This window comes from Paraburkholderia sp. GAS448, from assembly GCF_050435685.1.
Taxonomy (GTDB): Bacteria; Pseudomonadota; Gammaproteobacteria; order Burkholderiales; family Burkholderiaceae; genus Paraburkholderia.
Genome location: NZ_JBNDKT010000038.1, coordinates 1 through 57,671, shown reverse-complemented (window position 1 = coordinate 57,671; position 57,671 = coordinate 1). Strand labels below are relative to the sequence as shown.

Annotated in this window: 43 protein-coding genes and 1 pseudogene (1 of these 44 running past the window's edge); 21 read left to right on the top strand and 23 right to left on the bottom strand. The window is 64.0% G+C overall.

Going from position 1 to position 57,671, the window contains the following annotated elements:
• From P3T23_RS39060 to P3T23_RS39040, 5 genes are all read right to left on the bottom strand, one after another.
• Positions 1 to 195, bottom strand: the 5' end (the start) of a protein-coding gene (locus P3T23_RS39060; protein ID WP_429321392.1) for an MFS transporter. 1,122 nt of this gene lie to the left of the window's left edge; only the first 195 of its 1,317 coding nucleotides appear in the window; the start codon lies at positions 193 to 195; its stop codon lies off the left edge, out of view.
• A 157-nt stretch (positions 196 to 352) separates the two neighbouring features.
• The gene (gene aldA, locus P3T23_RS39055; protein WP_429321391.1) at positions 353 to 1,777 is read right to left on the bottom strand and encodes an aldehyde dehydrogenase; all 1,425 of its coding nucleotides are present in this window, start codon (positions 1,775 to 1,777) and stop codon (positions 353 to 355) included.
• Between the two features lie 287 nt (positions 1,778 to 2,064).
• Positions 2,065 to 3,006, bottom strand: coding sequence for a LysR substrate-binding domain-containing protein (locus P3T23_RS39050; protein ID WP_429321390.1), 942 nt, complete (start codon positions 3,004 to 3,006; stop codon positions 2,065 to 2,067).
• Positions 3,007 to 3,152: 146 nt separating this feature from the next.
• Positions 3,153 to 4,298 carry a branched-chain amino acid ABC transporter substrate-binding protein gene (locus P3T23_RS39045; protein WP_429321389.1) on the bottom strand — a complete coding sequence of 382 codons (1,146 nt, stop codon included), beginning with the start codon at positions 4,296 to 4,298 and terminating at the stop codon, positions 3,153 to 3,155.
• Positions 4,299 to 4,424: 126 nt separating this feature from the next.
• Positions 4,425 to 5,678: an NAD(P)/FAD-dependent oxidoreductase gene (locus P3T23_RS39040; RefSeq protein WP_429321388.1), complete on the bottom strand. Its 1,254-nt coding sequence runs from the start codon at positions 5,676 to 5,678 to the stop codon at positions 4,425 to 4,427.
• Positions 5,679 to 6,155: 477 nt separating this feature from the next.
• On the opposite strand from P3T23_RS39040, the gene P3T23_RS39035 reads away from it, so the two are divergent.
• Both P3T23_RS39035 and P3T23_RS39030 read left to right on the top strand, forming a co-directional pair.
• Positions 6,156 to 7,577 (top strand): PLP-dependent aminotransferase family protein, encoded by a 1,422-nt coding sequence (locus P3T23_RS39035; protein WP_429321387.1) that lies wholly within the window; start codon positions 6,156 to 6,158, stop codon positions 7,575 to 7,577.
• Between the two features lie 89 nt (positions 7,578 to 7,666).
• Complete coding sequence (locus tag P3T23_RS39030) at positions 7,667 to 9,253, top strand: inorganic phosphate transporter (protein WP_429321386.1); 1,587 nt, start codon at positions 7,667 to 7,669, stop codon at positions 9,251 to 9,253.
• Positions 9,254 to 9,350: 97 nt separating this feature from the next.
• On the opposite strand, the gene ppk2 is transcribed toward P3T23_RS39030, so the two are convergent.
• Positions 9,351 to 10,277, bottom strand: coding sequence for a polyphosphate kinase 2 (ppk2, locus tag P3T23_RS39025; RefSeq protein ID WP_429321385.1), 927 nt, complete (start codon positions 10,275 to 10,277; stop codon positions 9,351 to 9,353).
• 151 nt (positions 10,278 to 10,428) lie between these two features.
• Entirely contained in the window at positions 10,429 to 10,812 is a 384-nt protein-coding gene (locus tag P3T23_RS39020) for a VOC family protein (protein WP_429321384.1), read from the bottom strand.
• Between the two features lie 173 nt (positions 10,813 to 10,985).
• Between P3T23_RS39020 and P3T23_RS39015 the strand changes: the two genes are divergently transcribed.
• The gene (locus P3T23_RS39015; protein WP_429321383.1) at positions 10,986 to 12,014 is read left to right on the top strand and encodes a S1C family serine protease; all 1,029 of its coding nucleotides are present in this window, start codon (positions 10,986 to 10,988) and stop codon (positions 12,012 to 12,014) included.
• A gap of 50 nt (positions 12,015 to 12,064) precedes the next feature.
• Positions 12,065 to 12,328 (top strand): hypothetical protein, encoded by a 264-nt coding sequence (locus P3T23_RS39010; protein ID WP_133664909.1) that lies wholly within the window; start codon positions 12,065 to 12,067, stop codon positions 12,326 to 12,328.
• Between the two features lie 70 nt (positions 12,329 to 12,398).
• Here the strand turns inward: P3T23_RS39010 and P3T23_RS39005 are convergent, their stop codons facing one another.
• The gene (locus tag P3T23_RS39005; protein ID WP_429321382.1) at positions 12,399 to 13,805 is read right to left on the bottom strand and encodes an MFS transporter; all 1,407 of its coding nucleotides are present in this window, start codon (positions 13,803 to 13,805) and stop codon (positions 12,399 to 12,401) included.
• A 320-nt stretch (positions 13,806 to 14,125) separates the two neighbouring features.
• On the opposite strand from P3T23_RS39005, the gene P3T23_RS39000 reads away from it, so the two are divergent.
• Complete coding sequence (locus P3T23_RS39000) at positions 14,126 to 14,557, top strand: hypothetical protein (RefSeq protein WP_429321381.1); 432 nt, start codon at positions 14,126 to 14,128, stop codon at positions 14,555 to 14,557.
• Between the two features lie 12 nt (positions 14,558 to 14,569).
• Here P3T23_RS39000 and P3T23_RS38995 read toward each other — a convergent pair whose 3' ends face one another.
• The gene (locus P3T23_RS38995; RefSeq protein WP_429321402.1) at positions 14,570 to 15,094 is read right to left on the bottom strand and encodes a hypothetical protein; all 525 of its coding nucleotides are present in this window, start codon (positions 15,092 to 15,094) and stop codon (positions 14,570 to 14,572) included.
• Positions 15,095 to 15,722: 628 nt separating this feature from the next.
• Here P3T23_RS38995 and P3T23_RS38990 point away from each other — a divergent pair.
• From P3T23_RS38990 to P3T23_RS38980, 3 genes are all read left to right on the top strand, one after another.
• Positions 15,723 to 16,898 (top strand): porin, encoded by a 1,176-nt coding sequence (locus P3T23_RS38990; RefSeq protein ID WP_429321380.1) that lies wholly within the window; start codon positions 15,723 to 15,725, stop codon positions 16,896 to 16,898.
• Between the two features lie 301 nt (positions 16,899 to 17,199).
• Entirely contained in the window at positions 17,200 to 17,544 is a 345-nt protein-coding gene (locus P3T23_RS38985) for a sugar ABC transporter ATPase (protein WP_429321379.1), read from the top strand.
• A gap of 118 nt (positions 17,545 to 17,662) precedes the next feature.
• Positions 17,663 to 18,175, top strand: coding sequence for a metal-dependent hydrolase (locus P3T23_RS38980; protein WP_429321378.1), 513 nt, complete (start codon positions 17,663 to 17,665; stop codon positions 18,173 to 18,175).
• 198 nt (positions 18,176 to 18,373) lie between these two features.
• On the opposite strand, the gene P3T23_RS38975 is transcribed toward P3T23_RS38980, so the two are convergent.
• The 3 genes from P3T23_RS38975 to amaB all read right to left on the bottom strand — a co-directional run bounded on the left by P3T23_RS38975 (position 18,374) and on the right by amaB (position 22,519).
• Positions 18,374 to 19,576 (bottom strand): PLP-dependent aminotransferase family protein, encoded by a 1,203-nt coding sequence (locus tag P3T23_RS38975; RefSeq protein WP_429321377.1) that lies wholly within the window; start codon positions 19,574 to 19,576, stop codon positions 18,374 to 18,376.
• Between the two features lie 177 nt (positions 19,577 to 19,753).
• Positions 19,754 to 20,926: an NAD(P)/FAD-dependent oxidoreductase gene (locus tag P3T23_RS38970; RefSeq protein WP_429321376.1), complete on the bottom strand. Its 1,173-nt coding sequence runs from the start codon at positions 20,924 to 20,926 to the stop codon at positions 19,754 to 19,756.
• 93 nt (positions 20,927 to 21,019) lie between these two features.
• On the bottom strand, positions 21,020 to 22,519 hold the full coding sequence (gene amaB, locus P3T23_RS38965) for an L-piperidine-6-carboxylate dehydrogenase (RefSeq protein ID WP_429321375.1): 1,500 nt from the start codon (positions 22,517 to 22,519) through the stop codon (positions 21,020 to 21,022).
• 685 nt (positions 22,520 to 23,204) lie between these two features.
• Between amaB and bcsD the strand changes: the two genes are divergently transcribed.
• The 7 genes from bcsD (at position 23,205) to P3T23_RS38930 (ending at position 36,054) form a co-directional block, all read left to right on the top strand.
• Positions 23,205 to 23,660, top strand: coding sequence for a cellulose biosynthesis protein BcsD (gene bcsD, locus P3T23_RS38960; RefSeq protein ID WP_429321374.1), 456 nt, complete (start codon positions 23,205 to 23,207; stop codon positions 23,658 to 23,660).
• Positions 23,661 to 23,757: 97 nt separating this feature from the next.
• Positions 23,758 to 24,549 (top strand): cellulose biosynthesis protein BcsP, encoded by a 792-nt coding sequence (gene bcsP / locus P3T23_RS38955; protein WP_429321373.1) that lies wholly within the window; start codon positions 23,758 to 23,760, stop codon positions 24,547 to 24,549.
• Positions 24,546 to 25,373, top strand: coding sequence for a cellulose biosynthesis protein BcsQ (gene bcsQ / locus P3T23_RS38950; RefSeq protein WP_429321372.1), 828 nt, complete (start codon positions 24,546 to 24,548; stop codon positions 25,371 to 25,373). The genes bcsP and bcsQ overlap by 4 nt, the downstream gene beginning before the upstream one ends.
• A complete protein-coding gene (gene bcsA, locus P3T23_RS38945) occupies positions 25,370 to 27,577 on the top strand; it encodes a UDP-forming cellulose synthase catalytic subunit (protein WP_429321371.1) in 2,208 nt (735 codons plus the stop codon). Before bcsQ ends, bcsA begins: the two co-directional genes overlap by 4 nt.
• A gap of 5 nt (positions 27,578 to 27,582) precedes the next feature.
• Entirely contained in the window at positions 27,583 to 30,114 is a 2,532-nt protein-coding gene (bcsB, locus tag P3T23_RS38940) for a cellulose biosynthesis cyclic di-GMP-binding regulatory protein BcsB (RefSeq protein ID WP_429321370.1), read from the top strand.
• 1 nt (position 30,115) lies between these two features.
• The gene (bcsZ, locus tag P3T23_RS38935; protein WP_429321369.1) at positions 30,116 to 31,285 is read left to right on the top strand and encodes a cellulose synthase complex periplasmic endoglucanase BcsZ; all 1,170 of its coding nucleotides are present in this window, start codon (positions 30,116 to 30,118) and stop codon (positions 31,283 to 31,285) included.
• A complete protein-coding gene (locus P3T23_RS38930; protein WP_429321368.1) occupies positions 31,276 to 36,054 on the top strand; it encodes a cellulose synthase subunit BcsC-related outer membrane protein in 4,779 nt (1,592 codons plus the stop codon). The genes bcsZ and P3T23_RS38930 overlap by 10 nt, the downstream gene beginning before the upstream one ends.
• A gap of 155 nt (positions 36,055 to 36,209) precedes the next feature.
• On the opposite strand, the gene P3T23_RS38925 is transcribed toward P3T23_RS38930, so the two are convergent.
• The 3 genes from P3T23_RS38925 to P3T23_RS38915 form a co-directional block, all read right to left on the bottom strand.
• Positions 36,210 to 37,307 carry a branched-chain amino acid ABC transporter substrate-binding protein gene (locus P3T23_RS38925; RefSeq protein WP_429321401.1) on the bottom strand — a complete coding sequence of 366 codons (1,098 nt, stop codon included), beginning with the start codon at positions 37,305 to 37,307 and terminating at the stop codon, positions 36,210 to 36,212.
• Between the two features lie 517 nt (positions 37,308 to 37,824).
• The gene (locus P3T23_RS38920) at positions 37,825 to 38,409 is read right to left on the bottom strand and encodes a flavin reductase family protein (protein WP_429321367.1); all 585 of its coding nucleotides are present in this window, start codon (positions 38,407 to 38,409) and stop codon (positions 37,825 to 37,827) included.
• Between the two features lie 158 nt (positions 38,410 to 38,567).
• Complete coding sequence (locus tag P3T23_RS38915; RefSeq protein ID WP_429321400.1) at positions 38,568 to 40,802, bottom strand: SulP family inorganic anion transporter; 2,235 nt, start codon at positions 40,800 to 40,802, stop codon at positions 38,568 to 38,570.
• Between the two features lie 202 nt (positions 40,803 to 41,004).
• On the opposite strand from P3T23_RS38915, the gene P3T23_RS38910 reads away from it, so the two are divergent.
• Positions 41,005 to 44,325 carry an adenylate/guanylate cyclase domain-containing protein gene (locus P3T23_RS38910; RefSeq protein WP_429321366.1) on the top strand — a complete coding sequence of 1,107 codons (3,321 nt, stop codon included), beginning with the start codon at positions 41,005 to 41,007 and terminating at the stop codon, positions 44,323 to 44,325.
• Here P3T23_RS38910 and P3T23_RS38905 read toward each other — a convergent pair.
• Positions 44,326 to 44,484 (bottom strand): annotated as a pseudogene (locus P3T23_RS38905) (SDR family NAD(P)-dependent oxidoreductase); the annotation flags it as partial.
• Between the two features lie 216 nt (positions 44,485 to 44,700).
• Here P3T23_RS38905 and P3T23_RS38900 point away from each other — a divergent pair.
• On the top strand, positions 44,701 to 45,555 hold the full coding sequence (locus P3T23_RS38900; RefSeq protein ID WP_429321365.1) for an SH3 domain-containing protein: 855 nt from the start codon (positions 44,701 to 44,703) through the stop codon (positions 45,553 to 45,555).
• Positions 45,556 to 45,619: 64 nt separating this feature from the next.
• On the opposite strand, the gene P3T23_RS38895 is transcribed toward P3T23_RS38900, so the two are convergent.
• The 3 genes from P3T23_RS38895 to P3T23_RS38885 form a co-directional block, all read right to left on the bottom strand.
• Complete coding sequence (locus P3T23_RS38895) at positions 45,620 to 45,901, bottom strand: hypothetical protein (protein WP_429321364.1); 282 nt, start codon at positions 45,899 to 45,901, stop codon at positions 45,620 to 45,622.
• 107 nt (positions 45,902 to 46,008) lie between these two features.
• On the bottom strand, positions 46,009 to 47,256 hold the full coding sequence (locus tag P3T23_RS38890) for an MFS transporter (RefSeq protein WP_429321363.1): 1,248 nt from the start codon (positions 47,254 to 47,256) through the stop codon (positions 46,009 to 46,011).
• Positions 47,257 to 47,353: 97 nt separating this feature from the next.
• Positions 47,354 to 47,803 (bottom strand): SRPBCC family protein, encoded by a 450-nt coding sequence (locus P3T23_RS38885; RefSeq protein WP_429321362.1) that lies wholly within the window; start codon positions 47,801 to 47,803, stop codon positions 47,354 to 47,356.
• Positions 47,804 to 47,961: 158 nt separating this feature from the next.
• Here P3T23_RS38885 and P3T23_RS38880 point away from each other — a divergent pair, with 158 nt between their 5' ends.
• Entirely contained in the window at positions 47,962 to 48,684 is a 723-nt protein-coding gene (locus P3T23_RS38880) for a dienelactone hydrolase family protein (RefSeq protein WP_429321361.1), read from the top strand.
• 127 nt (positions 48,685 to 48,811) lie between these two features.
• On the opposite strand, the gene P3T23_RS38875 is transcribed toward P3T23_RS38880, so the two are convergent.
• Entirely contained in the window at positions 48,812 to 49,366 is a 555-nt protein-coding gene (locus P3T23_RS38875; protein WP_429321360.1) for a glycine zipper family protein, read from the bottom strand.
• Between the two features lie 562 nt (positions 49,367 to 49,928).
• On the opposite strand from P3T23_RS38875, the gene P3T23_RS38870 reads away from it, so the two are divergent.
• Complete coding sequence (locus P3T23_RS38870; RefSeq protein ID WP_429321359.1) at positions 49,929 to 50,558, top strand: helix-turn-helix domain-containing protein; 630 nt, start codon at positions 49,929 to 49,931, stop codon at positions 50,556 to 50,558.
• 27 nt (positions 50,559 to 50,585) lie between these two features.
• Here the strand turns inward: P3T23_RS38870 and P3T23_RS38865 are convergent, their stop codons facing one another.
• On the bottom strand, positions 50,586 to 53,624 hold the full coding sequence (locus tag P3T23_RS38865) for an FAD-binding and (Fe-S)-binding domain-containing protein (protein ID WP_429321358.1): 3,039 nt from the start codon (positions 53,622 to 53,624) through the stop codon (positions 50,586 to 50,588).
• An 11-nt stretch (positions 53,625 to 53,635) separates the two neighbouring features.
• Positions 53,636 to 54,664: a DUF1338 domain-containing protein gene (locus tag P3T23_RS38860; RefSeq protein ID WP_429321357.1), complete on the bottom strand. Its 1,029-nt coding sequence runs from the start codon at positions 54,662 to 54,664 to the stop codon at positions 53,636 to 53,638.
• A gap of 192 nt (positions 54,665 to 54,856) precedes the next feature.
• On the opposite strand from P3T23_RS38860, the gene P3T23_RS38855 reads away from it, so the two are divergent.
• Together P3T23_RS38855 and P3T23_RS38850 are read left to right on the top strand one after the other, a co-directional pair.
• A complete protein-coding gene (locus P3T23_RS38855) occupies positions 54,857 to 55,801 on the top strand; it encodes a LysR substrate-binding domain-containing protein (protein ID WP_429321356.1) in 945 nt (314 codons plus the stop codon).
• A gap of 188 nt (positions 55,802 to 55,989) precedes the next feature.
• A complete protein-coding gene (locus tag P3T23_RS38850) occupies positions 55,990 to 56,199 on the top strand; it encodes a hypothetical protein (protein WP_429321355.1) in 210 nt (69 codons plus the stop codon).
• 41 nt (positions 56,200 to 56,240) lie between these two features.
• On the opposite strand, the gene P3T23_RS38845 is transcribed toward P3T23_RS38850, so the two are convergent.
• The gene (locus P3T23_RS38845; RefSeq protein WP_429321354.1) at positions 56,241 to 57,362 is read right to left on the bottom strand and encodes a 4-hydroxyphenylpyruvate dioxygenase family protein; all 1,122 of its coding nucleotides are present in this window, start codon (positions 57,360 to 57,362) and stop codon (positions 56,241 to 56,243) included.
• Positions 57,363 to 57,671: the final 309 nt, after the last annotated feature.

Here is a 57,671-nt window from a genome sequence, read left to right as displayed (position 1 = left end):
CTGGCTTTCGTTGATGTGGAAGACTTCCAGCATCGTCGGCTGGTAGACCTGCCGCAGATACAGAATCGGATAGATCGCACCGGCCGCGACGACGAGCAGAAGGAGCTGGGTATAACGCTGCGCGCGCGTGTCGCGCAACGCGGCGGCTTCGCTGGAAATGCCCGGCGTGAGGGTTTGAACGGGTTGGGTAGACACTGGAACGCTCCTGAGAGACACCCTGCGCCCGGCGCCTCGATGCGCGGGCTTCGGCACGTCTCCGATATCTTTTGTTATGTCTGCAATGCGCGGCGAACGCGCACCTGCGGGTTCGGACAAGCACCTTCCGTTCACACGGAAAGCGCCCCGGATGGGATCAGTACTTCATGACGACGAGACGGGTCTGCGTGAATTCGAGCATGCCGTGCTTGCCGTCGTCGCCGCCGAGGCCGGAGCGTTTCCAGCCTGCATGGAATCCCTGATAAGGATCGGCCGGCGTGCGGTTCACATACAGTTCGCCCGCTTCGATGTTGTTCGCCACCTTCATCGTGTTGCGATAGTTTTCGCTGTACAGCACCGACGACAGACCGAACTGGTGATCGTTGGCCATCGCCAGCGCTTCGTCGAGCGTGCGGTATTTGACGACGGGCATGATCGGGCCGAAGGTTTCTTCCTGGATGATCTCCATGTCCTGGCGGCAGTTCGACAGCAGCGTCGCCGGATAGAAGAAGCCCTTGCCTTCGGGCAGCCTGCCGCCCGTTTCGATCTTTGCGCCCGCCGCGACTGCACGCTCCACCATCGCGTGGATCGACTGGCGCGACGCCTCGTTGACGAGCGGCCCCATCCAGCCTGCGTTTTCGCTACGGTCGCCGGATTTCACGGCGCTCATGTGTTCCTTGAGCAGCGCGACGAAGCGGTCATGCACGCTCTCGTGCACATAGACGCGTTCGATGGCCGTGCACAGCTGGCCGCAATGCGTGGTCTTCGAGGCAACGAGATCGCGCGCGGCTTTCTCCAGATCGGCATCCGGCTCGATGATCGCGGGCGTCTTGCCGCCCAGTTCGAGCGACGGCTTTGCAATATTCGCCTTGCAGTATTCGAGCACCTTGCGGCCCGCACCGACGCTGCCCGTGAGCGTGATCATGCCGACTGCCGGATGCGTGCAGACTGCTTCGGCCGTCGCATGACTCATCGCGAGAATGTTCACGACGCCAGCCGGCAATTCCGCCTGCGCCACGGCCTTCGCAATTTCGAACGCGGATGTCGGCGTGTTGTTGCTCGGGCGCACGATCACTGTATTGCCGGCGATCAGCGCGGGCGCAATCTTGCGCATCAGCGTGTACACCGGGAAATTGAATGGAATCAGGCACGCGACGACACCGATCGGCTCACGATGCAGCACGAGGTTTTCGTCGGGGGTGTCACTGGGGATGACTTCACCTTCGATCCGGCGCGCCCATTCAGCGTGGTAGCGGGTGATCTGGCCAGCGTAGACGGCTTCGCTGGTCGCATCGGCGACGCTCTTGCCCGATTCCTGCGCAAGCGCCGCGCCGATGGCGGGCGCGCATTCCGTCAGCGCGTCGGCGAGCTTCTGCAGATACGCGCCGCGTTCGGTGGACGGCAGTTTGCGCCAGCCCTTCTGCGCGGCCGCCGCGGCTTCGACTGCGGCGACGGCTTCGGCCTTGGAAGCGCCTGAAACCTGCGCGATCAACGCTTCGGTGGCGGGGTTGTAGACGGGGATGAGTTCATCGGTTGCGGGTTCGATGAACTGGCCGCTGACGAAATTCCGATCGAGTCGCATGTTTCTTACCAGGTGGCGGAGTGCGAAAAGTGCATTGCCAGCGGCTATGAGACCCATGCCGCCGGCGCATGGACTGAATCTTCCGTGCGCGACCAGGAGACGACAAGCGACTAATTTGGGCGACAAACATTCGAAAAACGCATGTTAGTCGGTGAACCTGGCAAGCGGAAATACTGCCGGATCTTTGGCCCGGTCGGACGTTGCCCGGCACGATCTCGCCTGACAACCCGGCAACCTGATCCAGAATCGGAGACGGGCGATTGCGCCGCACGCGGCATCGCCCGTGTTCAATGCCCGCTGATCAATGGCGCCGGTGACGACGCCGAGGGCTCGAAGCTACGCTCCGCGAGCCACACCTCCTGCAGAAGCCAGTCGCGAAACGACGCAAGATGCGGCAGGACGCCCTGCTCCGGCCGCGTCACGAGCCAGTAAGACTGATGTCCATCCACGTGCACGTTCAGCACCTGCGTGAGCTGCCCGGTAGCAAGTTCACGCGCAATCATATGACGATCGGCAATCGTAATGCCGAGGCCGTCGATGGCCGCGCGGATCGCGAGATCCAGCAGGTCGAATTCGTAGCCTCCGGAAGTATCGACGCCCTCGATTCCCGCCGCTTTCAACCAGTGCTGCCACGTCAGAAAGCGCTGATCGTCGCTGGCGAGCACATGCAGCAGCGTGAACTGGTTGAGGTCGATCGCCTGCTGGCCCGCCTGCCGCGCGAGCAGCGCCGGGGAGCACACGGCCACGTGCCGTTCGTTCATCAGGAGGCGGCTGTCGAGCCCTTCCCATTCGCCATTGCCAAAGCGGATCGTGCAATCGAGCACACTCGACTCCGCGAGGCTGTCCTCGACGCGCGTCGAGAGGCTCAGTTCGAGTTCGGGATGCTCGTCGCGCAGACGGCCAAGGCGAGGCATCAGCCAGCGGCTGGCGAAGGTAGGTGGCGCGTTGATCCGCAGGCGGTTGAGGTGCGTCTTCTCCTGAATGCTGCGCACCGTCAGTTCGATCCGGTCGAATGAATGCTGCAACGCCTGCAGCAGCACGCGCCCGGCCGCGGACAGTTCGAGGTGATGGTGGCGGCGCTGCAGCAACGGCTCGCCGAGTTGCTCCTCCAGCTGGCGCACCTGCCGGCTGACCGCGCTCTGCGTGACGTTCAGCAGTTCGGCTGCGCGGGTGAAACTGCCCGTGCGACCGGCCACTTCGAAGGCTTTGAGCGCGTTCAGCGCGGGCATTTTTCGTTTCAAGGGCGTCTCTGGGCGGATGCGGCGAACCGGTCGCCATTTTACGCGAGGGTACGCGTCCGCCCAGATACTACCCAGATGCCGCGGTCAGGCTCCGGCCTCAGTTGCCGGCCTCGGTTGCCGGCCTCAGTTGCCGATCAGGTTCCGCCGATCGTCCGCAGGCTCTTCCACTGCCCCTGCTCGACTTCGAACAGCGTATAAGGCGGCTTGATCAGGTCGCCGTACGGGTCGAACGAGATCTTGCCGGTCACGCCCGTCACCGAAACCTTCGCGAGACTGTCGACGATCTTCTGACGGTCAAGCGAATTCGCGTCCTCGATGGCCTTGGTCATCGCGAGTGCCGCATCGTAGGCGAACGGCGCGTACAGCTCGACGTCCTGATTGAAGCGCGCCTTGTAACGCTTGCCGAACTCCTGCGCCGCGGGCAGCTTGTCCAGCGCCGGACCCGGCTCCAGATCCTGGGTCTTCTCTCCCGACGCGCCCGCGATCTGCAGGAACGCGTTGCTCTTGAGCGCACCCGCGCCGAACAGTTGAGCGTTGATCCCGAGCGAACGCATCTGTTTGACGAGCATGGCCCCCTGCTCGTCCAGACCGCCGAAGAAGATCACGTCGACGTTCTTGCTCTTGAGCGTCGTCAGGATCGCACGGAAGTCGACCGCCTTGTCGTTCGTGAATTCGCGATCGACGACGTTGCCGTTCGCTTCCTTCGCGCCCTTCTCGAACGCGTCGGCGAGACCCTGCCCGAACGCCGTCCGGTCGTCGATGATGCCGATGCGCTTCGCCTTCATCTGTTCGACCACGAAGTGGCCTGCGACCACGCCGCCGACGCCGTCATGGCCCATGGTCCGGAACACGTTCTTGAAGCCCTGCTTCGTGAGCGCCGGGTTGGTCGAGCCCGGTGTGATCATCGCGATGTTGGCCTGGTGGTAGACCGCCGATGCAGGAATACTGCATCCCGAGTTGTAGTGGCCGATCACGCCCACCACCCCATCGTCAACCAGCTTCTGGGCGACCTGGATGGCCACACGCGGGTCCGCCTGATCGTCCTGCACGTCGAGCACGAACTTGACCGGCTTGCCGCCGACTGTCGGATGCTTCGCGTTCTCCTCATCGAGCGCCAGTTGCGCGCCGAATTGCAGATCCTTGCCGACGCGCGCGACAGGACCCGTCAATGGCCCGACGAAACCGATCTTGACGGTCTCGGGATCGGCGGCCCAGGACGAAGGTATCTGCGCGCCCAGTGCGCAGACTGCGAGACTCAAAAGCCAATAGCGGCGATTCATGATGCGCTCCTTGCGGTATTTGGCGTCGCGCGTTTGTGTATGTCGACTGACCCGACGCGCGACACGTCGAAGTCGTCCTGCGGTGCGTACTGCAAAAATCGAAAATCGAAAATAGTCAGTCGTCTGCTAATGCGCCTGCCTCGCCCGGTGGAAACGCGTCGCCGCGTACGGCGCGAGGTCGAGCGGCGGATCGCGCCGCGCCACCAGGTCGGCGACGATGCGCCCGCTGATACCCGCGAGCGTCAAACCCAGATGCTGGTGACCGAAGGCGTAGATCACGCGCTCGCTCGCCCGGGCGCGCCCGAGCACCGGCACGCCGTCAGGCAGCGTCGGGCGAAAGCCGAGCCAGCTGCTGTCGGGCTGCGCCAGCGCGGGCAAGGCACGCTTCGACGAAAACGTCAGCAGATCGAGCAGCGAGCGGTTGCGGGTAGCGCTGAAACCACCCAGCTCGACCGTCCCCGCGACGCGGATGCCGTCGCTCATCGGCGTCATATAGAAGCCTCGTTCCGCCCAGCCGACCGGTCGCGAGATCAGGTGAGCCATGCCCGGATAGCGCACGTGATAGCCGCGTTCGGTATCGAGCGGCACGACGTCGCCGCATTGCCGCGCAAACTTCGCGGATCGCGCGCCGGTGGCGATCACCACGTAGTCGAAGCGACGTGGCGCATCGCCTTCGACGCAGAGCGTCGCACCGTCTGCGGCAGGTTGCACGGCATTCACCGCCGAACGCTCGAATTTGAGTCCGCGCCCGCTCAGCTGTTCGAATAGCGTCTGCAAAAAACCCGGCGGATCCGAGAAATGCCAGCTGTCCTTGAAAAGCACCCCGCGCTCGAAGATCGGCGCAAGCGATGGTTCGAGTTGCCGGATGTCCGCGGCGGCCAGCACGTCGAATGCGACACCCAGTTGCTGGCGCAGGTCGAGCGTCGGCCGTGACGCGTCGAACGATGCCGCACTGGAGTACAGGTACAGGCACTCGCGCGGCCGCACGAACCGCGCGAGTGACGGTCCGGCGAGGAGCGGTGCGTAACCCGCCTGCGCCTGCGCGAGCAAGGCGGCCAGTGCGGCTGCGCTTGCCTCGTAGCGGCGCGGCATCGAACTCATCAGAAAACGCGCGAGCCACGGCGCAATCTGCGGCAGATAGCTCCAGCGCAGCCGGAACGGACTCGAGGCCGACAGCAGAAAGCGCGGCAGATCACGAAATACGGACGGGTTGTTCACCGGGATGCACCCGTAAGGCGCGAACGTCCCGGCGTTGCCGGACGACGCGCCCTGGGCGACGCCCGATGGATCGAACATCGTCACGCGGTGTCCGTCACGCATGAGCCAGGCGGCGCTCGCAAGCCCGATGAACCCGGCGCCGACAATGGCAACTTCCGCCATTACCTGCCTCCCCGCATCGCGGCTTCGCCGTTGCCCGACAGCCAATACGAAAGGCGCGTTGCCGGCCTGATGTTGCGAAGACCCGCGTTCCTGCAAACCCAAAGCTCATTGCACGCGCTGGGCACTGACTCGCTGACGAATGTTGCAGCGCTGAGCGCGATAAAAGCCTGCGCGTCGGACGCGCGGGCCGGTGCCCGGACTGTCATGCGAAATCTCCACTGGAAGGGGTTGGCGCGGGGCCTCACGGCCAGCGAACGGCGAACACACCAGACAAACCATGACATCTAGAATCACACAAGATTTTTTTGTGTGCAATTAAAAAGCTCATTGTGTGGCATGGGAGTTTCCCTGGATTCCCGTTGGCGCGGACCTTGCGAGAGCGCATGAACATTGCTCTGAGCTTTATCTGGTATAGAATCGTTGGACCTGCCGCAATCATGTGGACAAACCCGGTTTTGTATGGAGACACGCAAGAGAATGGCTTCCGGCAAAGAGGAATCGCGCGCCGCGAACGGCGGAGACAGGACAAACGGCGCGCCAGCTCAGACAAAGCGTGCGACCTATGTCGAGGTGTCGAGCTCGATCGAAGACGAAATCCGCAGCGGCGTCTATCCGCCGGGCAGCCGGTTGCCGCCGCAGCGCCAGCTCGCGACAGAGCTGGGCATCAATGTGTCGACCGTGTCGCGCGCCTACAAAGAGTTGCAGCTTCGCGGGCTCGTGATCGGCAGCAAGCGGCGCGGCTCGCTCGTGACGGGCGGCGCGATGCCGAGCGTCGAACCCGCGCGCGTCTCGAACAGCGGAGCGATCGATCTGACCGTCAACCGGCCCGCCACCGGCGAATTCCTGACCTGCCTCGCGCGCACCCTGGCCGACTTGCCACGCGACCCGCGCTATCCGTCGTTGCAGGAATATCAGCCCCCGCAAGGACCGCTGTGGGCGCGCGCCGCTGGCGCGAAATGGATGACCGCGCCTGGCTTCACGCCAGCGCCGGATCATGTGGTGGTGACAAGCGGCGCCCAGCATGGCCTGTACGCGGTGCTGAACAGCCTGATCGGCACGGACGGCATCATCCTCGCCGACCAGCTCACCTATTACGGCCTGAAGGCGCTCGCGCCGGTCTTCCAGTTCGAGATCGTCGGCGTGCCGAGCGACGGCGACGGCCTTCTGCCCGACGAAGTGGATCGCATCTGCCGCCGCACCCAGGTGAAGGCGATCTTCACGGTGCCGAACCTGCAGAATCCGACCGTCACGACGATGAGCCTCGAACGCCGGATGGCGCTCGTCGACGTCGCGCGCCGCCACAACGTGGTGATCATCGAAGACGACGTGTACGGTCCGCTCGTCTCCCAGCGGCTGCCCACCCTCGCAAGCCTGTGCCCGGAACTGACGTTCCACATCGCCGCGACTTCGAAGATCCTGGCCCCCGGCCTTCGGCTCGGTTATCTGCTGAGCCCGCCGGAAAGCTCGGCGCTGTGCGCGGAAGCCGTGCGGACGACCGCCTGGATGCCGGCGCCGATGTCGATGCTGATCGCAACGATCTGGATCGAGGATGGCACTGCGCGCCACATCATGGACGCGCAGCTCGCTGAAATCCGCGCGCGCCGGGATCTGGCGCGCGAACTGCTGCCACAGGAATACCTCGAGTCCGACGCGGCCTGCATGTTCGTCTGGCTCAAATTGCCGCCACCCTGGCGCGCCGACGATTTCGCCGCCAACGCGAAGGCGCGCGGTGTGATCGTCATGCCATCGTCGGCTTTCGCAGTCGACCGCTCGGAAATCGAACATGGCGTGCGGATCAATCTGGCCTGCGCATCGAGCCGCGACCAGCTCGTTAGCGCGTTGCGCCTGCTCGCCGGCACGCTGAAGGACCGGCCACGCGCGCTATTTGGCACCATTTAAGGGGCATAACGACACGGTTCCGTCATCAATGTGACACGCATACCCCGCAGGATCGAAAGCTCCCCCCACCGATCCCCCAGGGCAAGGCCATGCCAGAACTCTCCTACCCGCAAACAGAAGCAGCAACCGGGCGAGGCCGCAGCATCAGCCTCATCGTCTTTCTGGGTGTGATCGCGGTCGGCGCCTTCTATGTCGCCACGCATCTGATCGACGATCTGCAGCCGTTCCGCCAAGGTTCGTACTTCCCGTACTTCCTGCTCGGCATCGCGCTCCTGATCGCCTTGGGCTTCGAGTTCGTCAACGGCTTCCACGACACCGCCAACGCCGTCGCCACCGTGATCTACACGCATTCGCTGACGCCTAACCTGGCAGTTGTCTGGTCCGGCGCGTGGAATTTTCTCGGCGTGCTGACGTCGAGCGGCGCGGTCGCCTTCGGCATCCTGCAGTTGCTGCCGGTCGAACTGATCCTGCAGGTGGGCAGCAGTGCCGGCTTCGCGATGGTGTTCGCGCTCCTGATCGCCGCGATCATCTGGAATCTGGGCACCTGGTATTTCGGCCTGCCGTCGTCCAGTTCGCACACGCTGATCGGTTCGATCATCGGTGTCGGCCTCATGAACCAGCTGCTGCACGGCGCATCGGGCACGAGCGGGGTCGACTGGAGCCAGGCGCTCGGCGTCGGCAAGTCGCTGCTGTTCTCGCCGATTGTCGGTTTTCTGCTGGCCGGCCTGCTGCTGCTGATCCTCAAGGCGGTCGTGCGCGTGCCGGCGCTTTATGCCGAACCGGTCGGCAAGGAGCCGCCGCCGTTCTGGATCCGCTGCCTGCTGATCCTGACCTGCACGGGTGTTTCGTTTGCCCACGGCTCGAACGACGGCCAGAAAGGCATGGGCCTCATCATGCTGATCCTGATCGGTACGGTGCCGACCGCCTACGCGCTGAACAAGGCCGTCACGCCCGCCGAAACGCAAACCTTCATCGCCGTGGCGCAGCAGGCCGCTGCGGTACTCGATCGATACACAAACGGCGCGCCGATGTCGACCAATCCGCGTGCCGATGTCGAAGCCTTCGTGCGCACCCGCGAACTCACGCCCGCCACCGTGCCGGCGCTGAAACAGCTGACGCTCCAGATCGGCCAGCAGGTCGGTGCGTCCGGTTCGATGGCCAACGTCCCGAGAGATATCGTCGACAACGTGCGCAACAACATGTACGTCGCCTCCGAAGCGATCCGCCTGATGACGAAAGCGAAGCAACCCGCGTTCGCCCCGGACGACTTCAAGGCCATCGACAACTTCCGGCGCCAGACCGATCACGCGACCAAGTTCATTCCGACGTGGGTGAAAGTGGCGGTGGCGATTGCACTCGGGCTCGGCACGATGGTCGGCTGGAAGCGGATCGTCGTGACGGTCGGGGAGAAGATCGGCAAGCAGCATCTGACCTACGGCCAGGGGGCATCGGCGGAACTGGTCGCGATGGTGACGATTGGCGCGGCCGACATGTACGGGTTGCCGGTGTCGACGACGCACGTCCTGTCCTCGGGCGTGGCGGGCACGATGGCCGCCAACGGCTCCGGTCTGCAATGGAACACCGTGCGCAGCCTCGTCATGGCATGGGTGCTGACGTTGCCGGTGTCGATCGCGCTGTCGGCTGGACTTTACTGGCTGTTCCGCCAGCTTTTCTAGAACGGGCTGCTGCCCGTCTGTTAGACGAATCAGATGAAAAAACGGCGCGCCCTGTGATGGGTGCGCCGTTTTCATTTGCCCTGCTCTTTCGGGTGAATCAGTACACTTCCGGCACGATCATGGACTGCGACACGGGCTGGCGGATGTACTCCGTGTTGTACACGCGATCCGGCAACGTGACGAGCGGATGCTCGATCTCGTGATACGGCACCTGGCTCAGCAGATGGTGAATGCAGTTCAGGCGCGCGCGCTTCTTGTCGACGGCCTGCACGACCCACCACGGCGCTTCGGGAATATGCGAGCGCTGCAGCATCACTTCCTTCGCGCGTGTGTACTCCTCCCAGCGACGCCGGCTTTCCAGATCCATCGGGCTCAGTTTCCACTGCTTCAGCGGGTCGAGAATACGGTTCTGGAAGCGGATTTCCTGCTCCTCGTCCGTGATCGAAAACCAGTACTTGACGATCTGGATGCCGCTGCGCACCAGCATCTTTTCAAACTCCGGCACCGAGCGGAAGAACTCTTCATATTCGGCGTCGGTACAGAAATTCATCACGCGCTCGACGCCCGCGCGGTTGTACCAGCTGCGGTCGAACAGCACCATTTCGCCGCCTGCCGGCAAATGCTGCGTGTAGCGCTGGAAATACCATTGCGTGCGCTCGCGGTTGTTCGGCGCAGGCAGCGCCGCGACACGGCACACACGCGGATTCAGACGCTGCGTGATGCGCTTGATCGCGCCACCCTTGCCGGCCGCGTCGCGGCCTTCGAAGATCACGACCAGCCGGTGGCCCGTGTGCACGATCCAGTCCTGCAGCTTGACCAGTTCGCCCTGCAGGCGGAACAGTTCGCGGAAGTAGTGCTTGCGCGCTTCGCGCGCCTCGACGGTAAGGCCGTTCGCACCGTCAAGGATGCGGTCGTCCACTTCCATTTCGAGTTCTTCATCGTACGCATCGATGAGGTCTTCTTCGAAGCGGCGCTGGCGTTCGGCGAACGAAGCCGCGTCGTGGACCATGTCATTTTCTTTCATCGCGGATCTCCTGTGCGGCTGGAAGGCACTGCTCGCGCCGTGCACGGCGGCATCGAAGGAACGATTATCGAAGCGTGAAGTGTCAACGATGTTATCTGGCGGTGTCAGTGACAACCGCCGGTCAGGGGGGAAAGCACATCATAGCGAGTTTTTAAACGCGCAACGGCCGCGCAAAGCTCAGCTCGTGCCCATCCGGATCGACGATATGGAAGTAGCGCTCGCCCCATGGCGCATCAGAAGGAGGAAACTCCGGCCGCAAGCCGGCCGCCAGCGCTTTCTGGTAGACGCCATCGACGTCGGATACGTACAGGATCACCCGCCCCCACCAGTTGATCGGGCCGCGCGTGTCGGCAATCAGGTTCAGAAACGACGTGCCAAAGGCAAACGATGTAAAGGCCTCATCCGGACCGCCAAACTTGCGCGGAAAACCCAAGGCCTCGTAAAACGGCACGGCGCGCGCCATATCGTGTGTGGCGAGTGTGATCGCGCTCAGCGATTCGATGAGCGGCTCGGCCTGGCTGGGTGTCGGGTTCATTGCGTCGCGCTCCTTCCAGTGCAAGGCATATGTCAGCAAGTGTCTCACATACGCCATTGCACACGATGCAGGCCGCGCCCGCATCGCCGGCGCGTCGCTGACCGCCATCCAGCGCATCTTGAAAACAGGCGCTCGGCCCTGCATCTCGTTTTCCATTTACCCGGAGCCCGATCATGGGAAGCCGTCCCCGTTTCATCGACGATCTGTCGCGGGGTGCGCCGGACGCGGCCGCACCCCATCCTCTCGAAGACGACGCATTGCTCGACGCCTACTCGCGCACGGTCATAGGTGCGCTCGAGCGCGTGCAGCAGGCCGTCGCGTTCATCTCTGTCGAACGGCGGCTGCCGGGCGACACCAGCGGCCGCGGCACGCGCGGCGGCACCGGTTCGGGCTTTCTGTTCACGCCCGACGGCTATCTGCTGACCAATAGCCATGTCGTGCATGGCGCTACGCACTTTCGCGTCACGCTTGCCGACGGAGCGACCTTCGACGCCGATCTGGTCGGCGACGATCCCGGAAGCGACCTCGCCGTGCTGCGGATCGGTTCGGCCGAGCCGTTGCCGCACGTCGAGCTCGGCGAATCCGGCAAGCTGCGCGTCGGGCAGATCGCGATTGCCGTGGGCAATCCGCTCGGTCTGGCGCAGACCGTGACGACAGGCGTGGTGTCGGCGCTCGGACGTTCGCTGCGCTCGAACTCGGGACGCATGATCTACGACGTCATCCAGACCGACGCCGCGTTGAATCCGGGCAACTCCGGAGGCCCGCTGATCAACTCGGCAGGCCAGGTGATCGGTGTGAATACGGCAATTATTCCAGGCGCCCAGGCGATCTGCTTCGCGACCGCGATCGACACCGCCAAGTGGGTCATCATGCAGATCTTCGCCCATGGGCGCGTGCGGCGTGCCTATATCGGCGTCGCCGGCACCACGGCGCCGGTTTCGCGACGCATGCAGCGGTATTTCGGCCTGACGGCTGTCAGCGGCGTGCGTGTGGTCGAAGTGGGTAAAGGGAGTCCAGCGGCGCTCGGCGGGTTGCGGACCGACGATATTGTTGTGGCTATCGATGCGATTGCCGTCGATAGTGTCGATGGTCTGCAACGGACGCTGGATGCTTCGCGGATCGACCGCGCTGTCAGCGTGACGGTTCTGCGCGGCGCACAGAAGCTCGACCTGACGTTGACACCGATTGAGCAGGCCAGTTAGCGCGTGCGTTACCTATACTGGGGAAATGGATCAGCCCACAGGAGAGCGACGTGGCCGGTGACTATCAGGTGAAAGTTGCACGGGATATCGCTGGATACGATGACTACGGCCTGCCGGGTGTAACGCGCGTACCCGCCAGAATTGTGATCGTTGCAGCGCGGCGCGAGATGGTGTTTGGCAGTCGTGAGGCAATCGACAGGTTCGTCGATGCCTGCCGGCGTGCCGCGGACGAGGCTTTCGATTCTCCGTCGCCGCAAGACGTTGATCACGCGGCCGCCTGGTGCAGGTTTTACGAGCGGATCCTGAAGTTGTAGGGCGCCACCGTGCGGCCCGCTTGCTGACGAAGATCCCGTCGAAAGCACGGGGTCGGCCCGCCTTCATGCTTCAGCTCGTCTGCCCTCTGTGGCCGCGCGCCAGTTCATCGCCCGCATCATGAGGCAGGCGCGCCGTCACCGGAATCGAGCAGACCGAGAACAGCCCGACCACCAGAAACGCTGGCCAGAAGTCCGTCCAGACGATCGTCGGATGGCCTTGCAGGTCGTGCGACAGTTGCAGGACGAGCCCTGCGATCGTCACGCCGAGGCCAAGCGAAATCTGCTGGATCACGCTTGCGACGCTCGTCGCGCGTCCGACCTCACGGCTCGGAATATCCGCGTACGCAAGCGAATTCAGACTCGTAAACTGCAGCGACGGGAAGATGCCGCCAACGAGCACCACGCACCAGATCAGCCAGTGCGGCGTGCCCGGTATGAACGATCCATACACGGCAATCGCCAGCCCGGCGAACGCCGCATTGACCATCAGGACCTTCCGAAACCCGTAGTGCGCCAGCACGCGGGACGCAAAACTCTTCATGAAAATGGCGCCGAACGCCGACGCGCAGGTGATCGTGCCCGCCGCGAACGCGGTCATGCCGAGCCCTTCCTGCAAGGCGAGCGGCAGCAGAAAAGGCACCGCGCCGAGCCCGATACGAAACAGCGATCCGCCCACCACGCTCGCATGAAAACTCGGAATACGCAGCAGGCGCAGATCGAGCACCGGCAGTTCGACACGTCGCGCGTAAAGCCAGTAGATGCCCAGCAGCAGCGCGCCGATCAGGCACATGCCAAGCGATGTCGAGGTTGGCACCAGCGGGCCGCCCACCAGCGACAGCCCCAGCATGAAGAGCGTCGCCCCACCCGCGGACAGCACGAAGCCGGTCCAGTCGAGCCGCCCGGGATCCGCTTCGCGCACGTTCTGGATGTGCCGGTTCGCGAGCCAGATGCCAAGAATGCCGATCGGAATGTTGATGAGGAAGATCAGACGCCAGTGCAGATAGGTCGTGATGAAGCCGCCGAGCGGCGGTCCGATTACCGGCCCAAGCAGCGCGGGCACCGTCAGATAGTTGACCGCGCGGATGAACTCCGACTTCGGCACCGACCGGAAGATGATGATCCGTCCAACCGGCACCATCATCGCGCCGCCGATCCCCTGCACGAAGCGCGCAAACACGAACATCGGTAGCGATGTCGATGCCGCGCTCATCAGGGACCCGACAATAAAGATGCCGATCGCGGTGCGAAATACGGTGCGTGAGCCGAAGCGGTCGGCCACCCAGCCGCAGATCGGAATGAACACGCCGAGACCGATCACATAGGCAGTGACCGCGAGCTTGAGCGTAATGGGGTCGTGACCGAGATCGCGCGCCAGAACCGGCAACGACGTCACGATGACCGTGGCGTCGACGTTTTCCATGAACATCGCGCACGCGACGATGAGCGGAACAATGAAAGTGCCTAGAGCAAGCGGCATTGGCAGGGGGACGGCAGGCGGCAAAGCCGCAGACGTAAAGCCGCGATTATCGCATCGCGGTCTTGCGCATGTCAGGTAAGTTGCGCCCCGGCAGCGTTTCGTCGATTCATAACCCGGAAATATACGTGCGCCGTAAATCTTGCGATTTCATGACACTCTCATAACATAAAGCTGTCAGTCCACGATGCCGCAGGAAGCAGGATTTTTCAAATCCCGGTAAAGTGCGGTACCTGTTGCGCCACCATGACACTCATGGCCGTTGCGCAACCTTCGCCGGGACGCCTGTCCGGCGAATTGCGAATCGTACCACCCGGGTTTTCATGAAACGTCTCTCCCTTATCCTTGCCGCCTCGCTTCTTGCGGCCTTGCCGCTTGCGTCGCGCGCGTCCGGCCTCGACGCGCCGCTCACCTGCAACGAATCCGCTCATCAATTTGTCGCCGACCTCGCCGATCAGCAATTGATCGAGGCGACACCGATGCGGGTCGAAAGCAATTCGATCAACGCCTTCTGGCCGTCACGGGGCGCGAAGCTCACGGCATTCGGCTTTTCGGTGTTTGCCGTTGTCGCCTACGAGAAGGACGATCCGATGTTCCGTACTGGCGACGGAGAACCGGTCGCGAAATCTGCCTACGGCGTCGTGGTGTTCGGCAGCGAAGAGAAGGTGCAGGTAGCCATTCAAAGTGCGGGAAGCACCGCCATCGTTCACCACGTCGCTCCTCACGTGACCGCGATATTCTGCAAGCGAAGCTAGAACTGACGTATTTCAGCCAGGACGACGAAACTCATTCTCGACCCAGGCGGCGGCGCTCGCCTTCGTCAGCTTGAAACCCGGCGTGACGCGCACCTGCGCGAGCTGCTCGCCGAACGCGTCGCGCGCGGTCAGCATGGCATAGGGATCGTCTTCGGCCGGCACAATATCGAGCGTGATCTCAAGTTCGTCTTCGCCCGTTGCGGAGGCTACCGTCACGCTCTTGTGCAGCATCGCGTGCAATTGCTGTTCGTGCCGGCGCAGCACTTCCGACGCGGTTTTCACCAGCGTGTTGAAGGCGGAGGTGTCGAGCGGCTTTGGATTCTTCTTGTCGCGGCCCATCGTCCAGGGGCCGACAAGCGCGGGTTCCGCTTCGCCGTCTTTTGTCATCTCGACGGCCCAGCCATCGTCGTCTTCGTTCTTGATGACGCGCGCAGTCCAGCCGTCATCGCGCCACAAACGCGCATCCCGCTGTGTTTCCGGGACACCCTCGTGCGGTTCAGCGGATAGGTCTGGTGATGGAAGCGGCGTATCGGTCATGGCTGTTTTTTGACTCACGTTCGGGAACACGTTCGGCGGAACAAGGGGCGGATTTTACCCGCTCCAGCGCGCCGGAACCCATCCCTATATCGAACGGACGACGCCGCACATCCGGATTCAGACAGGGAAACAGTGAATTGCGCGCGTGGAATTAATTAAATATTATTACAACCATTATTCAAAAAAAACGCGGCTCGAAAGCCGCGTTAAAGAGATGAAAAAGACAACCCTGCTCAAGGGTTGCAAGCTATTTTAGACGGTTACGCCTGCCGGAATTAGTTCGCAACCTGGAATATTCTTTTGCGGAAAACCGCGTCAATGCCATTTGCCATTTCACAGCGACCTGACCGCATTGCGTAATACTCCGCAACACCCGTCGCGCTTGAGCAACAGCCCGAAGCTTGACACGCCACCCACGCGCGTCTTGAAAGTCTGAAAATCACTTTATAAATCCATACTTAGGCTTTTCATTTTCGGCATCCCGGATTCTGGAAGGCACTGTTGTGCAGCATGCAATTAAATATTCGAGTGGGGCGAATACACTTCGCAGCGAATCGTCAGTCGGCCGGATGCATATATGGCTTGAACTGGAATGCGATTCCCCATGCACTGTCTCGGAGTTAAAAGCATGAAAAAAACCATTGTTATCGCGGGCATCCTCGGCGTGTTCGCGGCATCGGCCCAGGCGCAAAGCAGCGTCACCCTGTACGGCACGCTGGACGCCGGCCTTGTCTACGCGAACAACCAGGGCGGCCATAGCAGCTGGCAACAGGGCAGCGGCTCGGTGTCGAACACCTACTTCGGTCTGCGCGGCAGCGAAGACCTGGGCGGCGGTCTGCGTGCGATCTTCACGTTGGAAAGCGGCTTTAACCTGAACAACGGCCAGTTCTCGGAAAGCAGCACGTTGTTCAACCGTCAGGCCTTCGTCGGTCTGCAGAGCGACAGGTTCGGTGCGTTGACCCTCGGCCGCCAGTACGACTCCGTCGTCGACTACCTGGCACCATTGTCGGCAGCGGGCGCAGGGTACGGCAACAATCTGGCCGGTCACCCGCTTGACAACGACAACCTCGACAACTCGTTCTCGATCAGGAACGCGGTCAAGTACACGAGCGCAAACTATGCGGGTCTGAAGTTCGGCGGCCTGTATGGCTTCAGCAACGCCGCCGGCCAGTTCTCGAACAACCGCGCGTGGAGCGTCGGCGCATCCTATGAGAATGGCCCGATCAGCGCTGCGGCCGCCTACCTGCAACTGAACAATTCGCTCGGCACCGACGGCGGCATCAGCAACAGCGGTGGCGCCCTGGCAGTGGAAAACGGCAACGCGAACGTCGCCGCAGCCCTGCAGCGCACCTATGGTGTGGGCGCGAACTACACCTACGGTCCGGCCGTGGTCGGCTTCGTCTGGACGCACACGCAGTTCGACGGCATTGGCTCCGTCAACAGCAATTTCACGGGCTCCAACTTCGATGCCGGCCTGTCGGGTACGAACCTGCACCTCGACAACTATGAAATCAACGGCCGCTACGCGCTGACGCCGGCTCTGGGCCTCGCAGCAGCCTACACGTACACGGACGGCAAGATCTCCGGCTCGAACAGTTCGGGCGATCCGAAGTGGCATACCGTGTCGCTGCAAGCCGACTACTCGCTCAGCAAGCGTACCGATGTGTACGTCGAAGGCGTGTACCAGCACGCATCCGGTGAACTCGGAAACGGTCGCGCGAACGTCGCAGCGATCAATACGCTGTCGCCGTCGTCGACCGGCAATCAGGTGGCGGCTGCAGTGGGCCTGCGTCACCGCTTCTGATCGCTACTGTTGCAAAGCAGGCCGGATCCGCGGGTCCGGCCTGGCACAAACAGAAACGCTCGCGTGCTCCTGGTATGCGCGCGTTTTTGTGCACGCGGCACAACGGCATCGATCGATTTCCAGGATAGCCGCAGGTATACTGCGCGACAGCCGCCTTCCTCGTTGCTGACGTCGCCGCCCTTGCGACACCCGCCAGCAGAACGGCGGCTTCGTCGCGGAGTACCTGGCGTCGACTGGCAACGCCGCGCTCCGCCCGCGCCCCAAGTTCCCGCGCACCACCGGGGACGCCGACGACCGGATCATGAAAAGACTTCTTCTGCTTGCTCCCGCTGTCCTTCTCGCCGCGTGCGGTTCGTCCGGCACTGTCTCCACGAGCCGTTCCGCGGAACCGATCATCTATGTGTCTTCACCACGCTCCCCCGCCGATATCGCCAGCTGCCTTTCCGGCCGTCTGCCGCGCGTGCATACCGCGCGGATCAACGGCGCAACCGAACTGACGGTCGGCTCGAGTTCGAACAGTTCGTATTTCGTTACGCTGACGCCGTCGAACCAGGGCTCGGTCATCAAGGTATTGCACCCGGAGGGTTCGCCGGAAGATCCGCCGGAACCGGAAATGCGCTTCGACGTCGCGCGCTGCGCGGTGTAGGCGGCACGCGTTTTCGCATCGCAGTCAAAGCGTGTGCCTGAAGAACGGCCTGCAAGGGCTTTCGTTCGACGCGCACATCTGCGAACATAGCCGCCCTTCTTCACGCGGTGCGATAACGATGGCATCAAGCAAGGCACACCATGCCACCGGCTGGGCAGCCGGTCTCATTGCCGCGGCACTGGTCGCCCATGCACACGCGACAGGCCCCTGGCATCTGTGGACGATGCTGGCGTTCGCCGGCGGTGTCGCTGGCGGCACCGCGCCCGACTGGCTCGAAGTCGCGTGGTGGTCGCGTACGCGGCGCCTGTGGATCACCCATCGAACGCTCACGCATTGGGGCATCGGCTGGCTTGCGTTGCTCGCGTGGTCGTATCACCTTCTCGGACATCGTTCGTTTGCGGCGCCGCTGTTCGGGTTTGCATGCGGCGGCCTGATGCATCTGCTTGCGGACTGGCCCAATCCTCTTGGCGTCCCCTGGATCGCCGGACGTCACTCGCTGAACTGGTGGAATAGCGGCCACTGCGATCTGTTGATCGTCGGCGCTTCGTGGGTCGCCGCGTGGTTCGTCGCCGGGCATGTGTGGCTGCATGGCGGCCATGGGCTGTTGATGCTGCCGCATCTGCGGCTGTGATGGCGGCGCCGGATAGTGTGGCGGTTATCAACAGATAATGTTGGCAAGGCTGTGGATATCCTGCGCACTGCAGACGCAAGTGTTTGATGCCACTGGAAATACCGCGTGTGCCTGCGGCGTGTCGCCAGGCAGGCACTTGCCACCGCGTCCCGATGCCCGCCCCTTCCATCACCGGGCGCGCATCAAACGGGAACCCAGCTAGTCCGCCAATTTGTCCAGCGCGCTTTTCATTCGCAGCACACCCGTTTCGATATCGCTGACACCCGGCGCCGCGAACGAAAGCCGCAGCGATGCATGGTCGACGTTATCGCGAAAGAACGCGACACCCGGCACGAACATCACGTTGCTCGCGATACAAGCCTTCAGATACGCCGACGCATCGTGTCCGGCAGCAAGCCTGCCCCACACGAACATGCCGCCGCCCGGCCGGTGAAAGTCGAGCGCGCGGCCCATATGGGTTTCGAGCGCATCGCATAGCGCGCCGCATTTTTCCGCATAGGCTGCGACGATCTTCGGCAGATGGCGCTCGAGCGCACCATCGGCGAGATAGTCGGCGGCGATGGCCTGCGTCCACGGCGAACTGCACAGATCGACGGTCTGTTTCGCGACGACGCATCGCCGCAGGATCTCGGCGGGCGCAATCGTCCAGCCGACTCGCAGACCCGGCGCCACGATCTTCGACAGGCTGGAGAAATGCACGATCCAGTCGCGCGCGCCACGCACATCGGCGGCAAGCGCGAGCAGCGACGGCAACGGTCCGCCTGCGAAACGGAGATCGCCATAAGGATCGTCCTCGACAACCAGAAAACGATAGCGCACCGCCAGCCTGAGCAATGCCATGCGCCGTTCGAGCGACAGCGTCGCACCGGTCGGATTCGCGAACGTAGGCACCGTGTAGAGCATCCTGGGCTGGCCAGGCAACGTACCCGCTTCAAGCAGCGCAGCGAGCGCTTCGACGTCGAGGCCATCGTGATCGACCGGCAGCGACACCACGTTCGCCTGCTGCAGCTTGAGCGCCTGCAGCGTCGCGGGATAGGCCGGCTGCTCGACCAGCACCACATCGCCCGGCGACACCAGCACGCGCAGCAGCAGATCGAAGCCCTGCTGCGATCCGGTTGTCACCATCAGATCATCGGGTGCGCAGCGGGTGCCACGCCGCGCCATCAGTTTCGCAAGCTCTTCCTTGAGCACCGGCAAACCGTCAGTCGGGCCGTATTGCAGACACAGCGTGGTCTGCTTCGACGCGCGCGCGGCCGCCGCCTCGATTCCATCGCGGTCGAACAGGTCGCTCGCCGGATAACCGCCGGCGAACGAAATCATCCCCGGCTGCGCGAGGTACTTGAAGAGTTCGCGGATCGGCGAGCCGGTCGGCGCTTCGAAGGGAGGTGTGAATGTGTACATGGGTCGATTGTGGTGAGTATCCGCGCACGCATCAAACGATATATATGCAGCACGTTTTGACTTTCTGGAATCATCTCCGCCGTGGTCCGCACAGAAAAAAACCCGGCACGAAGGCCGGGTTGAGTTCGCTGCATCCACCCTGGAGAGGTGTTTCGCTTGCCGTCTTCGAGTACGCGCTTACACCACGTTCTTTTCGATGATCGGCCGGTTTTCCAGCACGCGCGCAAAGCTGAGCGAAGACAGGTCGAGCGTCGTGTATCGGCCGTTCAGGATCAGTTCGCTGACACCGCGCCCCGTCGCCGGCCCCTGTTGCAGACCGTGACCGCTAAAGCCGTTCGCAAAGATGCAGTTATCGACGTCCGGGTGATGACCGATGATCGCGTTTTGATCGAGCACGTTGTACTCGTAGTAGCCCGACCAGCAGTTCTCGACACGCAGCGCTTCGAACTGCGGCACGCGGTTCGCGAGCGTCGGCCAGATCACATCGTCGAAGAGCGCGTGGTCGACTTCGTCGAGCGGCAGATCGTCGGGGTCGTTGTCGGCCGCCGGCGACGTGCCGCAGATGAACGATTTGCCTTCCGGACGGAAGTACACGCCGGTCGGATCGATCAACAGCGGGCAGTGCTCGAGCCGCCCCGGCGAACTCACGTTGAAGATGCTGCGCCTGCGGGCAAACACCGGAAGGTCGATGCCGACCATCTCCGCGACCTTGCGCGACCACGCACCCGCCGCGTTCACGACCACGTCGCAACTGTACGTTTCACCATCGGACGTCACGACCTGCGTCACCCGCCTGCCCTCGCGGCGCAGTGCCGTCACATCGGCCGCGACATAACGCGCGCCAAGAGACTGTGCCTTCTTGCGCAACGCCTGGACGAGACCGTAACCATCGAACCAGCCCTCGCCACTTTCACCAAACGCGCCTGCCGCGAGATCCTCGGTGTTCAGCCACGGGAAACGCGCATGCAACGCGTCCCGGTCGAGCAGGTTGATATCCGCGCCAAGACTTTTTTGCAACGCGTGATTCTCGCGCAAGGTATCAAGGCCGGCGGGCGTCGCCAGAAACAGATAGCCGCCTTCATGCAGATCGATCGAAGGCTTTGCGCCGTCGACTTCGAGCCGGTCGCCGATCGAGCGCAGGAACTCGATGCCAAACAGCGACATCTGGATCGACAGCGGCGTGGAAAACTGCTGACGGATCGACGCCGCCGACAGCGCGGACGACGAACGCGCATAAGTCGGATCGCGCTCGATGACGGTCACGCTCACCGAGGGATCGGATGCACGCAGGAAATACGCAATCGAACTGCCAATGACACCGCCGCCAACGACAACGACTTTCGAACTCACGTCTCACTCCGCGATCAGGCCGGCGCAGGACGCGCTCAACGCGCGCCCTGCCTCACATGTTGAAGAACTTCGCTCTTTGCCGCGCGGCGCCGTTCAGCCGATGTTGAAATCGATACCCTGGGCAAGCGGCAGCGCCGACGAATAGTTCACCGTGTTCGTCGCGCGGCGCATGTAGGCCTTCCACGCGTCGGAACCCGATTCGCGGCCACCGCCGGTTTCCTTCTCGCCACCGAACGCGCCGCCGATTTCAGCGCCGCTCGGCCCGATGTTGACGTTCGCGATGCCGCAGTCGCTGCCGGAATCCGACAGGAAGCGCTCCGCTTCACGCAGATCGGTCGTGAACACGCACGACGACAGACCATGCACGGCCGCGTTGTTCGCTTCGACCGCGTCGGCGAAATCCTTGTAGCGCAGCACGTAGAGAATCGGCGCGAAGGTTTCCTTCAGCACGACAGCCGTTTGCGACGGCATTTCAACGAGTGCCGGACGCACGTAGTAGCCGTTTTCGAAACCCTTCACTTCGACACGGTCGCCACCGGTCACCTTGCCGCCTTCGCTCGCCGCCTGCTGCAGCGCTTCCTGCATGCGCGCGTACGACTGTTTGTCGATCAGCGGCCCCATCAGCGTGCCCTTTTCGAGCGGATTGCCGATCGGCACCTTCGCGTACAGCTGCTTCAGACGCTCGACGGTCTGTTCATACACGCTTTCGTGCACGAACAGGCGGCGCAGCGACGTGCAGCGCTGACCGGCCGTGCCGACAGCGGAGAACAGGATGCCGCGCAACGCGAGTTCCTGATCGGCGGTCTGCGTGACGATCCCCGCATTGTTGCCGCCGAGCTCGAGCAGCGAGCGACCGAAGCGCTTCGCCACTTCGACGCCGACCGTGCGGCCCATTTCCGTGCTGCCGGTCGCGCTGACGATCGATGCACGCGGATCGGCCACGAGCTTCGAGCCGACCTCACGGCCACCGTTGATGACGGCGGTCAGGCCGGCCGGCGCGTCACCGAATTCCTTCAGCGCGTCGTTCAGGATCTGGTTGACGGCGAGCGCCGTCAGCGGCGTCTTCTCGGACGGCTTCCAGATCACCGCATTGCCGCATACCAGCGCAAGCGCCGCATTCCACGACCACACCGCCGCCGGGAAGTTGAACGCGGAGATCACGACGCAGGTGCCCATCGGATGCCACGTTTCGGCCATCCGGTGACCCGGACGCTCCGACGCGATCGTCAGACCATAAAGCTGACGCGACAGGCCAACCGCGAAATCGCAAATGTCGATCATTTCCTGGACTTCGCCGAGCCCTTCCTGAAGGATCTTGCCAGTTTCGAGCGTGATGATGCTGCCGAGCGCCTGCTTCTTTTCACGCAGACGGTTGCCGAGCAGGCGCACGAGTTCGCCGCGGCGCGGCGCGGGCACATTGCGCCATGCAGCGAAGGCCTGTTTCGCATTGGCAAGCGCCGCATCGACTTCGGCAGCCGTATTGCTGGCCACGCGCCCGATGAGTTCACCCGTGATCGGCGAGTGGACGGCGATGTCGCCGGCTTCCGCGAGGCGGGCGATGCCGAGGTCGGCGAGGATGGTCGAAGCGTTCATGAGAGGATCCTTTGATTTCCAATACGAAACAAAAGTAAGTTCGGAAACTATACACGCGGGGTTTTACGGCGGCAACCCCGAAGAAAGCCTGACACGCTGCGGCACTCCGCTGAATTGGGCACGTCGTGAAATCCTGTCGTGCCTCACAGCGCCCGGGCTGGCTGCGGACACATCCCTGTGCAAAGGCGGCTGGGTAGCGATTTCGTTTCTTATAGGAAAGTTTCGAGGCCAGCCACGCTTGTCTGCCGACGTCCCCCCGCGACGAACCATCCGGGCCTCGCTGGCCTTTGTCGGCGTTCGGCCCGCTTGTGCACGCTCTTTTTTGTTTACAAAGGTGCACATCCCATTCATATTCGTCTGACTAATTATTTGTAAGTGTTTTACGAGTAATTAGCGTCTGAACATACAATTTCTTTAGATAAAATTGTATGAATATTGAATACAAATATGAGTCACAACCGGTTCACCTACGGGGCGAATAGACGTCGCATCCATGCGCTTTTCGGCCGATTTGTGCATCGGTGTCAATGCTAGTCTCAAGATGTATTGAAACCTAAATGTGATGCAGTAGACTGCGCGAAACTGATGTCTCGACGCGACGCGCGCCAATTCGCAAAAAATTCCGGTTTTCGGCAATTAATGCACACAAATATCGCCTGAATAAACGCGGCAACCTTCGGAAACCATGGTCCCTATCGTCGACTACCTGCTTGACCGCCAGATCGCTCCGCAATGGCGTGGCGTGCTCACCGCGCTGGCCGCCGAATTCGAAACACAGCTTGGGCCGGAAGAGCTGCGCCAGTTGATGCACCGCGTCGGCAGCAGGTTTGCGCTCGCGCATGAGCTTCCGCCCTGCGAGTCGACGAGCGAACTCAGCGACGCGTTGAACGCCTGGTGGCGTGAAACGGACTGGGGGTTTGTCGAGTTGTCCGACGAGGCCGAGTATCTGCGCATCGTTCACTACTGTGCGCCGCTCCAGGCCTTTGGCAACGACGCCCTGTCATGGACGCCTGCGTTTCTGCAAGGCGTCTACCAGACGTGGCTCGCCGCGCTCGGCGCGCAGGGGTTGTCGGTCGAGCAGGCGAGCGGATTCACCGATGACGCCACAGTCGAATTTCGACTGGGACGCCACCCAGTTTGAGGCAGCCTGGAAACCCGGGCAGTCAGGCAGACAGACGCCGCGGCGACCGGCGCTATCGGCACCAGGTAAGACAGGACATGATCAGGACAGCGGCAACATGACTCTTTCGCGCGACATCGAAACACTATTCGATCACTTTGGCGGCAACGCTCAGGACTATCAGGAAATCGGCAGGGAAAACGAAGCGCGGACCGCGCGCACGCGTTGGCCCCTGCTGGTCACCCTCGACCTCACGCAGCCGTCGATCCCCGTGATCGCCCAGCGGCGTGAAGGCGTTCCGGCAGGGGCCGGGGGCGACGCCGGAGACAGTCCGTCCAAGGGGCCTGCCGCGTCGGGCCAGCGCGGCAAGCTGCCGCTTTTCGCGCGCGCGCACCGCCGGGCTATTCCGCCTGTCGAGAATGTCACGCTGCCGCCCGCTATCCCCGCGGGGACGTTGCGGTTTTCCGCTGCGCCCGCGCCGGTTGCCTCCGATGCACCTGCCGAGCGTGCCGCAGCGCCTGATATGGTCGCCGCCCCGGCGGTTCCCGCTGGCCGTGCCGCCGGGGCGCCACTGCAAGGCAGCTCCGCGCCAGCCGCGGCGGCGCACTTGCCACGCACGCCATCGCCGGCCTTTGCTGCCAGGCCCGCCGCACCAGCCGCGCCGATGACACAGCCCACGCCCACGACGTCCCCCGCGCCCTCGATTCTCGGCAAGCTGTTCAAGGCTCCGGAAGCCCCGAAGCCGCAGCAGCAAGCCCCTGCGCCGCAGGCAGCGCCAGTCGCCCTGACGGCACTCTTCGAGCGCCTGCGGGGCGCACCCGCGCCGGGCATCGTCCCCTCAGCCGCTGCAGGCAAGGTCGCTGCACCGGCAGACAACGCGTGGCTCGTCAGCGGACCTCGTCGCCCATGAAGGTCGTTGCCGTCGTGTCCGCCAAGGGGGGTGTCGGTAAAACGACGCTGGCGGCCAATCTCGCCTCAGTGCTTGCCTCGCGCGGCCGCCGGGTGATTGCGATCGATCTCGATCCGCAGAACGCATTGCGACTGCATTTCGGTATCGCGCTCGACAGCATCGATGGCCTGTCGCGCGCCACGCTCAGCGGCGATTCGTGGCAAACGGTGATGATGGACGGCATCGACGGCGTGACCGTGCTGCCGTACGGCGCGGTGGTCGAAGACGACCGGCGCCGCCTCGAAGCCCATCTCGAACGCGACCCGCTGTGGGTCGCGCAGATGCTGGCTTCGCTTGGCCTCGACGCAGCCGATGTCGTGATCATCGACACGCCGCCGGGCTCGTCGACCTACACGCGCAGCGCGCTCTGCGCCGCCAGCTTCGCGCTTAACGTGGTGCTCGCCGACGCGGCGTCGTACGCGGCGATCCCGCTGATGGAGCGCCTGATCGAGACGTACGCCGCGCCGCGGCCGGGATTCGGCGGCGAAGGGTACGTGGTCAATCAGGTCGATCAGTCGCGGCAACTCAGCAAGGACGTGCTGAAAGTCTTGCGCCAGCTGCTTGGGACGAGGCTCTTTTCCGGCGTGATCCACGCGGACGAAGCCATCAGCGAAGCGCTCGCCTGCGACACCACGCTGATTCACTACGATCCGCTGAGCCAGGCCGCCGCGGATCTGCGCGCGTGCGGCGACTGGCTGCTCGCGTCGATCGGGCAGGCTGGTCTCGCGCCGGGGAGTGCGGGTAGTGCAGGCAATGCGGGCAATGTACCGAGGAATGTCGCATGAGCAGCGTCTCGTCCGGGAACGACGCTCCCGCAAACCCGAAGTCGCGCCTCGAACGTTTCGCCGACTCGCGGATCTGGGGAAGCCGTCCGGTCACGATCGTCCTCACGCTGTTCGCGCTGACTGCGCTCTTCTTCGTATTCACGGTGCCGCTGGCGTTCACCGAACAATTGATGTTCGCCACCTGCTGCTTCGTCCTTGCGCTGCTGTTCCGCCGCCTCGAAGGCCGGTACGCGACGCTGGTGATGATCATGCTGTCGGTGGTCGCGTCCGGCCGCTATATGTACTGGCGGCTGACGACCACGACCTACTGGGAGCATCCGCTCGACGCCGTCTGGGGTCTCCTGCTGGTGTCGGCGGAGGTCTACTCGACGATCGTGCTGATGCTCGGCTACTTCCAGACGGCCTGGCCGCTCAAGCGCAAGCCGATGCCGCTGCCGGCTTCGCGCGACGCCTGGCCGACCGTCGACGTTTTCATCCCGACGTATAACGAGCCGCTGTCGGTCGTGAAACCGACCATCTACGCGGCGCTCGCGCTCGACTATCCGGCCGGCAAGCTATCGATCCACGTCCTCGATGACGGCCGCCGCCCGGACTTCAAGGCGTTCTGCGAAGAGGTCGGCGTGCACTGGACGATCCGCACGCACAACCGTCATGCGAAGGCCGGCAACATCAACGAGGCGCTGAAGATCACCAGTGGCGAATATCTGGCGATCTTCGACTGCGATCACATTCCGACCCGCTCATTCCTGCAGATCGGACTCGGCTGGTTCCTGCGCGACAAGCTGCTGTCGATGCTGCAGACGCCGCACCATTTTTTCTCCGCCGATCCGTTCGAGCGCAATCTCGGCACCTTCCGCAGGGTGCCGAACGAAGGCGAGCTGTTTTATGGTCTGGTGCAGGACGGCAACGACCTGTGGAACGCGACGTTCTTCTGCGGCTCATGCGCGCTCCTGCGCCGCTCGATGGTGGAAGAGATCGGCGGCATCGCCGTCGAAACCGTGACCGAAGACGCGCATACCGCGCTCAAGCTGCACCGGCTCGGCTACACGACGGCCTATCTGGCCATCCCGCAGGCTGCCGGTCTCGCAACGGAAAGCCTGTCGGGCCACATCGGCCAGCGGATACGCTGGGCGCGCGGCATGACGCAGATCTTCCGGATCGACAATCCGCTCACCGGCAAAGGGCTGAAACCCGGTCAGCGCCTGTGCTATCTGAACGCGATGATGCACTTCTTCTACGGCGTCCCGCGCCTCGTGTTCCTCACCGCGCCGCTGTCGTTCCTGTTCTTCGGCGCGCATGTGATCGAAGCCGCCGCGAGCTCGATCGCGATCTACGCGCTGCCGCACATGATGCACGCGAGCATCACGAACTCGCGGATGCAGCGCCTGTTTCGCCACTCGTTCTGGGCCGAGGTCTACGAATCGGTACTGGCGTCGTACATCACCGCGCCGACGCTCCTCGCGCTGATCAATCCGAAGCTCGGCAAGTTCAACGTAACCGCCAAAGGCGGCCAGATCGAGAAGAACTACTTCGACTGGGCGATCTCGCGCCCTTACCTGTTTCTGCTGCTGCTGAACCTGCTCGGTTTTATGGTGGGCGTGGTCCACATCTATCTGAACTGGCACCTGCGCAGCGAGGTGCAGACCACCGTGCTGAACCTCGCGTGGACGGGCTACAACATGCTGATTCTCGGCGCGAGCGTGGCGGCTGCCAGCGAACGCCGGCAGATCCGCGCAGTACACCGCGTGGCGATGAAAATGCCGGTCATGCTGAAGTTCGCGACCGGCCGCACGCTCGCCTGCGAAACCATCGACTATTCCGAAGGCGGCGTGGGCGTCGCGTTGCCGGGGGCAATCGAAGTCCCGATGCACGAACGCGTGACCGTGTCGCTCTTTCGCGGCGACGAGGAATACGCGTTCCCCGCAACCGTCGGCTTTACCGAACCCGGGCGCGTGGGCCTGCGGTTTTCGGCGCTCAGCAGGGAGCAGGAATTCGAGTTCGTCAAAACCACTTTCGCGCGGGCCGATGCCTGGATGGGCTGGGCCGAAGGGCGGCAGCAGGACACGCCGCTGCGCGGGCTGTCGCACGTGCTGCTGGTTGGCTCGCGCGGAATCGGCGGCCTGTTTGAACATCTCTATAGCGATCTTCGGGCCTGGATGGGAAGCCGCCCAGTCGATACCAAAAAGCCGGATACCAAAGACTGACTGATATGCGCAAAGGGATTGGGACACGGCGCCTTGAGGAGCGGCAAGGCGACTGCGGCACGGTAGTGCGCACAAGACATCCGCGTTCGCGACGGCTCACGCGCGCCCTCGCGCTGTGGCTCGCCGTGCAGACCTTCATCGCGCCATTCGCAACGGCCGCGACCGTCGCCGCCAGTGACGCGGCGGCCAAACCAGCAAGCGCCACGCCCGCGCTGCCGCCCGGCAACCAGGTCGCGACCGGGGTGGGTGCCGTACCCGCGCCGAGCCCCGCAGTGCCGCTGAATCCGCAGGCGATCGTGCAGCCCGAGCTCGCCATGCCCGCCCCCGTGCTGGCCGCTTCGACGCCGAAAGCGCTCGGTGCGCGCACGCCGACCACGGCCGAGCCGGGCACGCTCGTGCCGGGCGGCCGGCGTCAGACGCTCACGTTCATGGACCTCGGCGCACTCGATCCGCTGCAATTGCGCGGCACCGAAGGCCAGAACGGCGTGCCGTTCTCGGTGCGCAGCGACGAAGTGGTGACTGGCGCAGTGCTGCATCTGATCTATAGCTATTCACCTTCGCTTTTGCCCAGCCTTTCGCAGCTGAAAGTGCTCGTGAACGGCGAGGTCGCCGCGACACTGCCGGTGCCGCGCGAGCAGGCCGGCGTCCTCGTTGCGCGCGACGTGTCGATCGATCCGCGCTTCATCACCGAGTTCAATCACCTGAACGTGCAGCTGATCGGTCACTACACACCCGAGTGCGAGGACCCGGCGAATTCGTCGCTGTGGGCCACCGTCAGCAATCTGAGTTCGCTTGATCTGACTTACGCGTCGCTCACCAGCAAGCCGGATCTCGGCGCATTGCCGCTGCCGTTCTTTGATCGCCGCGACGTGCGGCGCCTCGAACTGCCGTTCGTGTTCGCGCAGAAACCGGGCATGCAGACCGTCGAAGCCGCGGGGATCGTCGCGTCCTGGTTCGGCTCGCTCGCCGGCTATCGCGGCGCGGTGTTCCCCGCGCAGATCGATAACGTGCCGCTGTCGGGCAACGCGGTCATCTTCGCCACACCGGACCAGCATCCGGCGGGCGTCACCATCCCGCCGGTTTCCGGCCCGACGATCGCCGTGGTCCCCCGCGAGGAGCCTGCGCGCGGCGAGCTTCTGCTCGTGCTCGGCCGCGACGAGGCCGAACTGAAGACCGCCGCCAGGGCACTCGGCATCGGGCAAAACGCGCTGACCGGCACCAGCGCGACCATCACGCAGCTGACCGAACTGGCTCCGCGCAAACCGTACGACGCGCCGAACTGGCTGACGGCCACCCGTGCCGTGCGCTTCGGCGAACTGGCGGACGCCCGCGACCTGACCGTGACCGGCTACAGCGCCGACGCCGTGCGTATCAATCTGCGCGTGCCGCCCGATCTCTTCATGTGGAACAGCAAGGGCGTGCCGATCGATCTGCGCTACCGCTTCACGGTCCGGCCGACGCCCGACCGCTCGTCGCTGAACATCAGCGTCAACGACGGCTTCGTGCAGGCGATGCGGATCCCCGCGGTCAGTTCGTCGACCTTCGATCTGGGCCGCTATTTCACTCCCGTGCTGCCGGACAGGACGGCCGACGCGCGTCGCCAGATCTACATCCCGCCCCTGCTGCTGACGCCGCGCTCGCAACTGCGGATGCACTTCTTCTATGACATCCCGAACACCGGCGAATGCCGCGGCCGTCTGCTCGAAAACGTCGTCGGCTCGATCGATCCGAACTCGACCATCGACGTGTCTTCGTTCCCGCATTTCATGGCGCTGCCGGACCTCGCCGCGTTTGCGAACAGCGGCTTTCCGTTCACGCGCCTCGCCGATCTGTCGGAGACCGCGGTGATCCTGCCGAACGATCCGGGTTCGAGCGACTACAGCCTGTTCCTGCTGGAGATGGGCCGCATGGGCGCCTCGACCGGCTATCCGGTGACGGACGTCACGGTCGCTTCCGCGGAGCAGGTCGACCGCTTCGCCAGCAAGGATCTGCTGATACTCGGCGCGCCCGGACACCAGCCACTGCTGCAGCGCTGGGCGAAGTCGATGCCGTTCTCCAGCGACGGCGACACCCGCACCTTCGAACTCTCGGATGTCGTCTTCAAGCTGGAGGACTGGTGGCATGGCGTACAGGGCGTCGAGCGCATGCCCGCGCGGGCGGACTTGTCGCTGGTGAGCGCGAATGGCGACGCGCTGATCTCCGGCTTCGAGTCGCCGCTCCAGAAATCGCGTAGCGCCGTCGCGCTGGTCAGCGCGGCGGGCCAGTCGGATGCCGACCTGAGCGCCGCGCTCCTCGACGCCGACGTGCTGCCGCAGATTCAAGGCGCGATGGTCGTGATCCACGGCCGCACGGTGACGGTGACGTCGAACGGCAACGCGTATTACGTCGGTTATCTGCCGCCCATCCAGTACCTGCACTGGGTGCTGTCGTCGCATCCTCTGCTGCTCGTGCTGGGCGGCCTGCTGGCGGCGCTCATCATCGCCGCGCTGTTTTACCGTACCCTGCGCGCGATCGCCGCGCGACGTCTGAGAGATTGATATGCCGGTCAGATTCAAGGCGAGACCTGTTGCGCTCGCGTTCGGTGCCGCGTCGTTGATGGCTGCCGCCAGCAGCGCGGCGGCGGCCACCCCTGCAGGCCCTTGCGGCGACTGGCCCGCCTACCGCACCTTCGTCGAACGTTTCGTGCAGGCGGACGGACGCGTCATCGATTTTTCGACGCCCGAACAGAAGACCACGTCGGAAGGACAGTCGTATGGCCTCTTCTTCGCGCTCGTCGCGAACGACCGCGCCACCTTCGACCGCCTGCTCGGCTGGACCCGCGCGAACCTGGCGGGCAACCAGTTCGATGCGTCGAATGTGCGGCTGCCGTCGTGGGCGTGGGGCAAGAAACCGGACGGCTCATACGGCGTGCTCGACCCGAATTCCGCCTCGGACTCCGATTTATGGATTGCCTACGACCTGCTGCAGGCCGGCCGTCTCTGGCAGGAGCCCGCCTACACGAAGCTCGGCCAGGCGCTGGCCGAGCAGATCGTGCGCCGCGAAGTGGCGGATCTCGCGGGGTTGGGCCCGATGCTGCTGCCCGGTCCGCAGGGCTTCCAGACGGGCGACGTCACACGCCTGAACCCGAGCTATCTGCCGCTGCCAGTCTTGCGCGGCCTCGCGCACGACCTGCCGGGCGGCCCCTGGAACTCGCTCGCCGGGAACGGCTACAAGCTGGTGAAGACCACTTCGCCGCACGGCTTCGCCCCTGACTGGGCGGCCTGGCGCGCAGGCCAGTTCGTCGTCGATCCGAAAACCGGCGACACCGGCAGCTACGACGCCATCCGCGTCTATCTGTGGGCGGGCCTGGCGTCGTCCGCCGATCCGCTCGCGAAGCCCTGGCTTGCGGCGCTCGGCGGGATGCGCGAGCGCGTCGCGCAGACCGGCATCCCGCCGGAGCGCGTCGCCGTCACGACGGGCGTCGGCACCGGCGAAGGGCCGCTCAGCTACTGGGGGGCGCTGGCGCCGTATTTCAAGGCGCTCGGCGACGAGCACGGCCTCGGCCTCGCCCGCATGCACCTCGCCGCGCTTGACGTCACCGGTCAAGGACACGACCCTGTCTACTACGACCGGGTGCTGGGCCTGTTCGGCACCGGAGCCATCGACGGCCGCTATCGTTTCGACGAAGCCGGCCGCCTCGTGCCGAGCTGGAGAACCGCATGCGATTGAGCAGGCTTGCACTGGCACTGAGCATGGCCGCGCTGGAAGCGGCGACGGGCACCTCGCCGGCACTGGCGCAGTCGCAGACGCCGCCGGCGAACACGTCCGGCAATCCGCTGAACGTGCTGATCGATCAGGGCAAGTACTGGCAGGCGCATCATCGCGGCGACCTTGCCGAGCAGGCATGGCTGAAGGTGTTGCGCATCGATCCGAAGCAGCCCGATGCGCTGTTCGGCATGGGCATGGTGCTCGCCGACCGCAAGGACGGCGCGGGCGCGCAGCAGTATCTCGCACGCCTGCGGCAGGCTGCACCCGACTATCCGTCCATCGACGAACTCGGGCGGCGGCTTGGTGAAACCAGCCTGCGGGACCAGACCGTCAACGACGCGCGGCGTCTGGCCCAAAGCGGCCAGAGCGCATCGGCGGTCGAGGAATATCAGCGGGCGCTGTCCGGCAAGCCCGCCACGCCCGCGCTGCAACTCGAGTATTACCAGGCGCTCGCGGCCACACCGCAGGGTTGGGACCAGGCGCGCCGCGGCCTTGAACAGCTCGCCCGCGACAACCCCGACGATCCCCGCTATGCCCTCGCGTTCGCGCAACATCTGACGTACCGCGATGTCACGCGCCGCGACGGCATCGCGCGGCTCACGAAGCTCGCCAGCGACAGCACGGTGGGCGCCGCCGCGAAGAAGAGCTGGCGCCAGGCCCTGCTCTGGCTCGACGCGCGCGCCTCCGACGCGCCGCTCTATGAGGCCTATCTGCAGACTGCCGGCGACGACGCCGCCGTCAAGGCGCGCTTCGACAGTATGGTTCAGCAGGACAAGTCCGCACGCGAGCGTGCCCAGCAGAACGCGGCCGTCGACGCGCGCGGCCGCACGATCGCCGACGGCTTTGCCGCGCTCGATCGCGACGACATCGTGGCGGCGCGCGAGAAGTTTTCATCCGTTCTCGCGACCAGCCCCAACGACGGCGATGCGCTCGGCGGTATGGGCATCGCGGCGCTGAAGCAGGAACACTTCGCCGAGGCGCGCAACTATCTGGAACGCGCGTCGCGCGCGGGCAGCCCGGCGCGCTGGAAAGATGCGCTGACGAGCGCCACGTACTGGACCTACACCAGCGATGCGCTGGGCGCGCGCAGCAATGGCGAAATCGAGAAGGCGAAGTCGCTGTTCGAACGCGCGATTGCGCTGAATCCGTCCGACGTCACCGCGCAGGTGCTGCTCGGCGAGACGCTCCTCACCAACGGCGACCCGCGCGGCGCCGAGCAGGCGTACCGGATGGCGCTGCGCCGCCAGGCCGACAACCCCGATGCGATCCGCGGCCTCGTCGGCGCACTCGCGGCGCAGGGTCGCGGCGATGAAGCGCTGGCGTTCGCCAACCAGCTGAACGCCGAACAGCAGGCGAAGGCCGGCGGCATCAACCGGCTGCGCGGCGAAGCGCAGGCCGCGCAGGCGCGCGCCGCCGAAGCGCGCGGCGACCTGGGCAGTGCACGCAGCCTCTTCGAAGACGCGCTGCTGAATAATCCCGACGATCCATGGTTGCGGCTCGACCTCGCGCGCATCTACGTGCGTGAGGGCGCGGTTGGCAACGCGCGCAGCATGATGGACGACCTGGTTGCGAAGCACCCGGACATGACGGATGCGCTCTATGCGAGCGCGCTGCTGTCGGCGGAAACGCAGGACTGGTCGGCAGGGCTGCAGCAACTGGACCGGATTCCCGCCGCGAAGCGCACCGACGCGATGTCGATGTTGCAGCACCGACTGTGGGTGCATCAGCAGGCCGACATCGCCAGCCGGCAGGCGCGCAGCGGTCAGACGCAGCAGGCGTTCGCGACGCTGCGTGCCGCGGAGCCCACCGCCGCGGGCAACCCCGAACTGATCGGTGCGCTGGCGACCGGCTACCTGCAGGCCGGCGACCCCGGCCGCGCGTTGTCGCTCGTGCGCAGTGCGATGGCGGCCGCACCTGGCGACACCGGGCTGCTGCTGGAATACGCCGGCATCCTGCTCGCCACGCAGCAGGATGCCGAGCTGGGCAATGTGATGCGCCGGCTGTCCGCCCTGCAACTGACACCCGAACAGCGTACCGACTTCGGCAATCTGAATCTGGCGATTGTCGTGAAGCAGGCAGACAGCGTGCGTCAGCGTGGCGACCTCGCGGCCGCCTATGACGTCATCGCGCCGTGGCTCGCCGCGATGCCCGACAACCCCGACCTGCAGGCAGCGCTTGGACGCCTGTACTCATCGGCGGGTGACGATCGCAATGCGCTCGCCAGCTATCGCGTCGCCCTCGCTCGGCGCCCCGACAACCTCGACCTGCAAATCGCAACGATTTCCGCGGCCACGGGCGCGAAGGATTTCCGCTTCGCCGAGCAGATGGCGAATCAGGCGCTGCGCACCGCGCCGAACGATCCGCGTCTGCTTGCTGCCGTCGGCCGTATGTACCGGGCGCAAGGCAAGCTGTCGCTGGCGTCGACTTATCTGGAGCGCTCGCTCGTTGCGGCGAATACGCCGGTTGGCGCGCCGGGTCTTCGGAGCAGTGCGCCGCAAGTGCCGCGCGGGTGGGAAACCGCGACGCAAAGGATTGGCGCGACGCCACTGCCCGGCACGAATCCGTTCGAAGGAAAAACAGCCATCGATGTGCCGGCCAACGGAGCGGCAGGCCAATCCGGCGCATTCAACGCGGGGGCGCCGGCCATGCCCTACGCGCAACCCTATCCACAGCCCTCTTATCCGACGCAGACTGTGCCGACCTATCCGCCGCCTTCGCAACCCGCGCCGTATGTGGCTCCTTATGGCTCACCTGCGGTGTCGCCCGTAGCGCCGAACGGCGCGCCCCATTCGAGCGCCAATCCGGACGGGTACGGTCCGGATACTTATGGCTCAAGCGAGTCGGGTGCGCCCACAGGCGCGCCGTTACAGGCCTATCCCGGGCAGGGGCAGCAGCAACCGTATTACGCGCCTGCCGCGCCTGCGCCCTATCCTCAGTACCCTGCGGCTGACAACTATGTGAGCACGCCATGGCCGATGTCGCCCGCCGCGCGTGAGGCGCAGGCAAACGCCGGGTTGGCGCAGGCGCCCTATGGTGCGGGCACGTCGTCGACATCCAGAAAGTCGACGGGCAAGAAGCAGGCGGCTTCGCGCAACGCGGCTAATGCGACGCAGTCCTATGCCCAGGCACCGTATGGTCAGCCGGGGTATCCGCAGCAGGCGTATGCGTATGGGCAGCAGCCCTATCCGCAGCAGCAGGGATATGTTCAGCAGCCCTACCCGCAGCAGCAGGGGTATGCTCAGCAGCCCTACCCGCAGCAGCAGGGCTATGCGCCCCAACAGTATCCGCAGCAGCAGGCATATGCGCAGCAGCAGGGCTATGCCCAGCAGCCCTACATCCCGCAGCCTCCCACTGGCTACGCGCAACCGTACTACGCGCCGCAACCAGGTGCGCAACCGGCAACCGGCAATGACGGCTATCCATCCTCCGCGCGCATCGCCAACGCGCAGACGCTCGGGGTAGCGGAAGAACTCGCCCAGATCAATCGCGAGCAGTCGAGCACGATCTCGGGCGGTCTCGTGTTCCGCAATCGCTCTGGCGAAGACGGCCTGTCGAATCTGACCGATATCGAAGCGCCCGTCGAAGGACGCATCAGGGCGGGCAACGGTCACATCGTGGTCTCGGCGACGCCGGTCACGCTTGATGCTGGAACGGCGAATACATCGAACGTGTCCACGGTGGCGCGCTTCGGTGCCGGGACGTCGAATGCCGACTTTCCCGCGATCCTGCAAAATTTCGGAACCGCCGGTGTGAAGACGGCGATTAGCGCCCTCACCAGCCAGAACACCTACGGCTCGCAGAACACAAGCGGCGTGGGGCTGTCGGTCGGTTATGAAAGCCGGGCACTAAGTGGCGACGTCGGCGTCACGCCGCTCGGTTTTCCTGAGCAGAACATCGTCGCCGGTCTGAAATACAACGGCGGCATTACCGATAAAGTCTCCTGGTCGCTCGCCGTCGCCCGCCGCGCGGTGACCGACAGCCTGCTGTCATACGCCGGCGCACGCGACCAGGGCGCGAATCTCGAATGGGGCGGTGTGACATCGAGCGGCGCACTGGCCAACCTCGGCTGGGACGATGGCACGAGCGGCCTCTATGTCAACACGACGTTCCAGTACCTGTCCGGCCACAATGTGGAAAAGAACAATGCCGTGAAGGGCGGCGGCGGCGTCTACACGCGTCTGCTGAAAGACGCCGGCCAGACACTGACCGTCGGGGTGAATACCACCTTGATGCACTACGACAAGAACCTGTCCTACTTCACGTATGGTCAGGGTGGCTATTTCAGCCCGCAGCAGTATGTGATCCTGAACCTGCCGGTGGAATGGACAGGCCGCACCGGCGCCTTTACCTATGATCTGAAAGGCTCGATCGGCGTGCAGCATTATCGCGAAGACCCTTCCAACTACTTCCCGACAGACCCGACACGGCAGGCCAATGCTGCGACTAACGCAGCCACTATCAACGCAGTGGCAGGAAGCAATACGGTCGACCCCGGCGCGGTCTATCCAGGCCAGAGCAAAACCGGCGTGTCGTACTCGCTGAACGCGACCGGCGAATATCAGCTGGCACCGCAACTCGCGTTCGGCGCCACCGCATCGCTTGGCAACGCCTATCAGTATCGCGAGTGGCTGGCCGCCGTGTACGTGCGTTACAGCTTCACGCCGCAGGCGGGGCTGCAGCCCTTCCCGCCGAGTGCGTTCACTTCGCCGTATCTGTCGCTGTCGAACTGACGCAGCACGCGAAGCTGTGAGCCTTTCCTACCCGTCGCCTTCAACCGGGTAATGAACAACGACGGCGTTATCTCGCGATAACGCCGTCGTGCGTATTCCTCTGGAAGTCCCCGGAGGTCCTGCGGACATCTTCCGGGGAGGTCACGCTCAAAGCCTCAGATACCCGCCTTTGTCGTCACCGGCACCCACACGCCGTTTTTGACCTCATACAGCGTCGAGGTCGGGTTCTTCAGGTCGCCATCCTTGTTAAAGGCAATCTGTCCGGTAATGCCGCTCGACTCGGTCGCCTTCAGCGCCGCGTTGAAATCCGCCGGCTTCACCGAGTTCGCCGTCCGCATCGCCTTGATTGCAACCCACGCCGCGTCGTACGCAAACGGCGAGTAAGCCAGCATGTCCGTGCCGTACTTTGCCTTGAACTTCGTCTCGAACGTCTTGCCCTGCGGCAGCGTGCTCAACGGCTGGCCGTATTCCCAGACCATCGCGCCTTCGGCAGCATCCCCAGCGAGCTTGATGAAGTTCGCATCCATGACGCCGCCGCCAGCCAGAAACTGCGCCTTCATGCCGAGCTGGCGCATACGCTTCACCAACATCGCGCCCTGCGCATCGAGTCCACCGAAGAACACCAGGTCCGCATTCATGCCCTTGATCTTCGTGAGCTGCGCGCTGAAATCGACGGCCTTGTCGTTCGTGTACTCACGCCCGACGATGTTGCCATTGCTCGCCTTCACTGCCTTCTCGAATTCATCGGCTTCGCCCTGCCCGAATGCCGTGCGGTCGTCGATGATGGCGATACGCTTCGCCCTGGCGATCTGCGCTGCGTAGACCCCTGCGTTGCCGGCGTTCTGGGCATCCGTGGCGATCACGCGGTAGACGGTCGGCAAACCGTTGCGCGTGATCTGCGGATTGGTGGCGGAAGGCGTGATCATCGGAATGCCGGCCTTCGCGTAGATCTGCGACGCCGGCAGCGTCGTGCCCGAGTTGAAGTGGCCGACCACCACCGACACGCCGCCGTCCACGAGGTTTTGGGCAGCCTGAACGCCGATGCGCGGGTCGGCCTGATCGTCCTGCGACACCACCACGAACTTCACCGGCTTGCCGCCGATGGTCATCTGCTGGGCATTCGCTTCGTCGACGGCAAGGCGCACGCCGTTGTCGATGTCCTTGCCGTAGGCGGCGTTGCCGCCCGTCATCGGCGCGGCGACGCCCACCTTGACGACCTGCTGCGCCTGCACCGCGGCGCCAGAGAGCAACATGACGCCAACGAAAGCAGCGCGGAAAAGAGTGCCAGGACGTGCAACCATGTCAGATTCCCCAGATAAACAAACGTGAAACGAATTGATTTCGGTTGGATCATTCGAGGCGCACGGCGACTGCAGGCCTGAACCTCGGAGTACGCGAGCTACGGGTTCCGACTTCAGGCAAGTTTCATTGACGCGCCAAAAGTTTCTTATCGGAACCAAAAGCGAGTATAGCGACACGAATTGCGGAAAAAAACCATTTAGCGGCGACGCGGCGTAGGGACTTACCCGAGCACCGGGCCGATTGTGTGGAAGGTAGGAAGAATATGGGTTGCAGCCAGATAGAGACGGCTGCTGCGAGGCAGCGCGAAAAGCGCAAGGGCAGGAAAATCCTGCGTCAACCGGCTTGCGGAAGACTCGGGAAAGTCGCACGAAAGCCTTGACCAGCAAGGCGCGCTGGCTGATCGACGGAATTCTTCGCCAACTTGAGCGTGGAACCCCGTCTTGTTTCCTATACGAGATGAAAGTTCGTTCAGAAACCCGATCCGACCCGCACAGGGTCGACTTCGAACGCCTCACCGGTCGCGAAGAACGTCCCGCCCGCGACGTAATGGCAGGTGCGTACATCGGGGTCGTCGCCGAAATGCCAGCGGTTGTTCGAGTAGACGCGACTATCCGCATAGGCGGCGACCACTTCGCCGATGATCAGGTCGTGCCGCTGGCTGTCGTCGGGGATCACCTTGCACTCCATCCACGCGACACAGCCTTCCAGCATCGGCACGTCGATCTGCTGCCCCTGAAACGTCTCCAGACGGAATGCGCTGAACTTGTCCAGTTCCATGCCCGGTTTGGTGCCAACCGCCAGCGTCTGTCGCGCCAATGCGCGGCTCGGCAGTTGCAGACCGAACACACCGCTCGCTTCGACCAGTTCGCGCGTCAGCGTCCGGCTGTCGATCACCACGACGACCTTGGGCGGGCTGAAATCCAGCGGCATCGCCCAGGACGCCGCCATGATGTTCGATCGTTCGCCGTGCGCGCTCGTGATGATCGTCACCGGACCGTGATTCATCAGTTGCGTTGCGCGTGACAGTTCTACTGCTTGCCGGATGCCTTTCATAAATGGTCGTGTCGTCGGAATCGGGGTTGACGGTCGGGTGCGGGATTCGATCATGCCTGTACCGCTGGCCGTCGTAATCATGGCAGATGATGCCGGGTCGTGCTTTCTCCTGCGCGAGGCGTTCCGGTGTGCCGCGTCGCATGAGGTCCGACGTGAAGTCAGTGAGCCGCGCCCAGTTCCTCGTCCGCGACAGCCAGGCGCGAAGCCATCACCTTCACGACGAAGCGGTGAAACTGCTGCGCAGTGACGGGATCTTCCTGTTCGAGCGCACCCAACGCGGCGAGCGACAGCCGCCGAACCCGCGCGATGCCGTCGGCGCGCACATCCGCGCCACGTGGCCTCTGCGTGTAGACCGCCATCTCGCCGACGATCGTCCCTGCTCCATACGAACGCAGCCGCACCGACCGACCGCCTGCGAGCGGCAGCGAAACCGTGACGCGGCCGCGCTCGACCAGGTACATCGCGTCACCCGGCTCGCCATGAAGAAAGAGCGCCTCGCCGGCAGCGAGATCGCGCACCTCCATGCAGGCCGCAAGTCTGTCGAGCGCGTGGGCGGTGAAGTGCGGCATGAGCGAGGTATAGAAGTCCGCTTCGTTGCGCGACAGCCCGTGCGAATCCTCAGTCAGCAACCGGTCCTCGACCCATTCGAGTCCGGCATCCAGCGTCGCGAACTCGTGAATCCGCAGGTTGAGCGTGCCGGTCTTGACCAGCAGATCGCGCGAGCGTGCCGGCAGCGCGGTGAGCACCAGGTCCGCATCGACGGCCGCGCACATCTGCCTGAGCTTCACGAAGCTGATCGATACTGACGCATCCATGCCGTTCGTCGCGGCGAAATCGAGCATGACAAAGCGAACCGGAAGCGTGCCGCGAGCGGCCAGCCGCTCGCGTATGCGCTGCAGGATCGAGTTCGCCGTGCCGAAGAAGAGAAACCCCTGCAGGCAGGCACCGCATACCTGCGTGCCGAGTTCGCGCAGACGTTGCGTGTCTTCGATGCTGCGTTCGACATTCGAGGTACGGGTGCCCACATCGAACTCCATGCGCACACAACTGACGCGGCCATAGAGCAGCGCGAACATCACGCATGCGGCAATCACACCCGCCACCACACCGGCGACGACACCGTAAAAAGCAACGACGCCGAGAATCGCGGGCACGAGCAGATACTCATGCAAGCCGAGCCTGACATAGGCGCCTACCAGCCAGTGCAGCAACAGACGCAGCCCCATGAAAAGCTGCAGTCCGACGAGCACCGGCACAGGAAACAGCGCCACGAGATCAGGCGATGCGGCGAGCACGAAGAGACACACAAGCGATGCGAACACGCCCGCAAGGCGGCTTGTCGCGCCCACGCTGACATTGAGCATCGAGCGGTTGAACGACTGATAGCCGACCATGCCCCCAAGCATCCCGCTCGCGATATTCGCAAGGCCGGCGGACCGCATCTCGCGGTTCAGATCGACGTCTTCGCCGGTGGCCGCGCCGATCGCACTCGAGTTCATCAGGATCGTGATCGCCGACACCGATGTGACCACCAGCGTCTCCGGCAGATGGGCACCAATCGCCGACCAGTCGACATCCCGGTGCGCAAGCGACGTGGGTAGATGCAGCGCCGGAATCTGCACCCCACGCAGCGGCACATGCGGGAGCAACAGTCCCATATGACGCGCCTCTTCCGTCGACAGGCCAGCAGCATAAAGCAGCACATAAAAGAGCGCCACGCCGAAGCCGAGCGTCAACGGCAGCACCGCGGCATGATTCCACACACGCGATAGAAGCGTGAGCAGGCCGCCCACGATTACGGCGGGCAGCCATGCGAGCCAGTGCAGGCGCGCGAGCACCGCGATCAGGGTATTCCAGTGCGGCGCCTCGCCGGTCAGCACACGGAACGCGCCCGCCAGCAGCAGATAACCGGTGCCCGCCAGAAAACCGCCCAAAACCGGATACGGCAGGAACTGCAACGAGCGGCTACGCTTTGACGAACCGATTGCGAACAGGATGACGCCCGTCACGATCGAGCACAACGCAATGGCGATCAACACCGTGAGCAGGATGGTGCGGGGAGACCCGCCATCGGCGCGCACGCTGCTCGCGACGCCCGCAGCCACACCGACAAGGAACGCCGTGGCGTTGCTGTCGGGGCCGCCGATGTTCACCCGCATCGAACTCGTCAGCGCGATCACCAGTGCGGTGACGACGCAGCTGACCAGCGCCGTCGGCACGCCCAGTTCGGCGTAGCGCGCCAGATCGGCGCTGAAGATCATGGTGCCGAGGCTCATTGCGTAGCAGAGCATGACGATCGTCGAGACGGCACCGGCCGCGAGATCGCCGACCAGGCCACCGGCGCGCGAACCCGAGCTGACGGCGGTAGCGGGACCGGTTGTGCCTGGCTTCACGGCGCTCTCCCGATGAATGCGGCTCGACTCCTGGCTCATCGAGTATCCGCCGCTGCATCGCAGCGTGTCAATTTCCCGGCGCCACGATGAATGCCGCGCTTCAGCCTTCACGTGCCCGCTTAAATCGACGCGACGTACACTGTGTTGTGAGCGCGCGAGGCAGCGCACCTGTTCTTCAGATGAACCGCTTTGGGCAACGGCGATGACTATCGATCAGTGGCTTGATGCATTGGAGCTTGGCCAATACACAAGCGCGTTCGCGCAGAACGACATCGATCTCACGGTGCTGCCGCAACTCACCGACGCCGATCTGAAGGAACTCGGCGTGGTCTCGCTGGGCCACCGCAAGCGTCTACTCACGGCGATTGCCGCGCTCAACACCACCGCGCCGGCGACGCCCGCCACGTCATCGCCCGCCACGTCAGCGACACATGCCACGCATGCCACCCATGCACCGGCCGGCGACCGCCGCCAGGTGACCATCCTCTTCGCCGATCTGTGCGGCTTTACCGCGCTGTCGCAAACGCTCGATCCTGAAGAGTTGCGCGAGCTGACCGGGCGCTATACGGCGCTCGTCGATGGCATCGTGCTCGGCTACGGCGGCACCATCGACAAGCACATCGGCGACGCCGTCATGGCGATCTTCGGCGCGCCGCGCGCGCACGACACCGATCCCCTGCGCGCGGCGCGTGCGGCGCTGGACATCCATGACGCGCTCACCGGGCTCAGCATGTCCGCGTCGCGCCGGTTGCAGGCGCATGTCGGCATCGCCAGCGGCGAGGTGGTCGCGGGCCCGCTCGAACGCGCCGACGTTCAGGACTACACGGTGCTCGGCGATTCCGTGAATCTCGCCGCGCGGCTCGTCGCTGCCGCCGGTCCAGGCGAAACCCTGCTCTCCGACAGCGTGCATCGCGTGCTCGACGGCAGCGTGTTGAGCGACGCCATGGGCGAAATGCACTTCAAGGGCATCGACCTTCCTGTACACGTCTGGCGCCTGCGCGGCATGGCCTCCGAAGCGTTGACAACGGCCCGCAGTCTTTTCGTTGGACGAAAGGCGGAGCTGGAACAGTTCAAGGGTATCGCCCGCGCCTGTCGCGACGAGCACGCCGGACAGATCGTCTATGTGCGCGGCGAGGCGGGAATCGGCAAGACACGCCTCGTCGACGAGATGCGCCGCTTCGGCGATGCGCAAGGGTTTGCGGTTCATCGCGGCCTCGTGCTCGACTTCGGCATGGGCCGGGGCCAGGATCCGGTGCGCGCGATCGTCGGCAGCCTGCTTGGGCTACGGCCAGCTGCTTCGCCCGAAGAGCGGCGCGCCGCTGCGGCCGCTGTCGCCGGGGCGGGTGTGATCGGCACTGACCAGCTCGTGTTTCTCCATGACATGCTCGATCTGCCGCAGACCGGCGAATGGCGCACGCTCTACGACGCCATGGACAACGCCGCGCGCAACCGCGGCAAGCGCGCGGTCGCCGCGAGGCTCGCCGAAGACGCCTGCCGGCGCGGACCCACGATGATCGTCGTGGAAGACGTGCATTGGGCCGATCCACAGGTAACGGCCTATTTGTCCGCCTTCGGCGCGGCTATCGCGAATGGTCCCGGTTTGCTCGTGATGACCTCGCGTATCGAAGGCGACCCGCTCGACGCGGCCTGGCGCGCAAGCTGTCGCGGTACCCCCTTCGCCACCATCGACCTTGGTCCGCTGCGAAGTGACGAGGCGCTCAGCCTCGCTGGCAGTTTCATCGATGCGACGCAGCGGGTCGCGCTTGCCTGTATCGAACGCGCGGGCGGCAATCCGCTGTTTCTGGAGCAGCTTCTGCGCAATGCCGAAGAAGGCACCGACGAGGCCGTTCCCGCAACCATTCAGAGCCTGGTTCTTGCGCGCATGGACCGGCTGGAACCGCTCGACCGCCAGGCGTTTCAGGCCGCGGCCGTAATCGGTCAGCGCTTCGATCTCCACCTGCTGCGCCGGCTGATCGACGTGCCCGACTATGTGTGCGACAGACTCGTCGCCAATGCGCTCGTGCTTCCCGAAGGCGAAGATTTTCTCTTTGCGCATGCGCTGATCCAGGAAAGCGCCTACTCGACGTCGCTGCGGGCGCGCCGGCGCGAGCTGCATCTGCTGGCTGCGGATTGGTTTGCATCGAACGATCCGGTGCTCCGCGCACAGCATCTCGATCGCGCCGAAGACGAACGCGCGCCGCGCGCCTACCTGGATGCGGCGATCGCGCAGCGGGCCACGTACCTTACCGATGCAGCGCTGCGGCTCGTCGAGCGCGGACTGGAAATCGCCCGCAAGGACGCCGATCGCCATGCGCTCACGTGTCTGAAGGGAGAATTGCAGCGGGACCTGGGCGACATCGCGGGGTCGATCGTCACCTATCGCGCGGCGGTCGCTGGCGCCCCGGATGAAGTCAGCCTGTGCCAGTCCCGGCTCGGGCTCGCTGAAGGGCTGCGGGTCAGCGAAGGGCTGACCGAAGCGCTGGCGCTGCTGGATACGGCCCAACAGGCGGCGGAGCGCCTCGACATGGTGCCGGAACTCGCGCGCCTGCATCATCTGCGCGGCAACATCCTGTTTCCGCTCGGCAGAATCGAGGAGTGCCGTGCCGGACATGAACAGGGGCTGGCGTATGCGCGTCGCTCCGGCCTGCCGGAAGCGGAGGCGCGCGCGCTCGGCGGTCTCGGCGATGCCGCCTACGCGCAGGGGCGGATGCGAACCGCGTTCGAGCATTTCAGCCGTTGCGTCGCGTTGAGCCGCGAACACGGCTTCGGCCGGATCGAGGTCGCCAATCGCCCGATGATGGGATTTAGCCGCGTCTACCTCAATGAGCTGCGCGAGGCGCGCGAAGACGGCATCGCCGCGGCGCGTGCGGCTGCGCTCGTGGGGCAGCCGCGTGCCGAGATGCTTGGCGAAACCATGGGTATTTTCGCCTCTTACGAACTCGGCGATGCGAAGGCGATGGAGCACCATCTCGACCACGCCATGCGGCTTGCACGCCAGCTCGGCGCGCGCCGTTTCGAGGCGCAGAACATGGAGATGCGGGCACGTGCATTGATCAGGAGCGGGCATCGCAAGGAAGCCGCCGAGCTGTTACGCGAAGCGCTCGCGATCTGCCGTGACGTGGGCATGCAGTTCATCGCGCCGAAAGCCCTGAGCGCGCTGAGCCTTGTCGTCGATGACAAAGTCGAACGCACGCAAATCCTTGCCGAGGGTGTTGAACTGCTGCGTCGAGGCGCGGTCAGCCACAGTCATCTGTGGTTCTACCGCGACGCCATTGAAGCGATGTTGCGTGCGGGCGATGCGGCGGGCGCGCTTCACTATGCGGCGGCGCTCGAAGACTTCACTTACGCCGAGCCACTGCCCTGGGCCGAACTGTTCACAGCACGCGGCCGCGCCCTTGCCGCCGCATTGCCGGGTCATCCCGACGAAGCGTTACGACGCGAACTCGAACGCGTGCGGACCGCGCTTGCGACTGCCGGGTTCAACGGTCACCTGTCCGCCGTCGATGCGGCGCTTGCCGGATAAGCGCGCCGCCCGGCCTTCAGCAATATCGGCGACCTTCGACGGATCACGCGCCGTCACCACGGCTCGCCAGCCGCGTTCCAGCACGAGATTCGCCAGTTCACGGCCAAAGCCGGTCGAACAGCCCGTGATCAACCATACGGGATTGTGTCGATTCATCATTTGAGAACTCCTGTGCGTGTTTCAGGGACAAACAAGGTAGACGTGCGAGGCAAAGGTCACAGCGGCCTGCGAAAACCAATGTGCGCCGCGAAAAGCATGCCCGGGCTCCGACGCCGCAGAAGACGCCACGTATTACACGAACCGGACACGAAGATCACACCCTGTACGGCAGCAAAAGCCGCCGGTTGAAGCCGGGTCCGCAACCTGGGAGGAACGATGCGAAAACAGTTCATGAGCGGCATCTGCGCGGGTCTCGCCGCTCTGTCGATGTTGTCGGGCGCTGCGTCCGCGCAGGAAGTCGAGGCGTACACGAACAGTCCTGTCTATCTTTATGCCGGGCCAGGGGAAGACTATCCCGTGGTGGCCCAGTTGCCGGGGAGCCTGCCGCTCACGGTGATGGGTTGCATCAGCGATTACACATGGTGCGACGTCGCCGGGTCCGACATACGGGGATGGGTTTACGCGGCCTATCTCAGCTACCCCTATCAGGGAAGCGAGGTCCCGATCATGAGTTACGGGACGGTGATCGGGCTGCCCATCGTCACGTTTGCGATCGGGCCTTATTGGGACCACTATTACCGCAACCGCCCGTGGTATCACGATCGGGATCGCTGGGCGCATCGGCCGCCACAGCCGCCGGGGCAGCCGCGCAGCGAAGGACATCCGCCGGTGGCTTATCCGTGGCATGGAGGGGGCGGCGGCCGCCCGTCCGATTACGGTCATGGTGAGGGTCGTCCGGGCGGGCCGCCTCCCGGTCAAGGCGGCGGGGATGGTCGTCCACCTGCGCCGCCGCAAGGCCAGGGCCGCGGCGCTCAGATGGGCGGTCAGCCCCCAGGTCAAAGCGGCTGGGAGAGCCGACCGCACGGGCCGCCGCAAGGTCAGGGTGGTGAGGGCGCTCATCCGCCCGGGCCGTCGCAGGGCCATGGCGGTGGCGGTCAGATGGGCGGTCCGCCTCCAGGTCAAGGTCAGGCCGGCGGTGGTCATCCCGGAGGGTCGCCGCAAGTGCATGAAGGTGGCGGAGGCAACAGCCGCGAACAGGGAGACCACGGTGGCCCGCCGCTACACAACTAGGTACGGAATGGCGCGGAACGATTTCGCACCGACCTGCACCTGAAGAAATGCAGGGCCGACCCAGTCAATCGAAGGGGCTTTTGACGGTGCCCGAGGTGTCTGCCGAATCTTCCGACAGGTTGTATTCGGCGCGTACCGCCTTGAGCACCCCATCGATATCCCGCTCGTAACCGATCGCGTTGCCGAAGTGCTTCATCTCCCAGTTGCAACCCGACGGGTCGGGCTCCGTCTTCTGCGGACGAGGTACGCGGATCTTCACGCCGTCTTCGACGATTTCATGAATGCGATGAATGCGACGGCTAACCTCGTCCTGCAGCCGCGACGCATTGAGCGTCTTACGTATCATGTCAGCTTCCTTCGTGACGTTTGAAGGCAGTTCCGGGCTGGCGCGTCAACGCATCAGCCGACGAACCCCTGGAGTCGAGCCTGCATCGAAGCCATCGTTTCCGCGCGTCATGTTCCTTCCCGCGATTCTGGATCAAACTCTGGACGCTCGCACGCCGCCGGCACGCGCGCCTTCCTTCGGCCCAGCAGCGGACCGATCAGCGATACGCTGGCGCCGACTACCCCCATGCCGAGAGAAAGGATCACGATGAGCGCCCCCGTCTGCCCGCGGCCCGCGAACAGACCGACGAGCAAACCCGCGAGAGGCTGTGTCATGTTGTTGAGCAGGATGATGACGCCTGTGGTCTTACCGTAATCCTTTGCCGGAATGATTTTCTGCCGGGCGCTCCGGATATAGACGCTGAACATCTTGTCGAATCCGGTGATCAGCACAAAGCCGGCTGCATACCCCCAATGGCCCGGACTCGCACCCGCGATCACGCCACCCAGACAGATGGCAAGAAAGGACAGGAGACCCAGCGTTCTGCCGGAAAACGACGTGCGTGCGATGGTCAAAAGAACGAGGACAGTAGCAACCGCTCCCACCGTTTGAACGGCCGCGTAATATCGTCCCGATTGATGGTGTATCCCCGTCACCATCGCTGCGGAAGTCGCAAGCGTCACGCCGATGACGAGATTCTCGGCAGCGGCCAGTGCGACGATTTTCTCTAAGCCCGGCAGGTGCGCGACGTGATGCAACGCGGTTCGTACAGGAAGCAGCCAGTGGCCTCGTGCGCCTTGCGGCCCGCTGAACTCGAAGCGGCTGCCACGCTGCCAGAGAACCATTGCCGCATCGGCCAGCAGGAACAGCAGCCCGGTGGCCACGACGACACCTTCCCAGCGCCACCAGCCGAGCAACACAGCGGCAAGCATGGGTCCGAGCACGAACCCCAGTTGGTCGGCGAGCTGCGAGTAGGCCAGCACGCTCTGGAACGCGTGGCTTTTGAGGATTTGCGGGAGCATCACCTCGCGCGCCACGAAGCCCTGGCTGGTGAGCACGCCGCAAAATACCGAAAGCGCGATCAGCCAGCCGATGCCGCCAAACACCGCGTAGCCGGCCACACCCGCAATGCAGACCAGCGCCCGATATAGCTGGCTGATGCGCATCAGCTTGAGCGGCGAGATCCTGTCGCACAACGCGCCAAACATCGGAAAGAACAGATAGCGCGGAAGCGTCTCGAGGAAAAACGCGATGCCTGACCAGGACACCTTATGCGTGGTTTGAAACACCACCAGCGGGACAAGAAACAGCAGGATCTGGTCGGCAAGACGAGCGAAGAAAAGAGAACCCAAAAATGCCTGATGGTTGACGCGCACCGTGAATCACCTTTTCTTCGTCCGTGTCCGGCTGGACGGTCTTGCTTCGGTTGTCGATCTTCGCGTGGTGTTCAGTCGGTGCGTTCCCAGGCCGCCCTCAGATGTCCCCGGCAGTCAACACGACAGCTCCCGTTTCAAGCAGGGACTTGAGGTTAGAGAGAATACACGGCCAGCCGCCGGACACGGCGTCGATAAATTTCGCGTTGTCCCGTTCCATCGAGTGAGTGATAGTCAGCCTGACTGCATCGCCGACAGGCTCTATTTCAAACACACACCGCGAGTAACCCTCCGCTTTCAGTTCCGGCTTGAACTCGTTGCGCCATTGAAGAACCAGCCGTTTTGGCGAATCGATCTCAACCACCTCTTCGGTGTCGGCGATGCGGCCGTCCGGAAACTTGAGCTTCCACTGTGAGCCCACTTTCCAGTCGGTCTCGGCGTACACGCCGAACCAGTATTTCCTCATGAACTCCGGGTTGGTCAACGCAGACCAAAGGTCCTCCGGCGAGGTGCGGATGAAAGTGACGTAAACGAAGGTACTGCCAGCCATGATTTCCACTCCATTCTGGTTCGTGGTTCGAATCGTCGAGGGACGGATGGGCATCGGCCCATCCGTCACGCGTTGCCGACAAGGCCTGTTTGCCTCTCCTCAGCAGACGCCCACCACAGGCGCTATGCTAGTGGCTTTATCCAACGAGGGACCGTCACATGAAACAGACACCTGGAACCATGGTTACCTTTCGCCGCCCTGACGGCCAGGACGTACAGGGCTATCTCGCCAAACCTCAAAAGCTCGAGGGCGCGCCCGCCATCGTCGTGATTCAGGAGTGGTGGGGGCTGAACGACCAGATTCGCGGCGTGGCAGACCGGCTCGCCCAGTCCGGCTATCTGGCGCTGGTGCCCGACCTCTATCGCGGAAAGGCGACGGCAGAAGAGGAAGAAGCGCACCATCTGATGACGAGCCTCGACTTCGGCGACGCCACCGCTCAGGATATTCGCGGCGCGGTACAGTACCTGAAGCAGAAATCACAACGTGTCGGCGTGACCGGCTACTGCATGGGCGGCGCGCTCACACTGCTGGCGCTCAGTCAGATCCCCGAGATTTCGGCCGGCGTGGTGTGGTATGGCTTCCCTCCGCTGGACTACATCGATGCCAGCAAGATCAAGGTCCCGGTGCTCGGTCACTGGGCCGCGCAGGATGCCTTCTTCGCGGCAGAGACAGTCAATGCGCTAGAGACCAAATTGCGCGAAGCCAATGTTGACTTCGAGTTCCACCGCTACCTCGCGCATCACGCGTTCGCCAACGAGACCGCTGTCGGACCTGGCCGTATCGCCGGAACCCAGTTCGATCCGGTGTGGTCGCAACTGGCCTGGGACCGGACGCTGACTTTTTGGGGCCGCACGATGTGGCCCGCAACCGGCACGCGCTGACCGGAATCGTCGCCGATACGTCAGCGACCGCGGTGCCGCTGACCGGCGGAAGCTCCCGCGCCCATGGCCGCCCGGCGGCGACCTTCCGCAATCCACGCAGTTCGACACCGTTCCGGGAAAGCAGCCTTCAGTAATACGGATAGGGTGCGTACATCACGGGAGGCGGCGCGACATATCTCGGCGGCGGAGCAACATACACCGGCTGCGGTGCATAGACGGGCATCTGCGGTTGCGCGATCGTATCGCCCTTTGAAGTCATGCACTGCGCGTAGGCGGCGTCGTATTGCGCCTGAAGGCTCGCCGCTGAATACTGCGCGCCGTTTGCGCCGGCGGCGCCGCCCAGCAGCAGTCCGCTGCCCGCGCCGATCGCCGCGCCCGCGCCTGCGTTACCGCCCGCTGCCCCGAGCAGTGCACCGACCGCGGCACCCCCGAGGGTGCCGATCGCTGCGCTGTTAACGCCGTTCGCGGTTGCGCTTTGCGAGGCCCGGGCGGCGTCGCTGGAGTGGAATGCGTAGTCGCGGCAGGCATAGTCGTCCTGCTGGAACTGGTTGAGCGGCTCGCCGCTGCGCGGCAGCGCCACGACGCTGGGGCCGCTCGGCGGCACGACCGCACAACCGCCGAGCGCAAGCGCGAGAATGCCGGCGGGTATCGCGACGCGTATCGGTGTGATGCTGGAGATCATGTTGGTACGGGCTGAGTAACGTTGGAACAGAAACGTTAGGCCAACCCGCACGATCTTGGGTTACCAAATCGTTACCGAAAGTTTTTCGCTTACATTTGCGCGCCGTAGTAGTCACAGATACCTCGTCGCGCGGCCAGCGAATGCGACATGACGGAGCCTGGTAGCCGCCATGTTTTGCCTCGCTCCAGGAAGAAATTCAATGGTTTCACCTCCCCCGACACAATCAGTACCGCCTTCGCAGCGTTTCGCAATACCGCGCAAACATTCGTGTTTCCGATGGGAAAACAACCTGCCCTTTCACAAGTCGCGGTCTTTGTTGGCCAGACGCCACACTTGTCACCACAGAAGGGAGTTCGCATAGGCGCTCGTAAAACTCGAATCGACCGCAACCAGCAGACCCGATGGCGCCTCGTGGGCCAATAGCGGTCAGAAGCGGGAATCCAGGTCGGACAGGAATCCCGGCTCAAAACGGGACGCTCCCCGCCCATCGGGGCCACCCGGCCGCTCAAATGTTATGATCGGAAACACCTTGCGCCCGGAGCGCGCTTTCGATCGATCACCCATGGATACCCACACCATCAAACCGGCAGAATCGTCCACCTCGGATCTGGGCCGGCGCGTGCGTGCTGCACGGCTTGCGCACGATCTGACGCTGGAAACCGCGAGCCGCCTGTGCGGCGTATCGCGCTCGACGATGTCCAAAGTGGAAAACGGGCTGATGTCGCCGACATTCGACGTGCTGCAGAAGATCGTCCACGGCCTGAAGATCGATCTCGGCGAACTGTTCGGTTCGACTCCGAAAGTCAGCGCCGGCGGCCGCCGCGCGCTAACCCGCAAGGATGCCGGCCAGCGCCACGCGTACCGCGGCTACCAGATGGAACTGCTCGCCACCGACCTTGCACACAAGGCGATGTTGCCGTTCCGGATCCGCATTTCCGCCCACACGCTCGATGCCTTCGACGACTGGGGCCGCCACGAAGGCGAGGAATTCCTGTACGTCATCAGCGGCAGCGTGTGTCTCTACTCCGAACTGTACGCACCGACGCATCTGAACGCCGGCGACAGCATCTACTTCGACAGCCGCACCGGTCATGCGGCCGTCTCCACCAGCGAAGAAGACGCCGAAGTGCTATGGATGGCCACGAGCGCCGACATCCCGCAGCCCCCGGTGGACACAACGCCGAAGAAGTAGCAGGCGCAGCGGTTTCACCCATCGGCGCTAGCGTCCCGCTGCTGCGTGTTCGGTTCTGATTTGCGCTTCGACAGTCGCGCCGCCAGGATGCCCACCGACGTGTTGGGACAATGACCGCTTTGCCAGTTGCGCGATATGCAGGGCATGACGGCCCGTACCCTGTTCGATCTGTTCGCGGCAGCTAAAGCCGTTGGTCAGCACGATCGTTTCGCGCGCGGCGCTGCGAATCGCCGGATAAAGCGAGTCTTCGCCGATTTTCTCCGACAGCGCATGATGTTCCGCGTTAAAGCCGAATGACCCGGCCATCCCGCAGCACCCCGTATCCAGCAACTTCCATTTCACGCCGAGCTTCGCGAGCAGCGACGTATCGCCCTGCATGCCAAACAGCGCCTTCTGATGGCAATGGCCGTGGACTATCACATCGGCATCGAGCGTCGGCCAGTCAAACGGCTGACGCGCAACGAAATCGGAGAACAGAAACGTTTGCGCCGATAGCTGCTTCGCGAGCGCGTGGCCGGGCAGCTGCCTCAGCAACTCATCCTTGAATACCGACAGGCACCCCGGTTCGAGACCGACGAGCGGCACACCCGCGGCGATATCGTCAGCGAGGTCATTCAGCACGTTCACCAGCAGTTCGCGCGCCCGCTTCAGCAAGCCGAAATCATAGAGCGGCCGGCCGCAGCACAGACGCCGCTTCGGCAGCACGACCTGCCAGCCGAGCGCGGTGAGCACATCGGCGGCGTCCTGCGCGATCTCCGGCGAGAAGTGATCGTTGAACGTGTCGACCCACAGAATCACTTTTTTCGCCGACGCAGCCGGCCGCACCGCGTTCGCGCTCACACTCGCATGCGCACGTCGCGCGATCTGCCGGTACGTCTGCCTCGCGAACTTCGGCAAGGTGCGCTCCTGGGCCACACCTGCCACCCACTTGCCCACCGCTGCAAGTCCGGGGGCTGACGTCATGAAATTCGTCAAACGCGGAAAACGCGCCGCGAGCGGCGCCCATTCGCCGATACGTCCCATGAACATTGCCTGTCGCGGCCGGCGATGTGTCTCGTAGAAATGCGAGAGGAACTCGGCCTTGTACGAAGCCATATCGGTATGCGTCGGGCAATCCGACTTGCAGCCCTTGCAGGCGAGACACGTGTCGAGCGCGTCCTTCACCTCGCGGCTTTCCCAGCCGCTATCGATCACCTCGCCCTGGAGCATTTCCCAGAACAGGTGGGCGCGGCCGCGCGTCGAATACTTTTCTTCGCGCGTCGCGCGATAGCTGGGGCACATCGTGCCGCCCTCGAGCGAGCGGCATTTACCCATGCCGATGCAACGCTCGACCGCCCGCTGAAAGCCATCACCTTCCGGGCTCACGAAAGTCAGGTTCGTCTGCAACGTCACGGGCTTGTAGGCTGGCCCCATGCGCAGGTTTTCGTCGGCGCGGTAGGCATGAACGACCTTGCCGGGATTCAGGCGGTTCGCCGGATCCCAGATCGCCTTGAACTGCTCCATCGCCTGCATCAACTCGGGGCCGTACATGATCGGCAGAAACTCAGCCTTCGCCTGGCCGTCGCCATGTTCGCCCGATAGCGAACCGCCGAATTCGACCACCAGTTGCGCCGCTTCGCGCAGAAAACTGCGCCATGTCGCAACGCCTTCGGCCGTACGAAGATCGAACGTGATGCGCGCATGCACGCAGCCATCGCCGAAGTGCCCATAAAGACAGGTCTCGTAGCCGTAACGATCGACCAGCGCCTGAAAGGAGCGAAGATAATCGCCCAGACGCAACGGATCGACCGCGGCATCTTCCCAGCCGACGAGCGGATCGGGCTTCGCCGGATCGACCGACAATGCCACCGCCGACGCCCCTGTCTCGCGAATCGACCACACCTTCGCCTGCAACGCGCGCGCTTCGACGAGCATCGTCGAAACGCCTTCGCCCGCGTGACCCGCCGCGAAATACCTGGCCGCCGACTGCGCCTGTTGCAGCGCGTCCTCGTGCGTGTCGGCGCCGAATTCGAGCACGACCCACGCGTCGCCTTCCGGCAGCAACGCGATTTCATCCTGCTTCAGCCCGCGCGCCTGCAAGCCGCGGATGATCGCGCGATCGAGCCCCTCAATGGCGATCGGGCCGCAACGCATGAAGTGCGGCACCGCATCGGCGGCCGTGAAAATATCGGCGAAACCGACGACCAGCAGGACGCGTTGCGCAGGGCTATGCACGAGCCGGACCTTCGCCTGCAACGTGACCGCGCAGGTGCCCTCCGTGCCGACCAGCGCACGCGCGACGTTAAAGCCGTTTTCCGGCAACAGTTGATCGAGATTGAAACCGGAGACGCGCCGCCTGATCTGCGGGAATTTTGCCCGTATCAGCCCGGCGTATCGATCGCGCAAGGCTTTCAGCGCCGCATAGATCTCGCCTTGCCGGCCACCCGCCGCGATGATGCGCGCGAGTTCGTCATCCGTAGTCGGCCCGACCCAGAAGCGTGCCCCGTCGTACGTGACGATCTCGAGCGCTTCGATGTTTTCGACAGTCTTGCCCGCCATCACCGAATGCGCGCCGCACGAGTTGTTCGCGATCATGCCGCCGAGCGTGCAGCGGCTGTGCGTCGCGGGATCGGGCGCAAACGTGAGCCCGTGCTGCTCGGCGGCATCGCGCAGCGTATCGCAGACGACACCCGGCTCGACAATCGCGGTATGCGCCTTGGCGTCGACAGAAACCACGCGGTTCACATACTTGCTGGCATCGGCGACCACCGCGACGTTCACGCACTGGCCGTTCTGCGACGTGCCACCGCCGCGCGGCAGAAACGGCACGTCGTTGCGCCGGCAGGTGGCGACGGTCGCGACGAGATCGTCGACGTCGGCGGGTACCACCACCGCAATTGGCACCTGTCGATAGTTCGAGGCATCCGACGCGTACAGCGCCTTCGACGCCTGATCGAAACGCACTTCCCCGCGCACGTGCGCGCGCAAATCCGCCTCGAGCGAGCGCAACACGGTGGCATCCGCCCGGAACGGCGTGGCGGCACGAATGGACGTTGCCTGATCCGTGTTGTCTGCCTGCCGTTCCATGGTCTCCCTCCTCACGCCGCCTGGCTCGCGGTCATCTTGAAGATGCCCTGTGCGTTGCCGGCGTCAAAGCGAAGATCGGTTTCCCAACGGCGCGAGTCCTGATCGAACGTGCGCTTGCGGGTAATGAATTCATAGAACGAGCCCGGCACCTCGCGCGTCACGATGCTGCCGTCCGCCTTGCGGAACTCGCGCCTGACGATATCCGCACGATACGCCGTCTGGAACACGCGGCCCGAGCGCGAACGCTCGACTTCCGGTTTCATCGGTCGGCCCTTCGCTTTCTCAGCGTCAGAAAGCTGGAACACGTCGGCGACGCGGTCCGTCGCGTGATTGAAGGCGTTGCCTTCGGTCGCGATCCACGCCATTTCCGCCGATTCCTTCAACAACACTTCATAGTCGGCTTCGTTCGGCATGTCGTGTTGACGCGCGAATGCCCCGACGATCGCCGGCAACAGTTCGTGCGCCGCCTCGATCGGCAGCACGCCTTCGCGTTCCAGTTCCCACAGTCGCGCCACGGCGACGGGCGTCAACGGATCGCGCGACGCGCCGATCACATTCGTCACGGTCTGCTGGAATTCCGGCGAAAAGCGCTCCGGATGCAGTTCGCTGACGAAGAACTGCGCGATCTCGTCGGGTGCGTCTTCGTGCGCCCAGGCGCGGCCGGTCATGCCGAGCCGGTCGAGTGGATAACGGCCCTTGATGCGAAAACCCAGCGGACGCAGGATGCGCGCAAATGCTGCCTCGCCTGGCGGGAGCGCGCCGCTTTGGCTCCAGCGCACGGTGCGCAGCGCGCCGTGATCGAAGTACACACTGCCGCCTGCGGCGATCGCCTCCTGCGTATAGGCGCGGCCGTTTGCCGATCGTGCGAGCAGGTCTTCGAACAACGCCATGTTCATCGCCTGCGCCAGCTCGGCGCGCGTCACGACGCCGCTTTCCCACTCGGTCAGCACGGCAGGATGGTTCAGGGTCGCAAACAGCGCCTCGGTCCTTTCCGGACCGGCCAGTTTCAGCAGCAACCGCTCAACATTCGCATTTCTCATCGTCGACATGATCATTGGGTGGATGGCGCGGCGCACAAACGCCTGCGCGGAACAATCGGGCCACCAAAGCGCGTGCAGCAGGTAAAAGGCAGCGAAGCACACGTCCGGCATCGTATGACTGCGATTATTCAAACGCGCGCACCTGCCGTAAAGCGAGATAAAATCCAGACTTGATGCGTTTTAGGAATCAACATGCGCAAATACCGAATTCCCAGCATGGGCGCGCTGCTCGCCTTCGAGGCTGCCGCACGGCACGAAAGCTTTACCCATGCGGCGCGGGAACTGTTCCTCACTGAAAGCGCAATCTCCCGCCAGATCAATACGCTCGAGAGCAATCTCGGCGTGCGGCTGTTCGTACGCGTGAAGCAGCGCGTCGTGCTGACGCGGGCCGGCAAGGTGTACGGCGCGCAGGTGCGCCGCGCGCTCGAAAGCCTCGACCGCGACACCCTGTCGATCATCGCGCACGGCAGCGGCGGCGGCTACCTCGAACTGGCCGTGCTGCCCACGTTCGCATCGCAATGGCTGATTCCGCGCCTGGGCGACTTCAACGCACGCTATCCCGACGTGCGCGTCAACATGGGCGTACGCACCGACACCTTTCCATTCGCCGACACTCACTTCGAGGCCGCGATCCATTACGGCAAGCCGACATGGCCTGGAACGTCGGCCGATTTTCTGTTTCGGGAGGAAGTGATTCCGGTCTGCGCGGCGAGCCTCTTGACGCAGCCAGTGAAATCGCCCGCCGATCTGCTGGACTACCCGCTGCTGCACTCGACGACGCGTCCCGACGGATGGGCGACGTGGTTCGCGAATCTCGGTGTCGACGACAACCGGACGATGCACGGTGTGCGCTACGAGTTGCACACGATGCTGCTGAGCGCCGCCGCAGCGGGCCTGGGGATTGCGCTGGTGCCGCGTTTTTTTGTCGATACGCAGCCGGAACCGTCGGGGCTGATCGTGCCGTTCGAGGCGCCTGTCGTGGCCGAATCGGCGTACTACCTCGTCTATCCGACCGAGCTGAGCCACGGCAAGCCACTCACGACTTTTCGCGAGTGGCTGTTACACGAAGCGGTCGCCTGGCGAACGGCGCATCCGGTTCTTGATGCCGATGCGGATGTGCGATCGTGCCCTCGGTAACACCATGTTTCATCAGCCCGATGCGAAAATTTCCGGCGGCCAGCCTGTAATCATCGAGAGTCTGGGCACGATGCGCGGCGCGCCAACCTGTAACGACGTAACATCGCGCAACACAACTGTAGTCTGACTGTTGGGCAAGGCACTTAGCATGTCGGGATTGCCTGTGAATCAACCGACGGAGGTGCCCGATGCTGAGCCATCACGAACTCTCGACACTTCTGCGGCTCAGGGACACCGAGCCGCGCCTCGATGAACTCGACCCGGAAGTGCTCGCCCTGAGCCGCTACGAGCTGGTGGAAATCGGCCGGCACAACGATGTGCGGACGCTCAAGCTCACCCGACGCGGCCGCGAACTCGTGCGCCGTCTGCGGATGGATGCGAGTGACGCCAATCAATAACCTCTCGCCGTCGTGCTTTTCCAGGGTTGCCACCCGCCACCCTATCGGCGAGCCTTTGCCAGCGCTCCGAGATTGCCTTCGCCGAAACCATGATGCCCGCGCCGCTGCACGATCTCGAAGAAAATCTCGCCGGCGCCGGGCTTGATGAACGTCTGGAAAAACAGCAGCGGCACGCCATCGGCGCCGATTTCGCCGTCCACCAGAATCCGGTCGCGGCGCAGCCGCTCGACGTCGAGGCCGTGGCCCGGCAGGCGCGCTTCGATCTGCTCGTAGTAGCGCGGCGGCGGCTCGACAAACTCGATGCCGTTCGCCATGATGGCTTCGACGCACGCGAAGATATCGCCCGTGGCAAGCGCGATGTGCTGCACGCCTTCGCCCGGATGATCGGGCAGATATTCATGCATCAGGTTCGTGCGTGGCGTGCCTTCCTCATACAGCGGAATACGGATCGCGCCGCACGGCGACACCATCACGCGCGATTCCGCCGAAACGTGCCAGTTCGCGTGCAACTCGTGGATCTCGCGGAAGTTGAGCAGATCGCGGTAAAAATCGAGCCATTCCTGCATCCGGCCCGCACCGACGGTCTGCGTCAAATGGTCGACCGCCACGAGCCCCGTGCCGACGTGACTTAGATCGGCGTGGGCCGTGTCGATCTCGATCGGCCGGAAATCGATGTCGAAGATCGAGATGTCGCCGAGACCGCCGCGCTGGCCGCCGCGTCCGCGCCAGCGGTCGATGAAGTAGATATGCGAATCGCCAATGCCCTGGATCGCCGGAATCAGCAGTTCGTTCTTGCCGACCCTCTCGCCTTCGAATTCCCACGCGCCGAGTTCGATCGCCCGATCGAACGCGCGCTGCGCGTCAGCCACGCGAATGCCGATGGCGCAGACGCCTGTGCCGTACTCCTCGGCGTAGCGCGCAGCGAACGAATCCGGCTCGGCGTTGATCAGAAAATTCATCTCGCCCTGCCGGTACAGCGTGACGTCCTTGCTGACGTGCCGGGCGATCGCCTTGAAGCCGAGTTGCGTCAACGTCTGCCCGAGCGACCTGGGATCGCGCGCTGCAAACTCCACGAATTCGATTCCGGCCGTGCCGAGCGGATTGTGCTCCGGGTCGGCAATGGCGGTGAGGGCAGCGGTCGGATCAGGCAGATCGCTGGGCATGGCATTCTCCTTTATGGCTGCAGGTGTTGCTGGTCACGCTTGACGGGTCATGGAGGCAACGGGTAACGCCCGCTGACCGCAGATTTCGACGGCATTCGAACCGTGTTTGTACACCGTGTGCGTGACCTCCCGCAACCTGCATTGTGTACTGAACGGTTCATGCGGCGCTCACGAATCCACGGTGACCATGATGATCTGACATTCCTTATATGAAAGCGCTGTCCACCGGCAAATGAGCCTGGACAGCATATTGGGGGATTTTCGGGATACGTTTCCACCGGCGAATGAGCCTGAGGCAAATCGGGAGCC

Coding starts and splice junctions, on each gene's coding strand:
- P3T23_RS38865 (WP_429321358.1), bottom strand. CDS start 53,624: ATGGAACGGCAGGCAGACAACACGGATCAGGCAACGTCCATTCGTGCC.
- P3T23_RS39015 (WP_429321383.1), top strand. CDS start 10,986: ATGGGAAGCCGTCCCCGTTTCATCGACGATCTGTCGCGGGGTGCGCCG.
- ppk2 (WP_429321385.1), bottom strand. CDS start 10,277: ATGAAAGAAAATGACATGGTCCACGACGCGGCTTCGTTCGCCGAACGC.
- bcsP (WP_429321373.1), top strand. CDS start 23,758: ATGACTCTTTCGCGCGACATCGAAACACTATTCGATCACTTTGGCGGC.
- P3T23_RS38900 (WP_429321365.1), top strand. CDS start 44,701: ATGCGAAAACAGTTCATGAGCGGCATCTGCGCGGGTCTCGCCGCTCTG.
- P3T23_RS38855 (WP_429321356.1), top strand. CDS start 54,857: ATGCGCAAATACCGAATTCCCAGCATGGGCGCGCTGCTCGCCTTCGAG.
- bcsA (WP_429321371.1), top strand. CDS start 25,370: ATGAGCAGCGTCTCGTCCGGGAACGACGCTCCCGCAAACCCGAAGTCG.
- P3T23_RS39020 (WP_429321384.1), bottom strand. CDS start 10,812: ATGAACCCGACACCCAGCCAGGCCGAGCCGCTCATCGAATCGCTGAGC.
- P3T23_RS38870 (WP_429321359.1), top strand. CDS start 49,929: ATGGATACCCACACCATCAAACCGGCAGAATCGTCCACCTCGGATCTG.
- P3T23_RS39000 (WP_429321381.1), top strand. CDS start 14,126: ATGAAACGTCTCTCCCTTATCCTTGCCGCCTCGCTTCTTGCGGCCTTG.
- bcsQ (WP_429321372.1), top strand. CDS start 24,546: ATGAAGGTCGTTGCCGTCGTGTCCGCCAAGGGGGGTGTCGGTAAAACG.
- P3T23_RS39050 (WP_429321390.1), bottom strand. CDS start 3,006: ATGCCCGCGCTGAACGCGCTCAAAGCCTTCGAAGTGGCCGGTCGCACG.
- P3T23_RS38985 (WP_429321379.1), top strand. CDS start 17,200: ATGAAAAGACTTCTTCTGCTTGCTCCCGCTGTCCTTCTCGCCGCGTGC.
- P3T23_RS38975 (WP_429321377.1), bottom strand. CDS start 19,576: ATGTACACATTCACACCTCCCTTCGAAGCGCCGACCGGCTCGCCGATC.
- P3T23_RS38845 (WP_429321354.1), bottom strand. CDS start 57,362: ATGCCCAGCGATCTGCCTGATCCGACCGCTGCCCTCACCGCCATTGCC.
- P3T23_RS39005 (WP_429321382.1), bottom strand. CDS start 13,805: ATGCCGCTTGCTCTAGGCACTTTCATTGTTCCGCTCATCGTCGCGTGC.
- P3T23_RS39035 (WP_429321387.1), top strand. CDS start 6,156: ATGGCTTCCGGCAAAGAGGAATCGCGCGCCGCGAACGGCGGAGACAGG.
- P3T23_RS39040 (WP_429321388.1), bottom strand. CDS start 5,678: ATGGCGGAAGTTGCCATTGTCGGCGCCGGGTTCATCGGGCTTGCGAGC.
- P3T23_RS39045 (WP_429321389.1), bottom strand. CDS start 4,298: ATGAATCGCCGCTATTGGCTTTTGAGTCTCGCAGTCTGCGCACTGGGC.
- P3T23_RS38895 (WP_429321364.1), bottom strand. CDS start 45,901: ATGATACGTAAGACGCTCAATGCGTCGCGGCTGCAGGACGAGGTTAGC.
- P3T23_RS38860 (WP_429321357.1), bottom strand. CDS start 54,664: ATGAGAAATGCGAATGTTGAGCGGTTGCTGCTGAAACTGGCCGGTCCG.
- P3T23_RS38850 (WP_429321355.1), top strand. CDS start 55,990: ATGCTGAGCCATCACGAACTCTCGACACTTCTGCGGCTCAGGGACACC.
- P3T23_RS38925 (WP_429321401.1), bottom strand. CDS start 37,307: ATGTTGCTCTCTGGCGCCGCGGTGCAGGCGCAGCAGGTCGTCAAGGTG.
- P3T23_RS39030 (WP_429321386.1), top strand. CDS start 7,667: ATGCCAGAACTCTCCTACCCGCAAACAGAAGCAGCAACCGGGCGAGGC.
- P3T23_RS38930 (WP_429321368.1), top strand. CDS start 31,276: ATGCGATTGAGCAGGCTTGCACTGGCACTGAGCATGGCCGCGCTGGAA.
- amaB (WP_429321375.1), bottom strand. CDS start 22,519: ATGAACGCTTCGACCATCCTCGCCGACCTCGGCATCGCCCGCCTCGCG.
- bcsZ (WP_429321369.1), top strand. CDS start 30,116: ATGCCGGTCAGATTCAAGGCGAGACCTGTTGCGCTCGCGTTCGGTGCC.
- P3T23_RS38990 (WP_429321380.1), top strand. CDS start 15,723: ATGAAAAAAACCATTGTTATCGCGGGCATCCTCGGCGTGTTCGCGGCA.
- P3T23_RS38885 (WP_429321362.1), bottom strand. CDS start 47,803: ATGGCTGGCAGTACCTTCGTTTACGTCACTTTCATCCGCACCTCGCCG.
- P3T23_RS38920 (WP_429321367.1), bottom strand. CDS start 38,409: ATGAAAGGCATCCGGCAAGCAGTAGAACTGTCACGCGCAACGCAACTG.
- P3T23_RS38875 (WP_429321360.1), bottom strand. CDS start 49,366: ATGATCTCCAGCATCACACCGATACGCGTCGCGATACCCGCCGGCATT.
- P3T23_RS38995 (WP_429321402.1), bottom strand. CDS start 15,094: ATGACCGATACGCCGCTTCCATCACCAGACCTATCCGCTGAACCGCAC.
- P3T23_RS38880 (WP_429321361.1), top strand. CDS start 47,962: ATGAAACAGACACCTGGAACCATGGTTACCTTTCGCCGCCCTGACGGC.
- P3T23_RS38910 (WP_429321366.1), top strand. CDS start 41,005: ATGACTATCGATCAGTGGCTTGATGCATTGGAGCTTGGCCAATACACA.
- bcsD (WP_429321374.1), top strand. CDS start 23,205: ATGGTCCCTATCGTCGACTACCTGCTTGACCGCCAGATCGCTCCGCAA.
- bcsB (WP_429321370.1), top strand. CDS start 27,583: ATGCGCAAAGGGATTGGGACACGGCGCCTTGAGGAGCGGCAAGGCGAC.
- P3T23_RS38980 (WP_429321378.1), top strand. CDS start 17,663: ATGGCATCAAGCAAGGCACACCATGCCACCGGCTGGGCAGCCGGTCTC.
- aldA (WP_429321391.1), bottom strand. CDS start 1,777: ATGCGACTCGATCGGAATTTCGTCAGCGGCCAGTTCATCGAACCCGCA.